Here is a 43879-nt window from a genome sequence, read left to right as displayed (position 1 = left end):
ATGATCATCTCGATCCCGACCGGCGTGAAGATCTTCAACTGGCTGTTCACCATGTACCGCGGCCGCATCCGCTTCGAGCTGCCGATGATGTGGACGATCTCGTTCATGCTGACCTTCGTGATCGGCGGCATGACCGGCGTCATGCTGGCCATCCCGGCGGCCGACTTCGTGCTGCACAACTCGCTGTTCCTGATCGCCCACTTCCACAACGTGATCATCGGCGGCGTGCTGTTCGGCCTGTTCGCCGGCATCAACTACTGGTTCCCGAAGGCCTTCGGCGTCAAGCTGAACCAGTTCTGGGGCAAGGTCTCGTTCTGGCTGTGGTCGATCGGCTTCTGGTTCGCCTTCATGCCGCCGTACATCCTGGGCTTCATGGGCGTCACCCGCCGCATGAGCCACTTCGAAGATCCGGAACTGCAGCCGCTGTTCATGATCTCGCTGTTCGGCACCCTGATGATCGCCGGCGGTATCGGCGCGCTGCTGATGCAGTTGTTCATGACCTGGAAGAACCGCGACCAGCTGCGCGACGTCACCGGCGACCCGTGGGACGGCCGTACCCTGGAATGGTCGACCTCGTCGCCGCCGCCTGACTACAACTTCGCCTTCACGCCGGTGGTGTACGACAACGACAGCTTCGCCGACATGAAGAAGAACGGCTGGAAGCGTCCGCTGAACGACTACGTCGAGATCCACATGCCGAAGAACACCTGGGCAGGTTTCGTGATCGCCGCGCTGTCGATGGTGATGGGCTTCGGGATCATCTGGCACATGTGGCTGCTGACCGGCGTGTCGTTCGTCGCCATGATGGCCGCGATCATCGTCCACACGTTCAACTACAAGCGCGATTTCTACATCTCGGCCGAAGAAGTGACCCGTACCGAGAACGCACGTACTAAATTGCTGGAAGCTCATGTCTAACAATCACGCAACCACCATGAACGGCGCCGTCGGCGGCGCCGCCGCGCGCGAGTACCACGTGCGCGAGCATCATCCGGAGAACGGCACCCTGCTGGGCTTCTGGATCTACCTGATGAGCGACTGCCTCATCTTCGCCTCGCTGTTCGCGACCTACGCCGTACTGGGCCGCAACTACGCGGGCGGCCCGACCGGGGCCGAACTGTTCGACCTGCCGCTGGTGGCCATCAACACGGCCTTCCTGCTGGTCTCGTCGATCACCTTCGGCTTCGCGATGATCTCGGCCCAGGCCAAGAAGCTGGGCGCAGCCCAGCTCTGGCTCGGCATCACCGGCGTCCTCGGCCTGTGCTTCCTGGGCCTGGAACTGTACGAGTTCTACCACCTGATCCACGAAGGCGCAGGTCCCTCGCGCAGCGGCTTCCTGACCGCGTTCTTCTCGCTGGTCGGCACCCACGGCCTGCACGTGCTGTTCGGTATCGTGTGGCTGGTGACGCTGATGTTCCAACTGGGCAAGCACGGCCTGTCGGTTGAAAACATGCGCCGCCTGTCCTGCCTGTCGATGTTCTGGCACTTCCTGGACGTCGTCTGGATCTTCGTGTTCACCTTTGTCTACCTGATGGGAGTCCTGCCATGAGCGCCCACCACCACAACGACGCCCTCCATGGCCACGGCCATGGCGACGAGCCGGGCGTGCACTACAGCCTGAAGGACTACACGATCGGCTTCGTGCTGGCCGTGATCCTGACCGTGATCCCGTTCTGGCTGGTCATGGGCAACGTGCTGCCGCCGGAGACGACCAAATTCGTCATCCTCGGCTTCGCCGCCGTCCAACTGGTCGTGCACATGGTCTACTTCCTGCACCTGAACGCGAAATCGGAAGGCGGCTGGAACATGATGGCGCTGATCCTGACGCTCATCCTGCTGGTGATCGTGCTCTCGGGCTCGATCTGGGTCATGTACCACATGAACGCCAACATGATGCCCGGCATGGGCGACGCCGCCGCCGTGACCGGTCACGGCATGCACGACATGCAATGATGTCGATGCACGGTCAAGCAGCCGTCCGGCCCCGCAGCCTGGGCCGGGCGATCCTCGCGATCCTCGGGCTGCTCCTGATCGTGCTGTTCGCGGGGCTGGGGACCTGGCAGGTGGTTCGCCTGCAGTGGAAACTGGCCCTGATCGAACGTGTGGAGTCGCGCGTGGGCGCGGCTCCCGTTTCCCCGCCCGCACCCGAACGCTGGGCTCAGGTATCGAAAGAGTCCGACGAATACCGGCACCTGCGTCTCGCCGGCCGCTATCTTTACGACTACACCACGCCGGTCCAGGCGGTGTCCGAACTGGGCGCCGGCTTCTGGCTTCTCACTCCCCTGTGCACCACCGACGGCACCATCGTCCTGGTGAACCGCGGCTTCATTCCCGCCTCCGGCAATACCGCGCAGCGCTATCCCGCGCGCCGCGCCGAGGGCAACCCCTGCGCCGCCGCCACCGGTCCGGCGCACACGCTGACCGGCCTGCTGCGCATCGCCGAGCCGGGCGGCGGCTTCCTGCGCGATAACGACCCGGCGCGCAACCGCTGGTTCTCGCGCGACGTCGCGGCCATCGCCGCCGCGCGCGGCTTGTCCGACACCCCCTCGAATGGCGGCCAGCTGGTCGCTCCGTTCTTCGTCGACGCCGCCCGCGGCCAGGACCCTTCCGGGGCCCCGGACCAGCCGGTCGGCGGCCTGACGGTCATCTCCTTTCAAAACAATCACCTCGTGTATGCGATCACTTGGTATGCTCTGGCCTTGATGGTTGCCGGTGCTTGGTGGTATGTTGCGCGCTCCGGCGCAAAAGGGGAGGCCGCCAGGCCCGACAACAATGGCAGTAAAGTTTGATCTACTAACAAAAATAACGCCGTCGATCGCACCCGCGCTCGAGGCGAACGTCGAATACGTCGCCGGCCACCAGAACATGCTGCAGCTCATCGAGCTGCGCTGGATCGCCGTCGTCGGCCAGGTGACGACCATCGCCGGCGCGATCCTGCTCTTCGACATCAACCTGCCGCTGGTGCACATGCTGCAGGTACTCGCCTGCCTAATCGCGTTCAACATCGCCAGCCACCTGCGCTGGCACGAGAAGAAACCGGTGTCGAACGCCGAGATCTTCATGGCCCTGCTGGTGGACGTGGCGACGCTCACCGTCCAGCTTTACCTCTCGGGCGGCACCACCAATCCCTTTGCTTTCCTCTACCTGCTGCAGATCATCATCTCGGCGGTGCTGCTGGAAGCCTGGTCGACCTGGACCATCGTCGTCGTCACCCTGGTCTGCCTCGGGCTGCTGGCGGTGTTTGCCCAGCCGCTCGCGCTGCCCTTCGACCATGCGCGCGGCATCGCCAGCCTGTACGTGCAGGGCATGCTGATCTGCTTCGCCCTGAACGCGGGCCTGCTGGTGATCTTCGTCTCGCGCATCAGCGGCACCGTGCGCGCCAAGGCGGCCCAGCTGGCCGAGCTGCGCCAGCGCGCGGCCGAGGAAGAGCACATCGTGCGCATGGGCCTGCTGGCGTCGGGCGCGGCGCACGAGCTGGGCACGCCGCTGGCGACGCTGTCGGTGATCCTGGGCGACTGGAAGCGCATGCCGGAGTTCCGCAACAGCCCGGTGCTGCTCGAGGAGATCGGCGAAATGCAGACCCAGCTCCAGCGCTGCAAGTCCATCGTCAGCGGCATCCTGCTCTCGGCCGGCAAGGCGCGCGGCGAGTCGGCCCTGCGCACCACCATCCACACCTTCCTCGACGGCCTGGCCGAGGATTGGGAAGACAGCCGCCCGGTCAAGGACTTCGAGTACGAGAACCGCATCGTCGACGACATCCCGGTGGTGTTCGACTCGGCGCTGAAGCAAAGCATCGACAATCTGCTGGACAACGCGCTGGAGGCCTCGCCGACCGGCTGGGTCGGGCTAGTGGCAAGCGTCGAGGACGGCATCCTGACCCTCGTCGTGCTGGACCGCGGCGCCGGTTTCGCGCCGGGCGTGCTGGCCCAGTTCGGCAAGCCCTACCAGAGCACCAAGGGCCGTTCCGGTGGCGGGCTTGGCCTGTTCCTGGTGGTGAACGTGGCGCGCACCCTGGGCGGCGCCGTCGTGGCGCGCAACCGCGAGGAGGGCGGGGCGCAAGTCACGCTGACGATCCCGCTGGCCGCGATTTCCCTGGGCGGGGAGGGCGAGCATGTCTGACACGCCGGTCCTGCTCATCGTCGAGGACGACGAGGCCTTCGCCCGCACCCTGGGCCGCTCCTTCGAGCGGCGCGGCTACCAGGTCCTGCACGCCCCCGGCTACGAGGAAGCGGCCGAGGTGCTGAAGGACCACAACCCCGGCTACGCGGTGGTCGACCTGAAACTGAAGGGAAATGCGTCGGGCTTGTCCTGCGTGCAGATGCTGCACGCCCACGATCCGACCATGCTGATCGTGGTGCTGACCGGCTTCGCCAGCATCGGCACCGCGGTGGAAGCGATCAAGCTGGGCGCCTGCCAGTACCTGGCCAAGCCCTCGAACACCGACGACATCGAGGCCGCCTTCGGCCACGTGGCCGGCAGCACCGACGTCGAGGTGACCAACCGCTCGACCTCGATCAAGACGCTGGAGTGGGAACATATCCACGCGGTGCTGGCCGAGACCGACTTCAATATTTCGGAAGCGGCGCGCCGGCTCGGGATGCACAGACGCACGCTGGCCAGGAAGCTGGAGAAGCAGCGGGTGAAGTGATTCGCCGCTGTGCGGCGAGCGGTGGGCACGGGGCGCCCACCCTACGGTCGATCGTGGACCCGGACGCCGGATTCGTATCGATCGTGGATCCGGACGCCGAATTCGTATCGACCCTGGACCGGGACGCCGAATTCGTAGGGTGGGCGCCCCGTGCCCACCGGTTTGTCAGCGGCCGAATGGCTCGCCAGGCGACCCCGCTGGGCAGGATTGCCGGGCTGGGGCAGCGCCCCCTCACCCATGGGTAGGCCGCTCACAGCCCCGCCAGCAGCTTGCGCACCGCCTGGTGCGCTTCCAGCCAGCCGCTGTCGACCAGCTTCGGGCGGCACGCGGGGCACTCTTCAAACGGATTGCAGGCGTGCTCCAGCGCGATATAGTTCGTGCCGGTGACCGGCTTGGCTGCACGCGCGTCGCGCGAAGACGGCTCGGCCGCCGCGTCGGCGCCGCCGGCGAGCCAGCGCGCGAAGGGCTCGAGCGCCACGCCGTCCGGCACGTACCAGCTCTTCCGGGTGGGATTCCATCGGGCGCCGAGCGCCTTGGCTTCGTCTTTTTCCGCGTACGGAACTTTCAGTGCTTTCATTACCGCCTCATGTTTCCGAAGCCGGTATTGTAAGCCCTGGCGCGGCAGTCCGGATCAGGGCGCCAGCACCAGCCGGTAGCCCACCGCCGTCTCGGTGACGAAATGGCGCGGCTGGGCCGGCTCGTCTTCCAGCTTGTGGCGCAGGTGGCCCATGTAGATGCGCAGGTAATGCCCGTTCTCGCCATTCGCCGGCCCCCAGACGGCGCGCAGCAGTTGCGGATTGGTCATCACCTTGCCGGCGTTCGCCACCAGTACCGCGAGCAGCTTGTATTCGAGCGGCGTCAGGTGCACGCGCACGCCGTTCTTGCTGACGATGCGCGCGGCGAGGTCGACCTCGACGTCGCCGAAGCGCACCGTGTTGTCGGCCGCCTCGGGCGCGCGCTGGCGGCGCAGGGTGGCGCGGATGCGGGCCAGCAGTTCGCCGGTGCCGAAAGGCTTCGTCAGGTAGTCGTCGGCGCCGGCATCCAGCGCCCGGATCTTGGCCTGCTCGGCGTCGCGCGCCGACAGCACGATGATCGGCATGCCCGACCAGGTGCGCACCTCGGCGATGAAGTCGACGCCGTCGCCGTCGGGCAGGCCGAGGTCCAGCACGACCAGGTCGGGCCGGCGCGTGCCGGCGTCGATCAGGGCGCGTTTCAGCTCTCCGGCCTCGTGGACCTGCCAGCCCTCCTGCTCCAGCGCGGTCCGGACAAAGCGGCGGATCTGCGGTTCGTCTTCCACCAGCAGGGCGGTCGGTCGTGCTTCATTCATGGTTGGTTTCCAGTGTCGGTTTCCAGCTCAGGCGGGTGGAGGTCGGGGAGGGTGGGCGGCGTCCCGCGCGGCAGCGAAAAGGTGATCGCGGCGCCTCCGCCGGCGGCGCGGGCGGCGCCGATGCGCCCGCCGTGGGCCTCGACGATGGCGCGGCAGATCGCCAGGCCCAGGCCGACGCCGGGAAGGTGGGATTCCTGCTGGCCGCGGGTAAACTTCTCGAACAGATCCGCGCGTCCGGCCGGCAGGCCCGGGCCGTCGTCGCTCACCGTGACGTCGACCCAATCCTCGCGCACGCGCGCCGCGATCGTCACCGTGCTGTCAGGGGGCGTGTATTTTGCCGCATTCTCGACCAGGTTGGCCAGCACCCGCTCGATCAGCACGGCGTCGAAGCGCAGCAGCGGCAGCTCAAGCGGGATGCGCGTCGCCACCTTGCGCGGGCCAAGCGCGGCGCGCAGCGGCCGCAGGGCGCTGCCGACCACTTCCTCGAGCGCCTGCCATTGCTGGTTCAGGCGGATGGCGCCGCTCTCGATGCGCGCCATGTCGAGCAGGTTGGTCACCATCACCGCGAGACGGCGCGACTCCTCGTGCAGGGCCTGGGCGCTCTCGCGCTCCCTGGCGGCCAGCGGCGGCTCGGCGCGCAACAGCGATTCGGACAGGCCGACCAGGGCGGTGAGCGGCGTGCGCAGGTCGTGCGACAGCGCCGCCAGCAGCGAGTTGCGCAGGCGCTCGGATTCCATGTTCACCAGGGCGCCTTGGGCCACCTCGATGTAGTGCACGCGTTCGAGCGCGATCGCCGCCAGGGCGGCATAGGTGTCGAGCTGGCGGCGCTGCTCGGGCAGCGGCAGCCAGCGGCCGCCTTCGGGTGCGATCGCCAGCACCCCGCGGGTGCGCATCGGCGCCACCAGCGGCAGGTAGAACAGCGGACTGCCCGGCAAGGTATCGGTGCCGTGGCCGGCTGGACTGGCGCGGTCGTAGGCCCATTGGGCGACCCCGGGGTCGAAGCCGTCCAGCGGCGCGCCGGCGTCCGGAATCAGCTTGCCGTCCGCGCCCGGCAGCAGCAGGACCGCGCGCGCGCCGAAGGCACGCGCGATGGTGGCGCGCGTGGTCTCGAGCACCTGCTCGTTCTGCAGCGCACCCGACAGTTCGCGCGCAAATTCGTACAGCGCCTGGGCGCGCGCCTCGCGCCGCCGCGCCACGCGCGCCTGGAAGCGCAGGCCGGCGGTCAATTGGCCGGTGATGAGGCCGACCGCCAGCATCACGCCGAAGGTGATCAGGTACTGGACGTCGGAGACCGCGAAGTCGTAGCGCGGCGGGACGAAGAAGAAGTCGAAGCTGGCCACGCAGACGCAGGTGGCCAGCACCGAAGGCCCGCGTCCAAAGCGTACCGCCACCAGCAATACCACCAGCAGGAACAGCATGGCGATGTTCGCCAGGGCCAGCCAGTGAGTGAGCGGCGTGAACGCGAGGGCCGCGGCCAGGCCGGCGAGGCCGCCCCAGAGGTAGCGCAGCCGGCGGCGCCGGTCCGGGGCCGGCGCGGCAGGCGCCGCAGAGCCTGGCGCGCCGCGAACGCGCTTGCCCGGCGCCGCGCCGCCGACGTCGATCAGGTCGATGTCCGGCGCGCGCCGCGCCAGGCGCGCGTGCAGGCCGGCGCGCCAGCGCGGGAAGCGGCCCGGCGCCGCGCGGCCGAGCACGATGCGCGCCAGGTTGTGGGTGCGCGCATAGGCCAGCAGGGCCTGGGCCACGTCGGCGTCCGGCAGCACTTGGGTGGTCGCCCCCAGCTCCTCGGCCAGTTTCAGGACGCCGTGCGCCGCTTCACGCCGGCTCGCCGGCAGGCGCTGCAGCGCCGGCGTCTCGACGTAGACCGCGTGCCAGGCGCAATCGAGACGGGCCGCCAGGCGCGCGCAGTTGCGCACGACCTGTTCGCCGCCATTGCCGGGACCGACGCAGGCCAGCAGGGCGCCGTCGGTCTTCCACACCGGCGCGATCGCCTGCGCGACGCGCCAGGCGCGCACGTCTTCCTTGACGCGCTCGGCGGTGCGGCGAAGGGCCAGCTCGCGCAGGGCGATCAGGTTCCCCTTGCGGAAGAAGTTGTTCGACGCCCGTTCGGCCTGCTCGCCCTGGTAGACTTTGCCGGCGCGCAGGCGGCCCAGCAATTCGTCGGCCGGCAGGTCCACCAGGACAACCTCGTCGGCGTCGTCGAACACCCTGTCGGGGACGGTTTCGCCGACCGCGATGCCGGTGATGCCGGCCACCACGTCGTTCAGGCTTTCCAGGTGCTGGACGTTCACCGTGGTGAAGACGTCGATGCCGGCGGCCAGCAGCTCCTCGACGTCCTGCCAGCGTTTCGGGTGGCGCGAACCGGGCACGTTCGAATGCGCCAGTTCGTCGACCAGGATCAGGTCGGGGCGCGCCGCGAGCGCGGCGTCGAGGTCGAATTCGGGCAGCTCCCTGCCGCCCCAGGCCAGGCGCCGCGGCGCCAGCACGTCGATCCCGGCCAGCAGCGCGGCGGTGTCGGCGCGGCCGTGGGTCTCGACCACGCCGGCCAGCACCCGGCGGCCCTGGGCCGCCAGCTTGCCGGCATCCTGCAGCATGGCGAAGGTCTTGCCGACCCCGGCCGAGGCGCCGAAATAGATGCGCAGGCTGCCGCGCGCGGCGCGGCTTTCCTGCGCGCGCATGTGGGCCAATACGGCGTCGGGATCGGGGCGGCTCATCATCTCAGCGAGTATCCGCTATCCGGGCTTCGTGCGCCAGCCCGGGCGCCATCCCGGCTGAGGTGTTTGCCGACATGTCGAGCGCCAGGTTCAGCGCCAGCACGTGCACGCGCGCTTCGCCGAACTGGCCAAGCCAGGGGCGCTCGGTATGCGCCTCGACCAGTTGCAGCACGCGCTCGCGCGGCAGCTTGCGGGCGGCCGCCACGCGGCCGGCCTGGTAGAGGGCCGCGGCCGGGCTGATGTGCGGATCGAGGCCGCTGGCGGACGCGGTGACGAGATCGACCGGGACCGGGGCGGCATTGCCCGGATCGGCCGCGCGCAAAGCGGCGATGCGCGCGGCGACCGCGTCCTTCAGGCCAGGGTTCAGGGGGCCCTGGTTGGCGCCGCCCGAACCGTTGGCGTTGTTCGGCATCGGCGCGGTGGCCGAAGGCCGGCCCCAGAAGTAGCCCGGCGCGGTGAAGGACTGGCCGACCAGGCTGGAACCGACCGGCTTGCCCTGGCGTTCGACCAGGCTGCCGCCGGCCTGGTGCGGCATCAGGAGCCGGGCCAGGCTTGTCGCGGCCAGCGGATAGGCCAGGCCGCAGAGCAGGGTGAGGGCCGCGAAGACGGCGAGGACGGGACGGATGGTGGATGGCATGGGAACTCCAACTGAGGCGAAATTCAGGCGAAATGGAAGAAGGCAAGCAGCATGTCGATCAGCTTGATGCCGGCGAAGGGCAGCAGCAGGCCGCCCAGGCCATACACCAGCAGGTTGCGGCGCAGCAGGGCGCTGGCGCCGACCGGCCGGTAGGCCACGCCGCGCAAGGCCAGCGGAATCAGGACCACGATGATCAGGGCGTTGAAGACCACGGCCGACAGGATGGCCGAGTCGGGACTGGACAGCCCCATCACGTTCAGCGCCGCCAGTTGCGGGTAGACGCCGACAAAGGCGGCAGGGATGATCGCGAAGTACTTGGCGACGTCGTTGGCGATCGAGAAGGTGGTCAGCGCGCCGCGCGTCATCAGCAGTTGCTTGCCGATCTCGACGATCTCGAGCAGCTTGGTCGGGTTCGAGTCGAGGTCGACCATGTTGCCGGCCTCCTTGGCCGCCTGGGTGCCCGAGTTCATAGCCACGGCGACGTCGGCCTGGGCCAGCGCCGGCGCGTCGTTGGTGCCGTCCCCGGTCATCGCGACCATCCTGCCTGCGGCCTGGTGGCTGCGGATCAGGGCCAGCTTGTCCTCGGGCGTGGCGTCGGCCAGGAAGTCGTCCACCCCGGCCTCGGCCGCGATCGCGGCGGCGGTCAGGCGGTTGTCGCCGGTGATCATCACGGTCTCGATGCCCATCTGGCGCAGCGCCGCGAAGCGCTCGCGCAATCCGCCCTTGACCACGTCCTTGAGTTCGACCACGCCCAGCACGCGGGCGCCGTCTGCGACCGCCAGCGGCGTGCTGCCGCGGCGGGCCGCATCCTCGACGCTGCGCGCCACCGCCGCCGGCCAGCTGCCGCCCAGCGCCTCGACGTGCGCCCTGAGCGCGCCGGCCGCGCCCTTGCGGATCGTGCGGCCGCCAAGGTCGACGCCGCTCATGCGGGTCTGGGCGGTGAAGGGCACGAAAGCGGCGTGCAGCTCGCCCAGCGCGCGCTCGCGGATGCCGCAGCGGGTCTTGGCCAGCACCACGATGCTGCGGCCTTCCGGCGTCTCGTCGGCCAGCGACGCCAGCTGGGCCGCGTCGGCCAGTTCGCGCTCGTCCACCCCGGGGGCCGGATGGAAAGCGCTGGCCTGGCGGTTGCCGAGGGTGATGGTGCCGGTCTTATCGAGCAGCAGCACGTCGACGTCGCCCGCCGCTTCCACCGCGCGGCCTGAGGTGGCGATCACGTTGGCGCCCATCAGGCGGCTCATGCCGGCCACGCCGATGCTCGAGAGCAGGCCGCCGATGGTGGTCGGGATCAGGCAGACCAGCAGGGCGATCAGGGTGGTCAGCGTCGCCGGCTGGCCGCCGCCCGCGGCCTCGGCGGCGAACAGCGTAAAGGGCAGCAGGGTCGCGGTCACCACCAGGAACACGATGGTGAGCGCCACCAGCAGGATGGAGAGGGCGATCTCGTTCGGGGTCTTGCGGCGTTTTGCACCTTCGACCATGCCGATCATGCGGTCCAGGAAAGTCTCGCCCGGATTGGCGGTCACGCGCACCACCAGCCAGTCCGACAGCACGCGCGTGCCGCCGGTGACGGCGCAGAAATCGCCGCCGGCCTCGCGGATCACCGGCGCGGATTCGCCCGTGATGGCGCTTTCGTCGACCGAGGCGATGCCCTCGATCGCTTCGCCGTCGATCGGGATCACGTCGCCGGCTTCGACGAGGATCACCGCGCCCTTGCGCAGATCGGTCGCCGGAACGGGAAGCCAGCCGCCGCCATGGCGCGGCGCGGCCAGTTTCTTGGCCATGGTCGCGCCCTGCAAGCCGCGCAGCGCGGCTGCCTGCGCCTTGCTGCGGCCTTCGGCCAGGCTCTCGGCGAAGTTCGCGAACAGCACGGTGAACCAGAGCCAGGCCGCGATTGCCAAGGTGAAGGAGGGCGCGGCCTGGCCGCCGCCCGCGAGCGCATGGAAGAACAGCAAGGTGGTGGCGATGCTGCCGGCGTAGACCACGAACATGACGGGACTGCGCAGCTGCACGCGCGGGTCGAGCTTGGCGAAGGCGCCGCCGACGGCGGGCAGCAGCAGTTGCGGGTCGAACAGGCGCAAGGCCTTGCCCGACGTGGGATTGGATGACATCTCGTACTCCAGAGGTGTGCCGGCGGCGCGGGCCGCCGGCGGGACGTTGTTTAGCGTGCGAACAGCTGCAGGTGCTCGGCGACCGGCCCGAGGGCGAGCGCGGGGACGTAGTTCAGCACCCCGACCAGGACCACGATCGCGACCAGGAGGAACACGAAGGTCGGGCCGTGGGTCGGCAGGGTGCCGGCGTTCGGCGGCAGGCGCGGCTTGGCGGCCAGCGAGCCGGCGATCGCCAGCACCGGCACGATGACGGCGAAGCGGCCGAACCACATCGCGATCCCGAGCATGGTGTTGTAGAAGGGCGTATTCGCCGACAGGCCGGCAAAGGCGCTGCCGTTGTTGTTGGCGGCCGAAGTAAAGGCGTACAGCACCTCGGTGAAGCCGTGGGCGCCCGGGTTGGCGATGCCGGCGCGGCCGGCGGCGCTCGTCGAGGCAAGCGCGGTCCCGGCCAGCACCAGGACCGGCACCGCGAGAATCGCGAGCGAAGCCATCTTCATCTCGAAAGCCTGGATCTTCTTGCCCAGGTATTCCGGGGTGCGGCCGATCATCAGGCCGGCCACGAACACGGCCAGGATGGCGAACACCAGCATGCCGTACAGGCCGGAGCCGACGCCGCCGAACACCACTTCGCCCAGCTGCATCAGGACCAGCGGCACCATGCCGCCCAGCGGCATGAAGGAATCGTGCATGGCGTTGACCGCGCCGCAGGAGGCGGCCGTGGTGACGACCGCGAACAGGCTGCTGGCGGCGACGCCGAAGCGCACTTCCTTGCCTTCCATGTTGCCGCCCGCCTGCAGGCCGCTTGCGGCCTGGTCGACGCCGAGCGAGTGCAGCACCGGGGATGCCTGCTGCTCGGCGGCGCCGGCGGCCAGTGCGGCGACCGCGAACATCAGCGTCATCGCGGCCAGGATCGCCCACCCCTGGCGCGGTTCGCCGACCATGCGTCCGAAGGCGAAGCACAGCGCGGCCGGGATCAGGAAGATCGCCAGCATCTGGCCGAAATTGGCCAGCGCGGTCGGATTCTCGTAGGGGTGGGCGGAATTGGCGTTGAAGAAGCCGCCGCCGTTGGTGCCGAGCAGCTTGATCGCTTCCTGCGAAGCGACCGGCCCCATCGCCAGCAGCTGGGTGCGGGCGGTCACCTCGGCGACGCTCCCGTCCGGCTGCACCTGGGAATGGGAGACCGGATCCAGCACGGCCACCTCCTTGTAGGCGTCGAGGTTCTGGATCACGCCCTGGCTGACCAGGAACAGCGAGAACAGCAGCGACAGCGGCAGCAGCACGTAGACGGTCGAGCGGGTAAGGTCGCGCCAGAAATTGCCGATCGATGCGCCGGAGCGGGCGGCGAAACCGCGGATCAGCGCGAACGCGACGGCGATGCCGGTCGCCGCCGAGAAGAAGTTCTGCCCGGCCAGCGCCAGCATCTGGGTGGCGTAACTCATGGTCTGTTCGCCGCCATAGCCCTGCCAGTTGGTGTTGGCGACGAAGCTGATGGCGGTGTTGAACGACGAGTCGGGCGATACGGCGGGCAGGCCTTGTGGATTCCAGGGCAGCCAGGCCTGCAGGCGCTGCACCGCGTAGGTGAAGACTGCCCCGAGCCCGCTGAACAGCATCACGGCCAGGGCGTAGGCGCGCCAGCCCTGTTCGGCGCCGGCAGCGGGGCCGGCGGCGCGCAGGACCAGGCGTTCGAGCGGACCCAGCAAGCCAAGCCCGCGGACGGGGCCCGTGCCGGCGACGCGGGCCAGGACGGCGCCGAGCGGCCAGGCCAGGACCAGCAGGACGAGGAGGAAGGCTGCCAGCAGCGTTAAGGATTGGACGGTGATCACAGGTCCTCCGCCTTGAACAGGGCCACCACCAGGTAGACCAGCAGGGCGCCGGCCGCAACGGCGGCGCCGAGATAAAGGATGTTCATTGTTTGCCCTCCAGCCGCGCACAGAGCGCGCAGAGAAGGCAGGACAGGGCCGTGAAGCTGGAAAGTAGGCCGATAAAGACAAGATCCATGGGGTGCTTTCGCTTGTTTTTGTTGTGGGAAGCGTAAGGCGGGGCGCCTAAAGATGGGATAAAGAGCTGCCCCGCCGCTGTAAACAACGCGTAAAAACGCTGCGTTCCCGCTTCAGAAGGTACGGCCCAGCGTCACCACCAGTGCACGGCCGCCGAGGAACTTGCCGTTGGCCGGCGAGGCATAAGCGCTCTCGCTGGCGTTGGTGCCGACCGCCGCGAGCGTGAGCGTGGCCGGGCCGACGTCGTGGGCCACGGCCGCCTTCCAGTCGGTGTAGCTGGCCGCGCCGAGGTGGCGCACGCGCTGGCGCCCGGCATGCAGGGTCAGCGTGGTCCGCGCGCCGGCGGGCAGGCTCAGGTTCAGATCGAGGTAGCCGCTGCCACGGGTGCCGGGCATGCCGAACAGGTTGGTGAAGGCGTGGGAGTACTTCAGGGTGGCCGCGCGGTAGCCGAGCTGGGCGTAGGCTTCGGCGCTGTTCGCATTGTCCCAGCCGGGCAGGCGTGACAGGCCGTTGGATGGGTAGAGGTAGCCGAGCAGGCCGGCGTCATAGCTGACGCCGCCGCCGAGTTCGCCGCGGCGGCCGCTGTAGAGGTCGAGTTCGACGCTGCCGGAGCCGCCGGCGTCGCGCGTCCAGGTGATCGACGAGGCCCAGGCGCCGGCGTACCAGCCGGAGGCGGCGACAAGGTCGGCGCCGGCCTGGAGCGCCGGCTGCAAGCGGGTCTGCGAGATGCCGCGGTAGCGGTAGTCGGAAACGAGGGCGACGTTGGCGCCGATGGCGGCGTCGTCGTCGGCGGTGTTGTCGATGGCTTGCCGGGCGTGGACGGCGCCGGTGATGCCGGCCAGGCTGGCGGCCAGCAGGAGGATGGTTTTCATGTTGGTTTTTTCCGGTGAATCGATGACATGCCCGCCGGGGGCGACAGGCTTCGAACAGCCCGGCCAGCTTAGCCAGGCGGCCGTAAAAACGGTCTAAAAAGCGGGGCCGCCGCCGTCTGCGCGACGTGCGCGGCTTCGCCACCAGGTTCTATACCGACGAAGGCATCTGGGACCTGGTCGGCAACACATCCCGGTGTTCTTCATCCAGGACGCGACAACGCAAGGGCGAGTCGCGCTTCTGCAAGTGCCACTGGTCGCCGCTTGCCGGCACCCACTCCCTGGTCTGGAACGAAGCGGTGAAGCTGGCCGGCGCCGACCCCGACTTCCACCGGCGCGACCTGTGGGAAGCGTTCGAGGCCGGCCACTTCCGGGTCCAGACCCCGGCCGTGCGCGAGCGCATCGTCGCCGGCCTGGTGAACATCGACCCCGGCCTGGCCGCCGCCGTCGCCGGGCAGCTCGGCATCGAGGTGCCGCCGCCGCTGCCGCCTTCGACCAACCTGCCGATCCCCGACTATCCGCCATCGCCGCCGCTGTCGCTGCTGGCGCGGCCCGGCAAGACCGGCATCCGCACGCGCCGCATCGCGCTGCTGGTGGCGTCCGGCATCGACGGCGACATCGTGCGCGAGCTGTATGCGGCCTTGCTGAAGGAGGGCGCCCAGCCGCGCCTGGTCGGCCAGCGCCTGGGCAAGGCCGAGTCCTTCAACGGCCATCCGCTGAACGTCGAGATCACCCTGGAAACCAGCCCCTCGGTGATGTACGACGCGCTGGTCCTGCCGCCGGGCGAGGCCGCCATGCTGGCCCTCAGCCGCGACGGCCGCGCGATCGAGTTCGTGCGCGAGCAGTACCGCCACCTGAAACCCATCCTGGCCCTGGGCAGCGGCGCGACCCTGCTGCAGGCGGCCGGCATTCCGCCGCGGCTGCCCGACGGCGGCGAGGACTGGGGGCTGGTGGTGGCCGAGGAGGCCGACGCCGCGGTGGCCTTCGCCGCCTTCAAGGCGGCGGTGGTGCGGCACCGGGTGTACGAACGGGAAACGGATCCGCCCCGGGTCTAGTCCGCGCCCCTTGCCTGCGCCGCAGGGGCGGCGCGGGCGCGAAGAGGCAAGGGATCGCGCCCGGACCTGTTCCGGGCGCTCCTAGCGGCCCACGCCCGCGCTCGAGACCGATGGAATTGCCTTGATCGCATCCTTGTCGATCAGGTGCCACACCAACACCTGGTAGAGATCCGCCGTATGCGATTTCAGGCTTTCCGCAATATTCCGGCTCATGGCCGCATGCACGTCGTAGCTGACACCTTGGGCTTTCAGCCTGGTTTCGGCCTGCGCGGCGACCGCGCTCGTCGTGCCTTGGGTAAGATCGATCGTCAGCCACAAGACGCCGGCGGCGTTGATGAGCTTGCCTTCGCCGCGGCGGATCATATCGGCGCATTCCTTGTACTTGTCCGTCTGCCACAGGTCGCGATACACATTGTCGGCAAGCGCGAATTCGTAGAACGTGCCCTTGGCTTTATAGCTGCTGCCGCTGACGCCCTGGTAGGCTGCCTGCAGCGTTGCCTTGACATCGTCGAGTTTTCCGGGCGGGATCAGGCCGAGTGCGTTCATGTTGTCGAGATCCGCCTTCACCGCGCCGCTGACGTCGATCGCGATCTTCACGTCGCGCGTATAGTCGACCTCCCTGCCGCTCGCCGAACGCTTGAATTTGACATCTTCCGGCTTGAACGGATGCGTGCCGCTTTTCGAACAATAAAGCGGCGTGCCGCCGCTGGCATCGACGCTCATGTAACCGATCACCGCACGCGCCGCCGAAATCGGCTCCATCGGGCTTTCGATATCCGGGCTGAAAGGAGTGATATACAGATGAAAAGGCGTCCCGCTACCGTAGATCACGCACTTCTCGAGTCCACAGACGGTCTTGCTGGTGAAATCCCCGTCCGGAAGCGTGTATTTTTTCGGGAAAAACGGCGCCGCCGCCGCAACGCTCGTCGTCGCTATCGCGGTCAGAAAGCCCGCGGCCAGAAGAGAAGATTTGCCGATCATGGTAGCCCTGGTAGTGGAATAATTGTTGTGCTGCCGAGGTAGCGGCAGCTAGGTGTTATTACGCCAGGAAGTATATTTCTGTCTACTATTAGTTGCAACTTTTGCGTGACGATATTCGGCGCGCCAGGGCCGGTGACGTGCGCCAGCGCGCCATTGCGGACCTGGCGAACAGCTTCGCGCGCGGTGCTGCCGGCCTAGCCGACCGGGCTTCCCCGCTCACGCGTATAGACGCCGACCGCTTTGCCGTGAATCTCGGTGTCCGCTTCGTACGTCAGCCCAAGGCGCCTGGCGACCCGCAGCGACGATTCGTTGGCCGGGGCGATGACGGCCCTGACCTTGGGTTCGCGCCGGATCTCGAGCGCATGGTGCAGGGCCGCCGCCGCCGCTTCGCTCGCGTATCCGCGGCCCCAGCAGGCACGATAGGTATTCCAGCCCAGCTCCATTACGATGCAGTCCTCGCGAAAGAAGGCGCCGACGTTCCCGACGAGTTCACCGCTCTCCTTTTCCTCGACAGTCCACCATCCGGCGCCATGGATCAGCCAGAGCCCCGCCTGCGAACAGAAGATGCGCCAGGCCGCCTGGCGGTCGTTCGCTCCCAGGTGGGCCGCGGCGACGGGATCGGCCAGATGCGCCGCGAACGCATCGAAGTCTTCGCGCCTGTATGCGCGAAGCAGGAGCCGCTCGGTGCGAAGGCTTGGAACGGAAGTGACGAACTCGGTGTTCATGCGCTGGTTTCCCTTGTGCGAAGGACTGGTTTCGCCGTTAGCGGACCGGCAATACGCTTCAGTGTACCGGGCTGTTGCCGTCGACGGAACCAGGGGTTTTGCCAGGCACGCTCAAGCGCCCATCTTGCTGAGCGCGAACGCCGACAGGAACCCCGCCACCGTGATCAGCCCGGCGAAATCGCGCGCCTCGTCGAAGGCCTCGGGAATCATGGTATCGACCAGCATCGCCAGGATCGCCCCGGCCGCCACCGCCGTGGTGGCCGCCACCACGCCGCCGGAGACGCTCTCGAAGGCGGTATAGCCCACCAGGGCCGCCAGGCCGGAGGCGGCGGCGATCGCGCCCCAGATGCCGAAAATGTAGACGGCCGAGCGGCCGGCCTTCTTCATGCCGGCCGCGCTCGACAGGCCTTCCGGCACGTTCGAGAGGAAGATCGCCGACACCGCCACCAGGCTGACCTTGCCGCCGCCCAGCATCGACAGGCCGATCACGATCGATTCCGGTATCCCGTCGAGCAGGGCGCCGACCGCGATCGCCATGCCGCTGCCGCCGTTGTCGGCCGCTTTCGGCTGCTGTTCGCCGGAGCGTTTGCGGTGCTTCGCCCCCTGGCGCGACAGCAGCCAGTTGGCCAGGGTGTAGATCGCGGCGCCGGCCAGGAAGCCGAGCGCGGTCGAGGCGAAGCCGCCCTTGCGGTAGGCCTCCTCCATCAGCTCGAAGGAGAGGGCCGAGATCAGCACGCCGCTGCCGAAGGCCATGATGGCGGCGATCAGGCGCGGCGGCACCTTCACCCAGTAGCCGACCGCGGCGCCGACCAGCAGGGCGCCGCCCGCCACCAATCCCCAGAACCCGGCCTGCAACCACAGCGGAATGCCACCCATGCCATTCTCCAACATTGTTGTGCTTGTCAAAATGCTACTCGCAAGCGCGAAAGCAGGGCGTCCGCCTGCCGCGGCATTCACCGCCCGGTCATACGGCTGTGATACATTCGGCACTTTTGCAGGGAAGCACTCTCCATGAAAACGAGCCCGATGACATCGCGTTTCAAGACAGGTCTCGCCGTCCTGGTGCCGGCCGCCGTGCTGGCGGGCTGCGCCAGCTATGCGCCGCAGCCGCCGGGCATCGAATCGGCCTTCGTCGTGATCGGCGAGAACGGCCAGGCCACCGCCCGCGTCATCACCGCCGAGTCCGCGTGTCCGCCGCTGCGGGTCGACGGCAACCTGATGCCGATGCGGGTGCGGGTGCCGATGTCGAGCATCCCGGCGCGCGCCGGCCAGCCGCACACGCCGCCCTCGAAGGCGGTGCTGACCTGCGAGGCGCCGATCCCGGCCGGAACCTTCACCGCGCGCGTGGGGGAGATGGCGCTGCCGGTGCCGAAGGCGGACCCGCAACGCATCGTCGTCATCGGCGACACCGGCTGCCGCCTGAAGGGCAAGGAATTCCAGGACTGTAACGACCCCGAGGCCTTTCCCTTCGCGCGGGTGGCGGCCAGCGCCGCGGCCTTCAGGCCGTACCTCGTGATCCACGTCGGCGACTACCACTACCGCGAAGACCCGTGCCCGACGAACCGTCCCGGTTGCGCCGGCAGCCCCTACGGCTACGGCTACGACGCCTGGGCCGCCGACTTCTTCACGCCGGCGCGCAAGCTGCTCGCGGCCGCGCCCTGGGTGCTGGCGCGCGGCAACCACGAGAACTGCACGCGCGGCGGGCAGGGCTGGTGGCGCTACCTCGATCCGCGCCCCTTCGAGGCAGGGCGCGACTGCGACGATCCGGCGAACGACGCGCTGGGCGAACACAGCGACCCCTACGCCGTGCCGCTCGGCGGCGACGCCCAGCTGATCGTGTTCGACACCGCCAACACCAGCTGGAAGGGCCTGGCGAAAACCGACCCGCGCCGCGCCCGCTATGCCGACACCTGGCGCAAGGTCGAGCAGCTGGCGCGCGGCGCGGCCTACAACATCGCCGTCGACCACCATCCGCTGTTCGCCTTCGGCGCCAACCGCGACGCGCAGAGCGGCGCCATCACCCTGTTCGGCGGCGACCGCGGCCTGCTCGACGCCTTCGGCGACGTCGACCCCGGCTACCTGCCGCGTTCGATCAGCATGCTGCTCTCGGGCCACGTGCACCTGTGGGAACAGCTCAGCTTCTCGAGCCCGCACCCGACCCAGTTCGTGGCCGGGTTCTCGGGCACGGCCGAGGACATCGTGCCGCTGCCGGAAAGCGTGCCGCCCGGGCAGCAGCCCGCGCCGGGCGCCGTGGTCGAGGCGATGGGCTCCTGGATCGACGGTTTCGGCTTCATGACGATGCAGCGTACCGGCCCGGACGCATGGCAGGTCGCGGTCTGGGACCGCGACGGCAAACGCAAGAACAGCTGCAGCGTGAAGGGCCGCCGCTCGCGCTGTGAAGTTGCTCAAGTGAAATGATGTCAATACATTTCATCAAATATAGTTGCCAAGGAAATATAGATCGGGCAATATAGCGCCATCGGAACCGCCGCCACGGCGGGCTCTCGATCAGCGATGAGGCGTTCATTCGTTTCTTTTGGGCCCCCGGTCATCCCGGGGGCCATTTTTCGCGGGAGGCCCACCGCCCGGTGGTGCCAACTACTGAGAGCATCTAACAAAAGCGCCAGGGCAAGGGATGTGGCCACCCGACGCAGCGTCGAAGACGGTACCTTGGTACGGCGAGACGATGCAACGCAGCCATGGCGGTTTTGTTAGGCGCTCTTGGCCGTTCTCCCGCTCTTCCTGGAGGACACGCATGCCCGATTTTTCCGATCTCGGACTCCAACTCGCCTGGCCGCTGGCCATGACGCTGGCCTGGATGGCCGGCGAACTGTTCTACCGCTGGACCGCGCTGCCGCGCATCGCCGTCTATGGCCTGGCCGGTTTCGTGTTCGGCAACCTGGCCGCCGGCTACCTGCCGCCGTCCGAAGCGAAGAACTTCATGTTGCTGGCCAACCTGGGCTTCGGCTTGATCCTGTTCGAACTCGGATACCGCATCAACCTGCGCTGGCTGCGCAACAATCCCTGGATCGTCGCGACCTCGCTGCTGGAAGCGGTCTGCACCTTCGCCGCGGTCTACGTGGTCGCCCAGCTGTGCGGCATGGAGCGCCTGCCGGCCGCGCTGACGGCCTCGCTGGCCATGTCGAGTTCGCCCGCCGGCCTGCTGCGCGTGCTGAACGAGCAGGGCGCCGCCGGGCAAGTCACCGAGCGCGCGATGCACCTGACCGCCCTGAACTGCGTGATGGCGGTGTTCACCTTCAACATCGTGGTCGGGATCGGCGTGTTCCAGACCTCGGGCGACATCGCCCACGCCGCCGCCAGCAGCCTGCTGGTGCTGGTGGCATCGAGCGGCCTGGGCGCGCTGTTCGGGGCCCTGGTGCCGCTCTGGCTGCGCATGATCGACGCCTCGCGCGACGGCACCCTGGCCTTCGCGCTGGCGGTGGTCCTGCTGGTCGCCATCACCTCGGTGCTGCCGCTGTCGCCGGTACTGGCCGCGCTCACCTTCGGCCTGGTGGCGCGCCACCGCCGCATCGCCCTCAGCCCGGCGCAGCGCAACTTCGGCGTGCTCGGCGACCTGCTGACGGTGCTGATGTTCTTCTTCGTGGCGACCAAGGTGCAGCTCGAGCACGTCAGCGGCGGCATCGCCCTCGGCCTCCTGCTGGTGCTGGTGCGGGCCGCGGTGAAGGTTTCGGTCTGCACCCTGTTCGCACGCGTGTCGGGCATCTCGGCGCGCAAGGGCGCGCTGTCGGGTCTGGCATTGACGCCGATGGCGGTGTTCGCGATCATCCTGATGGAGCAGACCCGCTGGATCGGCGTCGACCTGTTCGACAGCCTGGCGCCGCTGGCCGCGGTGATGCTGCTGCTCGACGTCGCCGGACCGATCCTGACCCAGCGCGCGGTGGTCTGGGCCAACGAAACCCGTACCGGAAAGGAGGCCTGACATGGCACTCGAACGATTCGCACAATCGCAGCCGCTCACCATGGGCGTCGAGCTGGAGCTGCAGCTGGTGAGCCTGTCGGACTTCGACCTGGTCGCGGCCTCGCCGGACATGCTCGAACTGCTGGGGCGCGCGCCTTTCCCCGGCAACGTCACGCCCGAGATCACCGAGAGCATGATCGAGATTAATTCGAGTGTGCACACCCACCACGGCGAGCTGCTGGAGGAACTGCGCCGGATCCGCGACACGCTGCTGCGCGCCGGCGACACCCTGAATGTCGGCGTCTGCGGCGGCGGCACCCACCCGTTCCAGCAGTGGTCGCAGCGCAAGATCTTCTCGAAGCCGCGCTTTCGCGAAGTCTCGGCCCTGTACGGCTACCTGGCCAAGCAGTTCACCGTGTTCGGCCAGCACGTGCACATCGGCTGCGGCTCGGGCGACGAGGCGCTGTTCCTGCTGCATGCGTTGAACCGCTACATCCCGCATTTCATCGCGCTGTCGAGTTCCTCGCCCTTCCTGCAAGGCAGCGACACGCGCTTCAATTCGGCGCGCCTGAACTCGGTGTTCGCCTTCCCGCTGTCGGGCCGCGCGCCCTTCCTGCTCAGTTGGGAAGCCTTCGAGCGCGACTACTTCGCGCGGATGGAAAACACCGGCATCGTGAAGAGCATGAAGGACTTCTACTGGGACCTGCGGCCGAAACCCGAATACGGCACCATCGAGCTGCGCGTCTGCGACACGCCGCTGACGGTGGAGCGCGCCGCCGCGCTGGCCTGCTACCTGCAGGCGCTGTGCCGCCATCTGCTGGAACGCAACGAGCCGCCGCCGCTGGAAGACGACTACCTGGTCTATAACTACAACCGCTTCCAGGCCTGCCGCTTCGGCCTGGACGGCACCCTGGTCCATCCGCAGACCCACGAGACGCTCTCGCTGCGCGAGGACATCCTGACCACCCTGCGCCACCTGGAGCCGCATGCGAAGGCGCTGGGCAGCGAGGCCGCGCTCGAGCACCTGTACCAGGAGACCCATACCGGCAGCGACGCCGCCTTCCTGCGCGCGGCGCACGAGGACGGCGGCAGCCCGGAGGCGATCGTCGACGCCGCGCTGCGGCGCTTCCGCGAAGGCCTGCCGGCCTAGTGCCGCCGGGCGAAGCGGGAAGGGCAGGAAAGCAGGAACAAGTCGGGTTCAGGCCTCGCCGAGCGGCACGTGGGCGTCGGCCTCGTCGACCGCGAGCAGCGCGATCAGCGCGCCCAGGTCCTGTTCGAGGCGCGCCAGCGTCGCCGCGTCGAGGCTGGACAGGGCGTCGGGCAGCACGCCGGCGAAGGGCACCGGCGCGCGCTGCAGCACGGCGTCGGCGGCGGGCAGGGTGCGCAGGGCGACGCCGCGCCGGTCCTGGCCCTCGCGCGCGCTGGCGATCAGGCCGCGGCCGCCCAGGGCGCGCACCAGGTTGCTGGCGGTCGACTGGTGGATGTCGAGCGCGCGCGCCAGTTCGGTGACGCCGATGCCGGGCGACTGCGCGATCACGGACAGCGCCCACAGTTGGGCGCCGCCCAGGCCGGCATCGCGCTCGACCTGGCGAAAATGGTTTTTCACCGCATTGAAGACGATGCGGAACTGGCGCAGCACGCGCGTTTCGGGGGCGAGCTGGCCCTGATGGTTCTGTTCAGACATGGCGCCATCATAGCGGAAACCGCCGTCCATCGGGCCGGGTTCCTGGCCGCACGATGCGCGTCCCATGCCCCACGCTGCTGTCCGCTATACTTGGCGCCTGGAGAACCAACAAGGCGCAAGGACATCAGTGGATCAGGACGAGAAGACCGACAACGACATTCGGCACGACATTCGGCGGCAGGCAAGGAAGTTGTTCGGGGGTGCGGGCAGCCGCGCCCAGGCCGGCGTACGGCGCGCCCACGGCATCCTGCAAGGGCGGCCGCGCTGGGAGCAGGCGGTCCTGGTCGCCCTGTGGGCGGCGGCGGCGCTGCTGATCGCCTTGCTGGCCTACCTGCTGGTCCTGATTCCGCTCACGCCCGGCGTCGACGACCTGAAGCAGGTCACCAGCGCGCGCCCGAGTGTCATCATGTCGAGCGACGGGCGCGAACTGGGCACCTTCGAACAAGGCCTGCAGGAACGCGTCAAGCTGTCCCAGGTTTCGCCGCACGTGGTGGCGGCGCTGATCTCCACCGAGGACCACCGCTTCTACGACCACCACGGCGTCGATTTCACGCGCATCGCCGGCGCCCTGCTGGCCAGCCTGAAGGGCGACGCCCAGGGCGGTTCGACCATCACCCAGCAGCTGGCGCGCAACATGTTCCCCGAGGAGATCGGCCGCGCGCGCAGCGTCAACCGCAAGCTCAAGGAACTGATCACCGCCATCAAGATCGAGAACACCTACAGCAAGACCGAGATCCTGGAAGCCTACCTGAACACGGTGCCCTTCCTGTACAACGCGCGCGGCATCGAGATGGCGGCCCGCACCTATTTCGACAAGCCGGCCGCGAAGCTGGACGTGCTGGAGGCGGCGACGCTGGTCGGCATGCTGAAGGGGACCTATTACTATAATCCGGTCACCAACCCCGAGCGCTCCCTCAACCGGCGCAACGTGGTGCTGGGCCAGATGCGCAAGCACGGCCACCTGACCGACGCGCGCTTCAAGGCCCTGGCCAGGCGCCCGCTGAAGCTGCGCTTCGAACGCCAGCTCGACCGCAGCGGCCGCGACAACCACTTCACCGCCTACGTGCGCAAGTGGCTGCTGGAGTGGGCCAACGAGAACGACTACGACCTCGAACTCGACGGCCTGGTGGTCGAGACCACGCTCGACGCCGGGCTGCAGCAGGCCGCGCTGCGCGCGGTGGAGCGCCAGGCCGGCGCCCTGCAGGCGGTGGCCGACGTCGAATGGGCCAACTCCTGGGTGCCGGGCGCCAGTTCGACCGCCACCTACACCGCGATGCGCTCGAGCGTGAAGCCGTTCGACTACTACTGGCGCACCCACGGCGACCAGCTCGACGCTTTCGTCCGCGAGTCGGGCGAGTACCGCCGCGCCGTGGAAGGCGGCGAGGCGCCGGCCGCCGCGCTCAAGCGCCTGAAAGCCGACCGCGACTTCCTGCGCGGCCTGAAGGAAGCCAAGTCGCGCCTGGAAGCAGGCTTCGTCGCGATGGACCCGGCCACCGGCGAGGTCAAGGCCTGGGTCGGCAGCCGCGACTTCGCGCGCGACCAGTACGACCACGTGGCCCAGGCCGCGCGCCAGCCCGGCTCCACCTTCAAGCCCATCGTCTACGGCGCGGCGCTGGAAAGCGGCATCCCGCCCGAGCAGACCTACGCCGACACGGTGATGGACTTCGACATGGGCAACGGCAAGGTCTGGCGCCCGACCGACATGTCCGGCACTAGCGGCCGCCAGGTGACGCTGCGCGAGGGCCTGGTGCACTCGAAGAACACGATCACGGCCCAGGTCATGCAGGACGTCGGCCTGCCGTCGGTGATCAAGCTGGCGCGCAACATGGGCATCCGCCAGAGCAAGCTGGCTTCGGTGCCGTCGCTGGCCCTGGGCACCAGTCCGGTGACCCTCCTCGAAATGGTGAACACCTACGCGACGATCGCCGCCCAGGGCCAGTACCGCAAGCCGGTGTTCGTGCGCCGCATCCTGGACCGCGACGGCAAGGTCATCGCCGACTTCGCCAGCGTGGCGCCCGAGCGCGCGCTGTCGCAGGCGACCAGCGAAACCCTGATCGACATCCTGCGCGGCGTCGTCACGCGCGGCACCGGCACCGCGGTGCGCTACCGCTTCGGCGTCACCGGCGACGTCGCCGGCAAGACCGGCACCACCCAGAACAATGCCGACGGCTGGTTTATCCTGATGCACCCGAACCTGGTGGCCGGCGCCTGGGTCGGCTTCAACGACAACCGCGTCACCATGCGCAGCAACTACTGGGGGCAGGGCGGCCACAACGCGATCCTGCTGGTGGGCGACTTCTTCAAGACCGCGCTCGACGAGGGCAAGATCGACAAGGATGCGCTGTTCCCGGGCGGACGCAAGCCGGAACCGGTGCGCGTACGGGAAGAGGAGCCGGAAGAGGACTATGACGACTCGGGCGAGCTGTACGAAGGCGTGCCGGCCGACGAGCCGGTCGAGGTGATCGTGCCGCAGGCGGACGAAGCGGTCGAGGTCGAGACCGTGCCCGAGGAAGAACTGCCGCCGCCTCCGCCGCCGCCGACGCCGGTGCCGTCGCCGCTGTTCTGATCGTAGGGTGGGCACGGGGTGCCCACCCTACATTTACAGAATCGGCGTCCCGCCCGTCACCGCGATGCGCGCGCCGGAAATATAGCTCGCCTGGCTCGATGCCAGCATCACGTACACCGGCGCCACCTCGGCCGGCTGGCCGGGCCGCTTCATCGGCACCTGCTGGCCGAAGCTTTCCACTTCTTCCGGCGGCATGGTCGAGGGAATCAGCGGTGTCCAGATCGGCCCCGGCGCCACCGAGTTGACGCGGATGCCTTGCTCGGCCAGCAGCTGGGCCAGGCCGGCGCTGAAGTTGGCGATCGCGCCCTTGGTGGCCGCGTAGGCGAGCAAGGTCGGCTTCGGCTTGTCCGAGTTGATCGAGGTGGTGTTGATGATCGAGGAACCCGGCCCCATGTGCTTCACCGCCGCCTTGCAGATGTGGAACATGGCGGTGATGTTCACCTTGAACGTGTAGTCCCATTCGTCGTCGGGGATCTCTTCCAGCGATTCGCGTGTCATCTGGAAGGCGGCGTTGTTGACCAGGACGTCGATGCGGCCGAATTCCTGCACGGCGCGGTCGACGATGGCGCGGCAGTGCGCCGGCTCGGCCAGGTCGCCCGGCACCAGGACCGCCTTGCGGCCCGCCTCCTCGACCAGGCGCGCGGTTTCCTTCGCGTCCTCGTGCTCGTTGAGGTAGGCGATCAGCACGTCCGCCCCCTCGCGCGCGAAGGCGAGGGCGACGGCGCGGCCGATGCCGCTGTCGGCGCCGGTGATCACGGTCGCCTTGCCGGCCAGCTTGCCGGAGCCCTGGTAGCTGGTCTCGCCGTGGTCGGCCTTCGGTGTGAGTTCCTTCTCGCTGCCCGGGGGCTGCTGTTGCTGCTTGGGCTGGTTCATCGACACATCCTCCTTCGTTCAACGTGGTTGGAACGGCAGCCTAAAGGTGGCTACACGCCTTTCGGCAGGCTGCGCAGGGCTGCCGGGGAACGCACCCGGCCCTCGATCGGCAGTTCGGGGGCGGCGTTCTCGGCCGGCTCCTGCAGCAGCAGCTGCTGGGCGCGCGGCGCGCTCGAGATGCCGAGCTCGTGCAGCATCCGCATCGCATCGAGCAGGATGGCCTGCTGGGTATCCATGAACAGGTCGTAGCTCGCATCGAGCATGGTGTAGACGATTTCGTACTCGATGAAGTTCTGGTCGAATTTGCTCAGGTGGGCGCGGTCGAAGCGCGCCTTGTCGCGCTTGCCGATGATTTCCTTCAGCGCCGGCGGCACCTGGGCCGCCAGCGCCGGCGGCGTGTCCGGATGGGCGCGCAGGTTGAACACGATGCGCCGGGTTTCCATGCGCTTGAAGTTCGACACCGTGCTCTTGAGCAGGTCGGCGTTGGAAATCACGATCTGCTCGCCGCCCAGGGCGCGGATGCGGGTGGTCTTCAGGCCCACCTTCTCGACGGTGCCCGAAATATTGTTGGTCGAGACGAAGTCGCCGACCTCGAACGGCTTGTCTATCGCGATCGAGAGCGAGGCGAACAGGTCGCCCAGCACGTTCTGCACCGCCAGCGCGATGGCGATACCGCCGATCCCGAGGCTGGCGACGAAGGTGGTGACGTTGATGCCCAGGTTCGACAGCAGGGCCAGGGCGAAGATCACCCAGACCGTGGTCTGCAGCACCCAGATGATCAGGGTGTGCGCGATCGTCACCTGGGAATCGACGCCGGCCGGGTTATGGCTACGGAAGTAACGGCGCGCGGTGACCTTGATCGCGCTGTGCAGGTAGATCGCCAGCTGCAGGCCCAAGGTCAGGAACCACAGGTGGCCGATGCGTGCGTTCCAGGGCGGCGGCAGGTCGAGCGCGGACAGGCCGATCAGGACGGCGGTGGCGAACACCACCAGGTTGCTGGTGCGCGCGAGCGTCTTGCGCAGCACTTCGGCGACGGGGCGGTGGGCCCACTCGTCGCTGAGCTGGTCGAGACGGCGCCGGAACAGCATCAGTACGCCATGGATGGCGGCGAAGGCGGCTACGCCGAGCGCCAGGGCGAACAGGGCATTGGGCAGGGTGATGTCGAGCGAATCGACGAAGGCGCGGAAATCCACATTGGGCTCCTTTCAAGACGAGGATGGCGCAAGGGCGCGCGGGAAGCTACGGTGCCGCCGGCCGCGCTGTCGCACAATATGGCGCGGCGCGGCGCGGCGCGGGGCGGAAAGGACGCGCGGGGCGTCCGAAGAGGTGCGATGGTATCCGGGGCGGGAAGGGCTCCTGCCCCGGATACCCGCCGGAGGCCGTTTCCTTACTTGCGTCCGAGATGGTCGCGCACGGCGCTGACCGAAGGGCCAACGGCTTTCACGGCGCGCTCGAGTTCTTCCTTGCTGACGCCGAGGGCCTCGGTCCAGTGACGTACTTCCCATTCCTCGTGCACGTTGATGCGCGAACGGTCCTGTTGGCCGCGGTTTTCCAGATTGTCGGACATGATGAGCTCCTATTGACGAGTTTGGAACGAATATGCCACCGGACACAGCCATGGTCGGTTAGGCATTTCACCTTGCGTTCGCATTTCTTTCGCGCAGCTCTGCTGGAAAGTTCCTTGCCGTCAGCAAGCGAATTTGATCGAGCTCATCTGAACGGCATTCTCGAGCGAGATCCTTTCCAACCGGACTCGGCAGTAAGTTTGGCGTAAGACGCCGATCCGAGCATCGATGGGTCGCCTGCGCACCATTTTGGCGCATTCTGGCAACTCATCCGGGAGGCAAAACATGAAGATTCGCAAGGGGTACGGGCAGGAACGCCGCTTCGCGCGCAGCGCCCTGGCTGCCGCTGTCGGCGCGGCCCTGCTGGCCGGCTGCCAATGGCACGGCGGCGGCGTCGACCAGCTGAACAAGCTGCGCGGCGCGACGCGCGACCTGACGGTCGAGCTGCGCGAGGGCACCAACATGGCGGCCGCGCCGTCGCCCGACGGGCGCCGCATCGTGTTCTCGGCGCAGGGCGCGCTGTGGGTGATGCCGGCCCGGGGCGGACGCGCGGTGCGCATCACCGACTACCGGCTCGAACCCACCGCCCCGGTCTGGTCGCCCGACGGCAAGCGCATCGCCTTCCAAAACTACGCGCCGGAAGGGAATTACCACATCTGGACCATCTCGCCGGAAGGCGGCCATGCGACCGAACTCACCAGCGGCCCCTACGACGACCGCGAACCCGCCTGGCTGCCCGACGGCAGCGGCCTGGTGTTCTCGTCGGACCGCGGCGGCGACGGCCAGTACAAGATCTGGAGCGTGGCCCTGGGCGGCGCGGCGCCGGTGCAGCTGACCACGGGCCCGGGCGCCGAGAGCAACCCGGTGGTGTCCCCGGACGGCACGCGCCTGGCCTATGTCGACGGCGCCAACGTCGTGACCGCACCCATCGCCGGCGGCGCGCCGACCATCGTCGCGCCCGGCACCGCTCCGGCCTGGACCCCGGACGGCGCCGGCCTGGTCTACCAGAACGCGGCGCGCCAGCTGGTCGTCGGCGGCGCCCAGGTCACCACCGACGAGGACATCTTCCCGTTCCCGGTACGCTACCTGCCGGGCGGCCGCTTCCTGTACACCAGCGACGGCAAGATCCGCCTGCGCGATGCCGCCGGAGGCGAGCGGCGCGACGTCGATTTCCGCGCCGAGCTGAAATTGCGGCGGCCCGTGTTCAAGCATCCCAAGGACCGCGGCTTCGACAACCTCGACGTGCGGCCGGTCCGCGGCATCAGCGCGCCCGTGCTGTCGCCGGACGGGCGCAGCATCGCCTTCGTCGCGCTGAACGACGTCTGGACCATGCGCATCGGCGAGGAACCGGTTCGCCTGACCAACGACCCGGACCGCGACGCCAATCCACAGTGGACGAACGACGGCCGCGCGGTCTACTTTTCCTCGGAGCGCGGCAATGCCGGCCAGCTGGCGGTCGACCAGGTGGAACTCGGCAGCGGCATCCGCACCCGGCTGGCGGCGATCCCCGGGCGCTCGATGGTCACGCCGAAGCTCTCGCCGGACGGCGGGCGCATCGCCTACACCACGCTCTCGGGCCAGCTCGAGATCTGGGACCGCGCGACCGGCACGCCCCAGGTCATCCTGCCGTCGATCAGCACCCAGGTCAGCACGCCGCAATGGACGCCGGACGGCCAGCGCATCGTCCTGGTCGACAACGAGCGCATCAACAACCGCTTCCGCGAAGGCTACAACAAGCTGCGCGTGATCGACCTGGCGACCCGCAGCGGCACCTTCTACCCGGTCGCGCCGGCGCCGCGCCAGATCGCCGAGCGCGACGAGGGCGCGGCCGCGCTGTCGCCGGACGGGACCAAGGTGGCCTTCATCATGGATTCGCGCCTGCACGTGATGCCGCTCGGCCCCACCGGCGCGCCGACCGGGCCGGCGCGCCAGGTCAGCGACGACATGGCCGACCTGCCGACCTGGGGCGGCGACTCCCGGACCATCCTGTACAAGTCGGCCGAGCGGGCGCGCACCGTGCGCGACGACGGCAGCGGCATGCGCGAGGTGCCCGTGACCCTGGCCTGGCGCCAGCAGGTGCCGCAGGGCCGCACCCTGATCCATGCCGGCGCGCTGTGGGACGGCGTGGGCGCGACGCTGCGCCACGACGTCGACATCCTGGTCGAGGGCAACCGCATCGTCTCGGTGGCGCCGCACGCCACCCACGAGCCTGGCGTGCGCGTGATCGACGCCGGCAACCGGACCGTGATGCCGGGCCTGATCGAGACCACCTGCATCCGCTGACCCTGTACCAGGGCGGCCAGTTCGGGCAGATCGCCCAGCTGATGCTGGCCTACGGGATCACGACGGCGCAATCGGTCGCCGGCCCGCTGCACCAGAGCATCGAGATGCGCGAAGCCCTGGAAGCGGGCAACCTGGTCGGGCCGCGCCTGTTCGTCTCGCCGCCGCTGTGGGAGGGCAACCGCCTGTTCTACAGCTTCGCGCGCACCCTGCGCACGCCGGCCATCGCGCAGATCGAGATCGACAAGGCCAAGCGCATGGACGCCGACTTCCTGAAGAGCTATGTGCGGGCGCCGATCCCGGTGATGGAGCGCATCGCGCAAGGCGCGCTCGACCTGGGCGTGCCCAGCGGGACCCACCTGGTGCAGCCGGGCGCGGCCACCGGCCTGGCCGGCACCACCCACTTGTCGGCCACCCAGCGCATGGGCTACGGCTGGTCGAAGTCGTTTGTCCGCGCAATCACCTACCAGGACGCGGCCGATATCTACGGCAAGGGCGACTTCCACCTGATCGACACCTTGTTCTCGGCCGGCGCCCTGGCCGGCCTCGACCCGGGCATCGTCAGCGACCCGCGCTTCGTGCTGGTGCCGCCGAACTTCGTGTCCGGCCTGCGGAACGCCGCCCCGCCGACGGCCGCCCAGATCGCCACCATCGTCAACGACGCCACCCAGCAGGCGAAGGTGAGGGCGGCCGGCGCGCTGGTGGCGAACGGCACCGATTCGCCGCTGGTCGTGCCCGGCATCTCGCTGCACCTGAACATGCGCGGCGCGGCCCTGGTCCAGGGCAACCTGGCGGCGCTGCAGTCGGTCACCCGCGACGCCGCGAAGATGGCGTTCGTGGGCGAGGACCTGGGCACGGTCGAGCCGGGCAAGCTGGCCGACCTGCTCGTGGTGAACGGTAATCCGCTGGCCGACCTGCGCGCGGCCGCCGACATCCGCCTGGTGATCAAGAACGGCCGCGCGTTCACGATCGACGAGATCCTGGCGCCGGCGCGCACCCCAGGGCAGCTCGCCGCGCGCCGGCTCGCCCTCGAGGCCCAGGAAAAGCTGTGCCGCGACGAGCCGCATCACTGCGAGGAGGCCGGCGCGCATGCGCATTGACGAGGGGCTGCCCGCCATGCATGGCAGGTAGCGCCGGCAGTACTGGCTCCTCCATGGGTTTTTGAGGTACGCTTGTCGTATCGTTACCATGGAGGAGACTGCGTATGACCTATGAAACCACCCAGCCCGAACGCAGCGCCATCGACGCGACGCCGGGCGTCGTCGCGCTCGATTTCGGCACCAACTGGTGCGGCTATTGCCGCGCCGGCGAGCCGCTGATCGAGGCCGGGCTGCGCGACTACCCGCAGGCGCGCCACGTCAAGGTCGAGGATGGCCCCGGCCGCCCGCTCGGGCGCTCGTTCCGGATCAAGCTGTGGCCGACGGTGGTGGTGCTGAAGGACGGCGTCGAGGTGGCGCGCGTGACCCGCCCGGCCGATGCCGCCGAAGTCAAGGACGCATTGGCCAAGGCGGCCAATCCATGAGCGCGCCGAAGAACCGCGCGCGCACGGTCCTGTTCGCAAGCCTGATCGGCACCACGATCGAATTCTTCGACTTCTACATCTACGCCACCGCCGCGGTGCTGGTGTTCCCGAAGCTGTTCTTCCCGGCCGGGGACGCCTCCGCGGCGATGCTGCAATCCTTCGCGACCTTCGCGATCGCGTTTTTCGCGCGGCCGATCGGTTCGGCCGTGTTCGGCCACTTCGGCGACCGCATCGGTAGAAAAGCGACCCTGGTCGCGGCCCTGCTCACCATGGGCATCTCGACCATCGTGATCGGCATGCTGCCGACCTACGCCGCGATCGGCACCCTGGCGCCGCTGCTGCTGGCGCTGTGCCGCTTCGGCCAGGGCCTGGGCCTGGGCGGCGAGTGGGGCGGGGCGGTGCTGCTCGCCACCGAGAACGCGCCCCCGGGCAAGCGCGCCTGGTACGGCATGTTCCCGCAGCTGGGCGCGCCGATCGGCTTCTTCCTGTCCGGCGGCGTGTTCCTGCTGCTGACCCAGGCCCTGAGCGAAGAGCAGTTCTTCGCCTGGGGCTGGCGCATTCCCTTCCTGGCCAGCGCGGTGCTGGTCGCGGTCGGCCTCTACGTGCGCCTGAAGATCACCGAGACGCCGGACTTCCAGGCCGTCCTCGACCGCAACGAGCGCGTCAAGGTGCCGGTGGTCGCGGTGCTGCGCGAGCACCGCCGCGCCCTGGTGCTGGGCACCCTGATGGCGATGTCGACCTTCGTCCTGTTCTACCTGATGACGGTGTTCGCGCTGAGCTGGGGCACGACCCAGCTGGGCTTCTCGCGCACCGAGTTCCTGCTGATCCAGCTGGGCGCCGTGGTCTTCTTCGGCCTGACCATTCCGCCGTCGGCGCTGATCGCCGACCGCTACGGGCGGCGCGCGGCAATGATCGCGGTGACGGTGGCGATCACGGTCTTCGGCCTGCTGTTCGGGCAGCTGTTCGTGGCCGGCAGCACGATGCTGGTGGTGCTGTTCATGGTGCTGGGGCTGGGCCTGATGGGCCTGACCTACGGCCCGCTGGGCACGCTGCTGGCCGAGCTGTTCCCGCCGGCGGTGCGCTACACCGGCGCCTCGCTGACCTTCAACCTGGCCGGCATCCTGGGCGCCTCGCTGGCGCCCTACATCGCCACCAAGCTGGCGATGGAATACGGGATCGGTTCGGTGGGCATCTACCTGGCGGTGGCGGCGCTGCTCAGCCTGGTGGCGCTGCTGCTGACCAGCGGCGGCAGGACGACGGAGCAAGTACGGGAAAGCGTGGCGCAGGGCCGCGGCTGAACGAAGCTGTGCCGCCTGCCCGTAGGGTGGGCGGCTCGACCGAACAGATGCGTTCAGGCGGCGTGGATGCCGCCCACGCGTCCAGGCGACCGACGAACCGCCGCGATGGCGGGGACGATCGTGGAACCCGTCAGAACGAATAGACCAGCGTCAGCGAGGTCTGGGTATCGGTGTTCTTCTTGTCCGCCGGGACGTTGGTGTCGTTGCGGGCGCTGAAGGCGGCCTTCATCTGCATGGTGTCGTTGATCTTGGTGCTCAGCGAGGACTCGGCGATCGAGTGCACGTTCGAGGTGCCGCGCTCGACGCTGAGGGTCTGCACGAAGGCCGCCGAAGGGCTGACCTGCCAGCGGAAGCGCGCCGCGCCGCGCACGGTCACGCCGTTCTCGGTTTCGCCGTTATCGCGCTGGCCGGTGAAATAGCCAGGACCGATCTCGACGTCGAGGGCCGTGGTGTCGCTGTTGTAGAGCTGCGAACCGTGACCGACCGCGAACGAGCTGTAGCGGGTGTAGGCGCCGAACTTGTCGTTCACGTGTGAACCGAGCACGAAGGCGCGGCTGCCTTCCTTCATCAGCTTGTAGGCGGCCTTCGCCGACAACGCCCAGCGCTCGGCCGAGCGCTGGCGGTAGCGCTCGCCGTCGTCGTCGGTGATTTCGTCTTCCTTGAAGAAGCCGCTCACGATGTACTCGTTGCTCCAGTCGGCCGTTTCGTGGCGGGCGTCGATCTTGCCGGTCACCGAAGTGCCGGTGGTGTTGCCGGTGGTGGTGATCGCGCCCAGTTCGGCCGAGGTGAACCAGCTGCCTTCGGGAATCGTTTCAGGACGGGCGACGGACAGGCCGTCGTGGATGCTGCCGATGGTCGGCAGGTCGTCGGCGGCGCCGCCCGCGGCGGCGGCCATGCCAGGCGCCAGGGCCAGCACGGCCAGCGCGTACAACGGGATTGATTTCATAAGCATCGGGGCGATGCGGCCGGGCCCCACGGGCCAGGCCGGAACCGCCTGTCGTTCAATCGTTCATTTCGTTCGTGGAAACGAGCGCCGGTGCACGCTGCGCGGCAGTGGGGCTCGGCCCACATTGTATCCCAGAAGCAGCGCCGTACGCCGTTCCACGCGAACAGAAATCGTCATCCGCGGCGCCCGCGCGACTCGGCAGCGGGCGCATTTGTCGTTCCTTTACCGGTTCAGGTGCCGATGTGGACGATCTTGAAAATGAACAGGGCGGCGATGACCCAGATCACCGGCTTGACTTCGCGCGCGCGGCCGGTGGTGAGCTTCAGGGCCGCGTAGGTGATGAAGCCGAACGCGATGCCCTCGGCGATCGAGTAGGTGAACGGGATCACCAGCGCGGTGATGGCGGCCGGGATGCTTTCGGTGGTGTCGCCCCATTCGATGTCGCCGAGATCGCGCAGCATCAGGCAGGCCACGAACAGCAGCGCCGGCGCGGTGGCGTAGGCCGGCACCACGCCCGCCAGCGGAGCGATGAACAGGCAGGCCAGGAACAGCACGGCGACGGCCAGCGCGGTCAGGCCGGTGCGCCCGCCCGCCTGCACCCCGGCGGCGCTCTCGATGTAGGCGGTGGTGCTCGAGGTGCCCAGCGCGGCCCCCGCGACGATGGCGCCGCTGTCGGCCAGCAGGGCCTTGTTCAGCCTGGCCATCTTGCCTTCGACCAGCAGGCCGGCGCGGCTGGCCACGCCCATCAGGGTGCCGGTGGCGTCGAACAACTCGACCAGGAAGAACACCAGCACCACGTTCAGGATGCCGACCGACAGCGCGCCCGGGATGTCGAGCTTGAGGAAGGTCGGGTCGATCGAGGGCGGCGCCGAGAACACGCCCTTGAAGGTGTTCCCGCCGAAGAAGAAGGAGAGGATGGTGACGACGATGATGCCGATCAGGATCGCGCCGCGCACCTTCAGGCGGTCGAGGGTCACGATCAGCAGGAAGCCGACGATGGCCATGATCGCCTCCGGCTTGTGCAGGTCGCCGGCCTTGACCAGGGTCGGCTCGCTGCCGACCACGATGCCGGCGTTCTTCAGGGCGATCAAAGCCAGGAACATGCCCAGGCCGACCGTGATCGCTACCCGCAGCGAGTGCGGGATGCCGTTTACGATGGCGCCGCGCAGCCCCAGCACCGAGACCAGGATGAACAGGCAGCCCGAGATGAAGACCGCGCCCAGCGCGGCCGGCCAGGCCACGCCCATGCCCAGTACCACGGCGTAGGCGAAGTAGGCGTTCAGGCCCATGCCCGGCGCCATGCCGATCGGGTAGTTGGCATACAGGCCCATCACCGCGCTGCCGAGGGCGGCGACCAGGCAGGTGGCGACGAACACGGCTTCCTTCGGCATCCCGGCGTCGCCCAGGATCGACGGGTTGACGAAGATGATGTAGGCCATCGTCAGGAAGGTGGTGAAGCCGGCGAGCAGCTCGGTGCGCACGTCGGTGCCGCTCTCCTTGAGTTTGAAATAGTTGTCGAGCATTGTCGGCTGGGCTCCGGCGGTTGGGGCGCGGCGGTACCGCGCAAGGTGGGAATGGCGGAAGCATACACCGGCAAGGCATGTGTCGTCAGCAATGTTGCTGATAGGTTATCCGTTTTCCCGCCATCTCGGCTGTTGTAAATATTTCTTTCCTTGATTTATGTTGCAACGTTGGTATCATCGATTTGCTGGCCGTCATGTCGATGGCCGTCAACCTGTGAGCCCGAGATGCAAATCAAGGCCTACCTGTACCTGATGGCCGCGGCAATCCTGGTTCCGGTGATCCTGTTCGCCGGGCTGACGCTGCGCTTGCTCCAGCAATCCGAAACCGAACAGGCGCTTGCCGGGCTCGGCCAGGCGGCGCGCGGCGCGGCGCTGCTGGTCGAGGACGAGCTGGCCGACGCCGAAACCGCGCTGCGCGCGCTGGCGGCATCGCCGGCGCTGGCCAGCGGCGACCTGGCCGCCTTGCGCAGCGAGGCGCTGGCCGCCACCCGCGGCCCGGCCAGTTGGACCATTTTGATGGACGGGGACGGGCGGCAGCTCCTGAATACGCTGCTGCCGGCCGGCGTTGCCTTGCCGACCGAGCGCCAGCAGGGACTGGAGGTGCTGTTCGCCCAGCAGCGGGCGCTGGCCTCGGACCTGATGCCGGGCCGGATCAGCGGCCGCCTGATGACCTACGTCGCGCTGCCGGTCGTCATCGGCGAGCGCCGCTACGTGCTGGCCGAGGGCTTCAGCAACGAACACTTCCGCCGCCACCTGGGCTCGGCCGTGGCCGCCGACTGGCAAGTCGACCTGTTCGACCGCAAGGGCAACACGGTCTCGTCCAATCTCGGCGCGGTCGAGGTGGTCGGCCAGCCGGCCGCGCCGGACCTGCTGGCGGCCATGCGCGGCGCCGAGTCGGGCTTGCTCGGCCTGAAGCTGCGCCGCGGCGACGCGGCGCGCGCCGCCTTCCAGCGCGTCGGCAAGTCCGGCTGGACCGTGGTCGTCGCCGCGCCGCTGCGCGGACTGGCGGCCGGCAGCGGCCAGGCCAAGCGCCTCGCCGCCCTCGGCCTGGCGGCGGCGCTGGCCAGCGCGGCGGCGCTCTCGGCATGGTTCGGGCGCGTCTATGCGCGCTCGATGGCGCGCGCGATCGACACCGCGGTCGCCCTCGGCAGCGGCGCGGCGCCCGACCCGGGACGCTCGCGCATCGTCGAGATCGACCGCCTGCTGCAGGCGCTGCGCCAGGCCGGCGACCAGCTGCGGCGCGCCCAGGCCTTCCGCGAACAGACCGGCAACGAACGCCAGCACCTGCTCGAACGCGAGCAGAAGGCGCGCCAGATGGCCGAGGAAGAGAACCGCGCCAAGGACCAGTTCCTGGCCATGCTCGGCCACGAGCTGCGCAACCCGCTGGCGCCGATCGGCACCGCCGCCCAGCTGCTCAAGATGCCGGGCCTGGATCCGCACCGGGCGCGCTACGCCGGCGACGTGATCGGGCGCCAGATCGAGCACATGAACCGGCTGCTCAGCGACATGCTGGACGTCTCGCGCGTCACCCGCGGCCTGGTCACGCTGAACCTCGAGGACGTCGACCTGCGCAACGTGGTCGAACGCGCCGTCGAGCAGACCCGGCCGCTGATGGAGGAATGCCAGCACCGCCTCGAACTGAGCGTGCCCGCCCAGCCGGTGCTGGCGCGCGGCGACCAGACCCGCCTGACCCAGGTGGTGGCCAACCTGCTGACCAATTCCGCCAAATATACCCCGCCGCACGGCCACATCCAGCTGGTGCTCAGCGCGGCCGGCAGCGAGGCCCAGCTGCAGGTCGCCGACGACGGCGAGGGCATCGGGGCCGAGCTGCTGCCGCGCGTGTTCGACCTGTTCTCGCAGGGCGAGCGCAAGGCCGACCGCCCCCAGGGCGGGCTGGGCCTGGGTCTGGCCCTGGTGCGCAGCCTGGTGCACCACCACGGCGGCAGCGTCGAGGCCAGCAGCCCGGGGCGCGGCGGCGGCAGCATCTTCACCGTGCGCCTGCCGCTGAAGCAGGAACTGCCGGCACTGAGCGGCGCGGGGGTGTCGCCCGTGCGCGCGCCGGACGCGGCCCCGACCAGTTTGCGCGTCATGCTGGTCGACGACAACATCGACGCCGCCGTCAGCCTCTCGCTGCTGCTCGAGGCCGCCGGCGACCACCTGGTCTCGACCTATTACGACGCCGCCAGCGCGCTTGAATGGGCCGCCTTCGAGCGCCCCGACGTCTTCATCCTCGACATCGGCCTGCCCGACATGAACGGCTACGAGCTGGCGCGCCGCCTGCGCGCCCTGCCGCAGTTCGCGCAGACCACGCTGATCGCGCTGACCGGCTACGGCCAGCTGCAGGACAAGGTGAGGGCGCGCGAGGCCGGCTTCGACCTGCACATCGCCAAGCCGGCCGAGCCCGACGAGATCCTGTCCGCACTGGCGCGCGTGCGGGTGGGCGACATGCGGGTAGCCGACATGCGGGTAACCGACATGCGGGTAACCGAGGCACGGGTGGCCGATTCCGAGCGCGCCGGCTGACAGGAAACGCTGCGGCCAGGGGCGCCGATTTGCTAACATGGCGCCTTCATCATTCAGGATAGACGTCCATGCCGAAAAATAAAAAGCCCGCCCCGCGCAAGGCCGCGGCGCCCGCCGAACCCGATACCGACGCGCTGGCCCAGGCGCTGGCCGACCTCGCGCTCGAGGTGGCCGAGGGCGAGGAGGGCGATCCGGAACTGGCAGCCGCGCGCGAGGAAGAGCTGGTGGTCGCGCTGCGCAAGGCCCTGCGCCGCAAGCGCGACGAAGTGCTGTACGGCGCCATCGAGATCGCGCGCTTCACCGATCCCCAGGCCTGCCGCCTGCTCAAGGCCCACATCGGCGAGCAGGCCGCCACGCTGCACATCCGCCGCGAAGGCGAGCCGGAACGCGAGATCGACGCCTTCCTGATCCCGCTCTTCGTGCGCAGCACCGGCGGCCTGGTGGCCGGAGAAACCTTTGCCGACGACGCCGCCTACGAGGAACTGGCGGCCAGCTTCGTCGCCGCCGACCTCGACAGCAAGGACGCGAAGGTCGCCCTGGTGCGCCATGCCTACGACCTGGCCGAGATCGACCACGTTTCCTTCAGCACCCTGCAGGAACTGCTGCGCGAGGCGGCCGCCAGCCTGGCGAGCAAGAAACCGGTGCCGGCGCCGCAGCTCGAGGCGAGCATCCGCGGCTGGACCGGCGAGCGCGTCGCGCCCGACGAGGCGGCGATGGAACTGCGTTTCCTGCTCGGCTTCTCGATGAAGCGCGCCGACGACCCCTTCTACCGGGTGCCGCGCGACGAGGTCGGCGCCGACGTCTATTTCGCCGACCGCATGCGGCGCTACCGTGCCTGGACCGAACGCGTGGACCCGCTGGTGCGGCGCTGCCTGGCGGCCGACCCGGAACGGCTGTCGGTGAATTTCCTGTACCAGGACCTGTTCTACGGCGCCAAGGAGGAGGGCGTGGCCGAACTGGCCATGCTCGGCCTGCTCTCGGAGATCAAGGGCCTGCTGGCAGCCAAGGAACTCGAGGCCGACGCCGTGCGCGCCGTGGTCGCGCCGCTCGACGGCGGCGAGCACATCGTGCTGCGCGTGAACCTGTACGCCCTCGACGGCGGACCGCCCTGGGGCGGCGTCAGCCGTCCGGTCGACCTGGCGGCCGACCTCGGGGCCGAGGTCGACGAACTGTGCGACGCCCTGGCCACCCTCGGCATCGACGATATCTCGACCGCCGACGGCTTCAGCGAGGATGGCCATCCCGAAGGCGCCCAGCCTTACCAGCCCGGCTGAGCCGTTATTTTCCCGTAAGCGCGCTCCGGGGGAACCGAGATCTCCCGGTGCACGCCTCCCGCGAGGCGCGCCTGCTGCGCCGCAGCAAAGATGGCTCCGGATTGCCTCGCCGGCGCCTGCTTCCGCGGCTGTTTTCCCTTCCGCCATGCCTACATCCTGCGCGCCGTGCCCAATGCGCGGCGGCGCCCGCTGGAAAAGCGCATCGACAGCAGTTCGCAAGGACGCGCACACTTGCGCTCCGCTTCAGTATCGATGAGTTTTCGTAGTTGTTTTTCTTGTATGTAGGTAGGAGTTCACCTACAGATGAGGCAACGCAACACCGGCCTCTCCTATGACAGCGGACTTGTCGGCGGCATAAGAATGTTTCCCGATGGGAATGTTGCGATGCATAAATGAAAATAATGCCAATTTTGCATGTTACGATTGCATGGTCCGGCGTCGACGAAAGGGCCGCAGCGCACAGCGCCAGCCCTGGTCCGCCGACCCAAGATCAACTAGAACGCCTGTGAGGCGAAAGGAAATCAACATGCCGACCCTGATCGTGTTTTGCCACCTGCGCTGGGATTTCGTGTTTCAGCGTCCCCAGCACCTGATGACGCGTCTGGCGGAACACTATGACATCCTCATCGTCGAGGAGCCGGTGCATACCGAAGGGCAGGCACACCTGAAGAAGACGGCCGTCGCGCCGAACATCACGGTGTGCCAGCCGCATACCAATGTCCCGCACTACGGTTTCCATGACGACCAGATCCCGGTCCTGCAAGGCCTGCTGGCCGACCTGGTCCCGGAAGACGAGCGTCCGGTGGTGTGGTTCTACACCCCGATGGCGCTGCCGCTGCTGCAGGGCTTCAATCCCGCGCTCGTGGTCTACGACTGCATGGACGAACTGGCCGCCTTCAAGAATCCGCCGAAGCAGCTGCTGCAGCGCGAGTCGGCGCTGCTGAACATCGCCGACCTGGTCTTCACCGGCGGCCCCAGCCTGTACGAAGCCAAGAAGAACCGCCACGCCAACGCCCACTGCTTCTCGAGCAGCGTCGACGCCGCCCACTTCCGCCAGGCGCAGAATACCGCGATCTCGCATCCGGAACAGGCCAATATCCCGTATCCGCGCCTGGGCTTCTACGGCGTGATCGACGAGCGCTTCGACACCGAACTGGTGCGCCGCATGGCCGAAGCCCATCCCGAGTGGCAGATCGTGCTGGTCGGCCCGGTGGTGAAGATCGACCCGGCCGAGCTGCCGCGCGCCGCCAACGTCCACTACATGGGCCAGCGCACCTACCAGGAGCTGCCGCAGTTCCTGGCCGGCTGGGACGTCTGCCTGCTGCCGTTCGCGATGAACGAGTCGACCAAGTTCATCAGCCCGACCAAGGTGCTGGAGTACATGGCCGCCGAGCTGCCGAGCGTGAGCACTCCGATCACCGATGTCAAGGTACCCTATGGCGACGTGGTCGCCATCGCCGAGACCCCGGAAGAATACATCGCCGCCTGCGGGCGCATGCTGGCCCTGGGCGCCGACGAGAAGGCCGCGCTGGCCCAGCGCATGCGCGAGATCGTCGCCAACACTTCCTGGGACAAGACCGCGGCCCGCATGCACGAGCTGATCAGCACCACCGTGCCGGGCAACAAGGCCAAGCCGGCGCCGGCCGCCGACGCCGTGATCCCGGCCCGCAAGGAGCCGCTGCCGGTGCAGGCCGCGTAAGCGACCGCCCCTTCGGCAAAGCCCGCCCGGCCCATGGCCCGGCGGGCTTTTTCGTTGAAGCGTGGAGCGCAGGGTGGCCGGATCAGTGCCGGAACGAGGCCGGCGGCGCCACCGCGGCCGGGTCCGGCAATGCGGCGCCGTCCAGGTCGGCCAGGCGCACGATCGACAGCGGATGCGCGAAACGGATGTCTTCGCATTCGAAGCGGCGGTAGATCCCGAGCAGGATGGCCTGCTGGGTATCCATGTGCCTGATGTAGTCGGGGCTCTGGAAGTGGTAGACCACTTCGAAGTTGAGCGACCATTCGCCGTAGTTGAAGAAGTGGGCGCGTTCGAAGGCGGCGTCCGGCTCGGCATCGATCACCTCGCGGATCAGCACCGGAATGCGGGCCAGTTGCTGCTCGCTGCTGCCGTAGGCCACGCGCAGCACGAAGGCGAAGCGCCGCGTCGCCATCCGCTTGTGGTTGTGGATGCGGCTCTTGAGCAAGTCGCCGTTCGAGAAGATCACCTGCTCGCCGCCGAGGCCGCGCAGGCGCGTGGTCTTCAGGCCGATGTGCTCGACCGAGCCGAGGACGTCGCCGACGATGATGAAGTCGCCGATCTCGAAGGGCTTGTCGAGCATGATCGAGAGCGAGGCGAACAGGTCGCCGAGGATGTTCTGCACCGCCAGCGCCACCGCGATGCCGCCGATGCCCAGGCTGGCCACCAGCGCCGTGATGTTGAAGCCAAAGTTGTCGAGCACCATCAGGAAGGCGATCACCCACAGCGCCAGGCGCAGCAGGAAGCAGACGATGGTGCGCGAGGACTTGCGCGGGTTGTCGCCGTTGGCGAGGTAGCGGTCGCGCCAGGCGCGCAGCAGGGTGTCGCCCCAGATCGCGAGCTGCAGGATGATCGCCGCGATCGCCACCCGCGACACCACCAGGCGCTGCCGGTCGCTGAGATCGAGCACGAGCGAGCCCAGGTAGCTCGATACCGCCAGCATGCCGGCGATGTAGGTCTTGCGCAGCATCTTGGCGACGAGGTCGTCGGCCACCGTCTCGGTGCGGCGCGAGAGGACCTGCATCTTGTGCAGCACGAAGCGGCGCAGCCAGTGCAGCCCCAGGGTGATGCCGAGGGTGAGGGCGACGGCGATCGCCCAGCTTTCGAGGTCGTTGTCGAGGAAGGTGAAATCCATTGAGGCTCCGGAGCACCGCAGGCTGAGGCAAACCCCTAGTGTGCGGTCCCTCCGGGACCGAGCGCGCACAATTGACATCTGGAACCACGAGGCATACATTGCGATCTTTGCAATCCAACCTTCTCCACCAGGTACGAGCCCGATGAGCAAGTTCAGCGTTTCCTGCGGCACCCTGGTGCTGGACGGCGACGGGCGCCTGCTGCTGGGCCACGTCACCGGCACCGCAGCCTGGGACATCCCGAAGGGCATGCAGGACCCCGGCGAGACCCCGTTACAGGCCGCCATGCGCGAGCTGCGCGAGGAGGCCGGCCTGGTCTTCGTCCCGGAGCGGTTCGCCGACCTCGGACAGCTTCCCTACCGGCGCGACAAGCGCCTGCACCTGTTCCGGGTCGAGGCCGGCGCAGAACTGGGCGACCTCGGCCAGCTGGTGTGCACCAGCTACTTTCCCCACCACGCGACCGGCAAGCCGACGCCCGAGATGGACGGGTTCCGCTGGGCCGCGCGCGCGCAGCTGAGCCAGCTGTGCTGGCCGCGCATGGCCAGCCTGCTGCTGACGCTGGCGTGGTAGCGGCGCTGCCGCCGCATATCCCGACGACAACCACGGCCGCGCCGGCTGTCGGATTGTTTCCACAGGCGAAGCAATCACGACCGGCCAGCCATCGCGAGGGCGATTTTTTCGGAGTAGCATGGCAAGGCGCAGGCGCCGCCAGCACGGCGATGCCGCGGCAACGCGAACGAGATTCCCGCAAGAGAGACCCGAGGAGACAGCAATGCAAGACGCAGCACACAGCGCCGACCCGTACGACGTGGCCACCATCATGGGCAGCCTCTACGGCGACGGCATCATCGCCTGCAAGGGCGCCTTCGACCGGGCCTGGGTGGCGCGCCTGGGCCAGGACATCGACGTCCTGTTCGAGGAGGCCCGGCGCCAGCCGGGCGGGGCGCTGGAGCGCGGCCCCAGCCGCTACTACGTCGAGGTGCATCCGGAACGCATCTCGGGCTTCGCCGACATCATCGGCCACCCCTGGGTGGTGGCGGTGTGCCGCGCGGTGCTGGGGCCGGAGTACCGCGTGGTCGAGGCCGGCTTCGACATTCCCGGTCCCGGCGCGCTGCACCAGCCCTGGCACCGCGACTTCGCGTCGCCGCCCGAGACCCTGGTCGGCCGGCGCCTGAACTCGCTCGCCTTCAACATCACCACGGTCGACGTGGACGAGGACATGGGGCCGTTCGAGATCGCACCGGGCACCCAGTGGGACGACCTGGGCGCGGGTGACCCGATGTTCCCGCCGCGCGAGACCTGGGCCAGGTACGAGGCGCGCGCCCAGCGCAAGCTGCCGCGCATGGGCGACATCTCGGCGCGCTCGGCGCTGACCATCCACCGCGGCACGGCGAACGTCTCGAACCGCCCGCGGCCGGTGTTCGTGCTCGGCGTCGACGCGCCCGACGCGCGCAACGCCGACAAGCACGACCTGCAGCTGACCCGGGCCTACTACGACAGCCTGGCGCCGGAACTGCGCCGCCACATCACCTGCCGCGTGGTCGACAGGCTGGAGCCGATCGTGCAGGCGCACACCATCGAGGGCCTGCGCATGGGACTGACGATGTAGCGGCATGAAAAAGCCTGCGCGGCACGCGGCGGCGCAGGCTTCGGGGCAGGGCGGGCCTGGCGCCCAGGCTCTCAGGGCTTGCCCTTGGCCTCGCTTTCCGGTTCGGTGCTGACCGTGTCCGGCAGCGATTCGGTGATGCTGCCGGCCTGGCCGACGCGGCGCGCATCGTCGGACTGCATGTCGAGGTTGACTTCCTCGGCCACTTCGAAGCGGCCGTCCTCGACGCCTTCCTCGCCCGGCAGGAGGTTTTCCGAGCGGTTCAGTTCGTCGGTCTTCGACTGCTTGTCCTGGGGCTGGTTTTGCTGTTGTGGCGTGGTCATGGTTTCCTCCGTAAGCACATTGGGATCATGACTTCATTATGGCCGGGAGCCGCC

General features: G+C 68.6%; 38 protein-coding genes and 1 pseudogene. 20 read left to right on the top strand and 19 right to left on the bottom strand.

The window, feature by feature from the left end:
- The 6 genes from RT688_RS14780 to RT688_RS14755 form a co-directional block, all read left to right on the top strand.
- Positions 1 to 918 (top strand): cbb3-type cytochrome c oxidase subunit I (locus RT688_RS14780; protein WP_313705614.1); only part of this gene is annotated, 918 nt, incomplete at its 5' end.
- Positions 911 to 1549, top strand: coding sequence for a cytochrome o ubiquinol oxidase subunit III (gene cyoC / locus RT688_RS14775; RefSeq protein WP_409521922.1), 639 nt, complete (start codon positions 911 to 913; stop codon positions 1547 to 1549). The genes RT688_RS14780 and cyoC, both read left to right, overlap by 8 nt.
- Positions 1546 to 1953, top strand: coding sequence for a cytochrome o ubiquinol oxidase subunit IV (cyoD, locus tag RT688_RS14770; protein WP_313705613.1), 408 nt, complete (start codon positions 1546 to 1548; stop codon positions 1951 to 1953). Before cyoC ends, cyoD begins: the two co-directional genes overlap by 4 nt.
- Positions 1950 to 2789 carry an SURF1 family protein gene (locus RT688_RS14765; RefSeq protein ID WP_409521921.1) on the top strand — a complete coding sequence of 280 codons (840 nt, stop codon included), beginning with the start codon at positions 1950 to 1952 and terminating at the stop codon, positions 2787 to 2789. The genes cyoD and RT688_RS14765 overlap by 4 nt, the downstream gene beginning before the upstream one ends.
- Positions 2773 to 4119: an ATP-binding protein gene (locus RT688_RS14760; protein WP_313705611.1), complete on the top strand. Its 1347-nt coding sequence runs from the start codon at positions 2773 to 2775 to the stop codon at positions 4117 to 4119. Before RT688_RS14765 ends, RT688_RS14760 begins: the two co-directional genes overlap by 17 nt.
- Positions 4112 to 4648 (top strand): response regulator transcription factor, encoded by a 537-nt coding sequence (locus tag RT688_RS14755; protein WP_313705610.1) that lies wholly within the window; start codon positions 4112 to 4114, stop codon positions 4646 to 4648. Before RT688_RS14760 ends, RT688_RS14755 begins: the two co-directional genes overlap by 8 nt.
- 250 nt (positions 4649 to 4898) lie before the next feature.
- On the opposite strand, the gene RT688_RS14750 is transcribed toward RT688_RS14755, so the two are convergent.
- The 8 genes from RT688_RS14750 to RT688_RS14715 all read right to left on the bottom strand — a co-directional run bounded on the left by RT688_RS14750 (position 4899) and on the right by RT688_RS14715 (position 14297).
- Positions 4899 to 5225: a DUF5710 domain-containing protein gene (locus tag RT688_RS14750; RefSeq protein ID WP_313705609.1), complete on the bottom strand. Its 327-nt coding sequence runs from the start codon at positions 5223 to 5225 to the stop codon at positions 4899 to 4901.
- A gap of 54 nt (positions 5226 to 5279) precedes the next feature.
- On the bottom strand, positions 5280 to 5975 hold the full coding sequence (kdpE, locus tag RT688_RS14745; protein WP_313705608.1) for a two-component system response regulator KdpE: 696 nt from the start codon (positions 5973 to 5975) through the stop codon (positions 5280 to 5282).
- Complete coding sequence (locus RT688_RS14740) at positions 5972 to 8689, bottom strand: DUF4118 domain-containing protein (RefSeq protein WP_313705607.1); 2718 nt, start codon at positions 8687 to 8689, stop codon at positions 5972 to 5974. Before RT688_RS14740 ends, kdpE begins: the two co-directional genes overlap by 4 nt.
- 1 nt (position 8690) lies before the next feature.
- Entirely contained in the window at positions 8691 to 9323 is a 633-nt protein-coding gene (kdpC, locus tag RT688_RS14735) for a potassium-transporting ATPase subunit KdpC (protein ID WP_313705606.1), read from the bottom strand.
- 23 nt (positions 9324 to 9346) lie between these two features.
- Complete coding sequence (gene kdpB / locus RT688_RS14730) at positions 9347 to 11428, bottom strand: potassium-transporting ATPase subunit KdpB (RefSeq protein WP_313705605.1); 2082 nt, start codon at positions 11426 to 11428, stop codon at positions 9347 to 9349.
- A gap of 50 nt (positions 11429 to 11478) precedes the next feature.
- Positions 11479 to 13248 (bottom strand): potassium-transporting ATPase subunit KdpA, encoded by a 1770-nt coding sequence (gene kdpA / locus RT688_RS14725; protein ID WP_313705616.1) that lies wholly within the window; start codon positions 13246 to 13248, stop codon positions 11479 to 11481.
- Positions 13248 to 13337: a potassium-transporting ATPase subunit F gene (locus RT688_RS14720; protein ID WP_313705604.1), complete on the bottom strand. Its 90-nt coding sequence runs from the start codon at positions 13335 to 13337 to the stop codon at positions 13248 to 13250. Before RT688_RS14720 ends, kdpA begins: the two co-directional genes overlap by 1 nt.
- A gap of 201 nt (positions 13338 to 13538) precedes the next feature.
- Complete coding sequence (locus RT688_RS14715) at positions 13539 to 14297, bottom strand: TorF family putative porin (protein ID WP_313705603.1); 759 nt, start codon at positions 14295 to 14297, stop codon at positions 13539 to 13541.
- 116 nt (positions 14298 to 14413) lie between these two features.
- Here RT688_RS14715 and RT688_RS14710 point away from each other — a divergent pair.
- Positions 14414 to 15349, top strand: a pseudogene (locus RT688_RS14710) (catalase); the annotation flags it as partial.
- Positions 15350 to 15430: 81 nt separating this feature from the next.
- On the opposite strand, the gene RT688_RS14705 reads toward RT688_RS14710, so the two are convergent.
- The 3 genes from RT688_RS14705 to RT688_RS14695 form a co-directional block, all read right to left on the bottom strand.
- The gene (locus RT688_RS14705) at positions 15431 to 16330 is read right to left on the bottom strand and encodes a hypothetical protein (protein ID WP_313705601.1); all 900 of its coding nucleotides are present in this window, start codon (positions 16328 to 16330) and stop codon (positions 15431 to 15433) included.
- Between the two features lie 194 nt (positions 16331 to 16524).
- Complete coding sequence (locus RT688_RS14700; protein ID WP_313705600.1) at positions 16525 to 17055, bottom strand: GNAT family N-acetyltransferase; 531 nt, start codon at positions 17053 to 17055, stop codon at positions 16525 to 16527.
- A 111-nt stretch (positions 17056 to 17166) separates the two neighbouring features.
- Positions 17167 to 17931, bottom strand: coding sequence for a ZIP family zinc transporter (locus tag RT688_RS14695; protein WP_313705599.1), 765 nt, complete (start codon positions 17929 to 17931; stop codon positions 17167 to 17169).
- Between the two features lie 150 nt (positions 17932 to 18081).
- Between RT688_RS14695 and RT688_RS14690 the strand changes: the two genes are divergently transcribed.
- From RT688_RS14690 to RT688_RS14680, 3 genes are all read left to right on the top strand, one after another.
- Positions 18082 to 19473, top strand: a complete 1392-nt coding sequence (locus tag RT688_RS14690; protein ID WP_313705598.1) for a metallophosphoesterase — start codon at positions 18082 to 18084, stop codon at positions 19471 to 19473.
- 337 nt (positions 19474 to 19810) lie between these two features.
- Entirely contained in the window at positions 19811 to 20995 is a 1185-nt protein-coding gene (locus RT688_RS14685; RefSeq protein WP_313705597.1) for a cation:proton antiporter, read from the top strand.
- Between the two features lies 1 nt (position 20996).
- Entirely contained in the window at positions 20997 to 22124 is a 1128-nt protein-coding gene (locus tag RT688_RS14680; RefSeq protein WP_313705596.1) for a YbdK family carboxylate-amine ligase, read from the top strand.
- A 48-nt stretch (positions 22125 to 22172) separates the two neighbouring features.
- Here RT688_RS14680 and RT688_RS14675 read toward each other — a convergent pair whose 3' ends face one another.
- Positions 22173 to 22724, bottom strand: coding sequence for a MarR family winged helix-turn-helix transcriptional regulator (locus RT688_RS14675; RefSeq protein ID WP_313705595.1), 552 nt, complete (start codon positions 22722 to 22724; stop codon positions 22173 to 22175).
- A gap of 124 nt (positions 22725 to 22848) precedes the next feature.
- On the opposite strand from RT688_RS14675, the gene RT688_RS14670 reads away from it, so the two are divergent.
- The gene (locus tag RT688_RS14670) at positions 22849 to 25224 is read left to right on the top strand and encodes a transglycosylase domain-containing protein (RefSeq protein ID WP_313705594.1); all 2376 of its coding nucleotides are present in this window, start codon (positions 22849 to 22851) and stop codon (positions 25222 to 25224) included.
- Positions 25225 to 25257: 33 nt separating this feature from the next.
- Here RT688_RS14670 and RT688_RS14665 read toward each other — a convergent pair whose 3' ends face one another.
- The 3 genes from RT688_RS14665 to RT688_RS14655 form a co-directional block, all read right to left on the bottom strand.
- Positions 25258 to 26097, bottom strand: a complete 840-nt coding sequence (locus tag RT688_RS14665) for a glucose 1-dehydrogenase (RefSeq protein ID WP_313705593.1) — start codon at positions 26095 to 26097, stop codon at positions 25258 to 25260.
- A gap of 50 nt (positions 26098 to 26147) precedes the next feature.
- Positions 26148 to 27290 carry a mechanosensitive ion channel family protein gene (locus RT688_RS14660; protein ID WP_313705592.1) on the bottom strand — a complete coding sequence of 381 codons (1143 nt, stop codon included), beginning with the start codon at positions 27288 to 27290 and terminating at the stop codon, positions 26148 to 26150.
- A gap of 194 nt (positions 27291 to 27484) precedes the next feature.
- Positions 27485 to 27664 (bottom strand): DUF3606 domain-containing protein, encoded by a 180-nt coding sequence (locus RT688_RS14655; protein WP_313705591.1) that lies wholly within the window; start codon positions 27662 to 27664, stop codon positions 27485 to 27487.
- Between the two features lie 283 nt (positions 27665 to 27947).
- Here RT688_RS14655 and RT688_RS14650 point away from each other — a divergent pair, with 283 nt between their 5' ends.
- The 4 genes from RT688_RS14650 (at position 27948) to RT688_RS14635 (ending at position 32762) form a co-directional block, all read left to right on the top strand.
- A complete protein-coding gene (locus RT688_RS14650) occupies positions 27948 to 29945 on the top strand; it encodes a hypothetical protein (protein ID WP_313705590.1) in 1998 nt (665 codons plus the stop codon).
- A 41-nt stretch (positions 29946 to 29986) separates the two neighbouring features.
- The gene (locus RT688_RS14645) at positions 29987 to 31042 is read left to right on the top strand and encodes an amidohydrolase family protein (protein ID WP_313705589.1); all 1056 of its coding nucleotides are present in this window, start codon (positions 29987 to 29989) and stop codon (positions 31040 to 31042) included.
- 104 nt (positions 31043 to 31146) lie between these two features.
- Positions 31147 to 31464, top strand: coding sequence for a thioredoxin family protein (locus RT688_RS14640; RefSeq protein WP_313705588.1), 318 nt, complete (start codon positions 31147 to 31149; stop codon positions 31462 to 31464).
- The gene (locus RT688_RS14635) at positions 31461 to 32762 is read left to right on the top strand and encodes an MFS transporter (RefSeq protein ID WP_313705587.1); all 1302 of its coding nucleotides are present in this window, start codon (positions 31461 to 31463) and stop codon (positions 32760 to 32762) included. Before RT688_RS14640 ends, RT688_RS14635 begins: the two co-directional genes overlap by 4 nt.
- Before the next feature lie 130 nt (positions 32763 to 32892).
- Here the strand turns inward: RT688_RS14635 and RT688_RS14630 are convergent, their stop codons facing one another.
- Together RT688_RS14630 and RT688_RS14625 are read right to left on the bottom strand one after the other, a co-directional pair.
- The gene (locus RT688_RS14630) at positions 32893 to 33708 is read right to left on the bottom strand and encodes a DUF481 domain-containing protein (protein ID WP_313705586.1); all 816 of its coding nucleotides are present in this window, start codon (positions 33706 to 33708) and stop codon (positions 32893 to 32895) included.
- Positions 33709 to 33938: 230 nt separating this feature from the next.
- Positions 33939 to 35231: an NCS2 family permease gene (locus RT688_RS14625; RefSeq protein ID WP_313705585.1), complete on the bottom strand. Its 1293-nt coding sequence runs from the start codon at positions 35229 to 35231 to the stop codon at positions 33939 to 33941.
- Positions 35232 to 35456: 225 nt separating this feature from the next.
- Between RT688_RS14625 and RT688_RS14620 the strand changes: the two genes are divergently transcribed.
- From RT688_RS14620 to RT688_RS14610, 3 genes are all read left to right on the top strand, one after another.
- A complete protein-coding gene (locus RT688_RS14620; protein WP_313705584.1) occupies positions 35457 to 37754 on the top strand; it encodes an ATP-binding protein in 2298 nt (765 codons plus the stop codon).
- A 68-nt stretch (positions 37755 to 37822) separates the two neighbouring features.
- Positions 37823 to 39028: a hypothetical protein gene (locus tag RT688_RS14615; protein WP_313705583.1), complete on the top strand. Its 1206-nt coding sequence runs from the start codon at positions 37823 to 37825 to the stop codon at positions 39026 to 39028.
- Between the two features lie 526 nt (positions 39029 to 39554).
- Positions 39555 to 40727 carry a glycosyltransferase gene (locus tag RT688_RS14610; protein WP_313705582.1) on the top strand — a complete coding sequence of 391 codons (1173 nt, stop codon included), beginning with the start codon at positions 39555 to 39557 and terminating at the stop codon, positions 40725 to 40727.
- An 82-nt stretch (positions 40728 to 40809) separates the two neighbouring features.
- Here the strand turns inward: RT688_RS14610 and RT688_RS14605 are convergent, their stop codons facing one another.
- Positions 40810 to 41898 carry a mechanosensitive ion channel family protein gene (locus RT688_RS14605; RefSeq protein ID WP_313705581.1) on the bottom strand — a complete coding sequence of 363 codons (1089 nt, stop codon included), beginning with the start codon at positions 41896 to 41898 and terminating at the stop codon, positions 40810 to 40812.
- Positions 41899 to 42040: 142 nt separating this feature from the next.
- On the opposite strand from RT688_RS14605, the gene RT688_RS14600 reads away from it, so the two are divergent.
- Positions 42041 to 42466 carry an NUDIX domain-containing protein gene (locus RT688_RS14600; RefSeq protein WP_313705580.1) on the top strand — a complete coding sequence of 142 codons (426 nt, stop codon included), beginning with the start codon at positions 42041 to 42043 and terminating at the stop codon, positions 42464 to 42466.
- A gap of 202 nt (positions 42467 to 42668) precedes the next feature.
- Positions 42669 to 43505 (top strand): phytanoyl-CoA dioxygenase family protein, encoded by an 837-nt coding sequence (locus tag RT688_RS14595; RefSeq protein WP_313705579.1) that lies wholly within the window; start codon positions 42669 to 42671, stop codon positions 43503 to 43505.
- 71 nt (positions 43506 to 43576) lie between these two features.
- Here the strand turns inward: RT688_RS14595 and RT688_RS14590 are convergent, their stop codons facing one another.
- Positions 43577 to 43825, bottom strand: coding sequence for a hypothetical protein (locus RT688_RS14590; RefSeq protein ID WP_313705578.1), 249 nt, complete (start codon positions 43823 to 43825; stop codon positions 43577 to 43579).
- Positions 43826 to 43879: the final 54 nt, after the last annotated feature.

The organism is Massilia sp., assembly GCF_032106685.1.
Taxonomy (GTDB): Bacteria; Pseudomonadota; Gammaproteobacteria; order Burkholderiales; family Burkholderiaceae_D; genus Telluria.
The sequence above is the reverse complement of the archived record's forward strand: the minus strand, read 5'-3'. Positions and strand labels throughout refer to the sequence as shown.

Bases quoted from the DNA above. Each gene is read 5' to 3' on its own strand.
- RT688_RS14690 (WP_313705598.1), top strand. From the start codon at position 18,082: ATGACATCGCGTTTCAAGACAGGTCTCGCCGTCCTGGTGCCGGCCGCC.
- RT688_RS14625 (WP_313705585.1), bottom strand. From the start codon at position 35,231: ATGCTCGACAACTATTTCAAACTCAAGGAGAGCGGCACCGACGTGCGC.
- RT688_RS14695 (WP_313705599.1), bottom strand. From the start codon at position 17,931: ATGGGTGGCATTCCGCTGTGGTTGCAGGCCGGGTTCTGGGGATTGGTG.
- RT688_RS14705 (WP_313705601.1), bottom strand. From the start codon at position 16,330: ATGATCGGCAAATCTTCTCTTCTGGCCGCGGGCTTTCTGACCGCGATA.
- RT688_RS14765 (WP_409521921.1), top strand. From the start codon at position 1,950: ATGATGTCGATGCACGGTCAAGCAGCCGTCCGGCCCCGCAGCCTGGGC.
- RT688_RS14740 (WP_313705607.1), bottom strand. From the start codon at position 8,689: ATGATGAGCCGCCCCGATCCCGACGCCGTATTGGCCCACATGCGCGCG.
- RT688_RS14715 (WP_313705603.1), bottom strand. From the start codon at position 14,297: ATGAAAACCATCCTCCTGCTGGCCGCCAGCCTGGCCGGCATCACCGGC.
- RT688_RS14675 (WP_313705595.1), bottom strand. From the start codon at position 22,724: ATGGGACGCGCATCGTGCGGCCAGGAACCCGGCCCGATGGACGGCGGT.
- RT688_RS14700 (WP_313705600.1), bottom strand. From the start codon at position 17,055: ATGAACACCGAGTTCGTCACTTCCGTTCCAAGCCTTCGCACCGAGCGG.
- RT688_RS14655 (WP_313705591.1), bottom strand. From the start codon at position 27,664: ATGTCCGACAATCTGGAAAACCGCGGCCAACAGGACCGTTCGCGCATC.
- cyoD (WP_313705613.1), top strand. From the start codon at position 1,546: ATGAGCGCCCACCACCACAACGACGCCCTCCATGGCCACGGCCATGGC.
- RT688_RS14755 (WP_313705610.1), top strand. From the start codon at position 4,112: ATGTCTGACACGCCGGTCCTGCTCATCGTCGAGGACGACGAGGCCTTC.
- RT688_RS14650 (WP_313705590.1), top strand. From the start codon at position 27,948: ATGAAGATTCGCAAGGGGTACGGGCAGGAACGCCGCTTCGCGCGCAGC.
- RT688_RS14720 (WP_313705604.1), bottom strand. From the start codon at position 13,337: ATGAACATCCTTTATCTCGGCGCCGCCGTTGCGGCCGGCGCCCTGCTG.
- RT688_RS14595 (WP_313705579.1), top strand. From the start codon at position 42,669: ATGCAAGACGCAGCACACAGCGCCGACCCGTACGACGTGGCCACCATC.
- RT688_RS14635 (WP_313705587.1), top strand. From the start codon at position 31,461: ATGAGCGCGCCGAAGAACCGCGCGCGCACGGTCCTGTTCGCAAGCCTG.
- RT688_RS14615 (WP_313705583.1), top strand. From the start codon at position 37,823: ATGCCGAAAAATAAAAAGCCCGCCCCGCGCAAGGCCGCGGCGCCCGCC.
- kdpB (WP_313705605.1), bottom strand. From the start codon at position 11,428: ATGTCATCCAATCCCACGTCGGGCAAGGCCTTGCGCCTGTTCGACCCG.
- RT688_RS14680 (WP_313705596.1), top strand. From the start codon at position 20,997: ATGGCACTCGAACGATTCGCACAATCGCAGCCGCTCACCATGGGCGTC.
- RT688_RS14600 (WP_313705580.1), top strand. From the start codon at position 42,041: ATGAGCAAGTTCAGCGTTTCCTGCGGCACCCTGGTGCTGGACGGCGAC.
- cyoC (WP_409521922.1), top strand. From the start codon at position 911: ATGTCTAACAATCACGCAACCACCATGAACGGCGCCGTCGGCGGCGCC.
- RT688_RS14620 (WP_313705584.1), top strand. From the start codon at position 35,457: ATGCAAATCAAGGCCTACCTGTACCTGATGGCCGCGGCAATCCTGGTT.
- RT688_RS14645 (WP_313705589.1), top strand. From the start codon at position 29,987: ATGCTGGCCTACGGGATCACGACGGCGCAATCGGTCGCCGGCCCGCTG.
- RT688_RS14685 (WP_313705597.1), top strand. From the start codon at position 19,811: ATGCCCGATTTTTCCGATCTCGGACTCCAACTCGCCTGGCCGCTGGCC.
- kdpE (WP_313705608.1), bottom strand. From the start codon at position 5,975: ATGAATGAAGCACGACCGACCGCCCTGCTGGTGGAAGACGAACCGCAG.
- RT688_RS14630 (WP_313705586.1), bottom strand. From the start codon at position 33,708: ATGAAATCAATCCCGTTGTACGCGCTGGCCGTGCTGGCCCTGGCGCCT.
- RT688_RS14665 (WP_313705593.1), bottom strand. From the start codon at position 26,097: ATGAACCAGCCCAAGCAGCAACAGCAGCCCCCGGGCAGCGAGAAGGAA.
- RT688_RS14750 (WP_313705609.1), bottom strand. From the start codon at position 5,225: ATGAAAGCACTGAAAGTTCCGTACGCGGAAAAAGACGAAGCCAAGGCG.
- RT688_RS14590 (WP_313705578.1), bottom strand. From the start codon at position 43,825: ATGACCACGCCACAACAGCAAAACCAGCCCCAGGACAAGCAGTCGAAG.
- RT688_RS14640 (WP_313705588.1), top strand. From the start codon at position 31,147: ATGACCTATGAAACCACCCAGCCCGAACGCAGCGCCATCGACGCGACG.
- RT688_RS14760 (WP_313705611.1), top strand. From the start codon at position 2,773: ATGGCAGTAAAGTTTGATCTACTAACAAAAATAACGCCGTCGATCGCA.
- RT688_RS14610 (WP_313705582.1), top strand. From the start codon at position 39,555: ATGCCGACCCTGATCGTGTTTTGCCACCTGCGCTGGGATTTCGTGTTT.
- kdpC (WP_313705606.1), bottom strand. From the start codon at position 9,323: ATGCCATCCACCATCCGTCCCGTCCTCGCCGTCTTCGCGGCCCTCACC.
- RT688_RS14605 (WP_313705581.1), bottom strand. From the start codon at position 41,898: ATGGATTTCACCTTCCTCGACAACGACCTCGAAAGCTGGGCGATCGCC.